Annotated in this window: 55 protein-coding genes, 2 tRNA genes and 5 pseudogenes (2 of these 62 cut by a window edge); 49 read left to right on the top strand and 13 right to left on the bottom strand. The window is 72.2% G+C overall.

Annotation, left to right across the window (positions count from 1 at the left end; genetic code table 11):
- Together H0S67_RS15935 and H0S67_RS15930 are read right to left on the bottom strand one after the other, a co-directional pair.
- A protein-coding gene (locus tag H0S67_RS15935; protein WP_180933835.1) for a M23 family metallopeptidase crosses the window boundary here: on the bottom strand, nt 1-479 show its 5' portion. It extends 73 nt beyond the left edge of the window; only the first 479 of its 552 coding nucleotides appear in the window; the start codon lies at nt 477-479; the stop codon falls past the left edge of the window.
- 10 nt (nt 480-489) lie between these two features.
- The gene (locus H0S67_RS15930) at nt 490-1,377 is read right to left on the bottom strand and encodes a 3-methyladenine DNA glycosylase (protein ID WP_180933834.1); all 888 of its coding nucleotides are present in this window, start codon (nt 1,375-1,377) and stop codon (nt 490-492) included.
- 32 nt (nt 1,378-1,409) lie between these two features.
- Between H0S67_RS15930 and H0S67_RS15925 the strand changes: the two genes are divergently transcribed.
- The 6 genes from H0S67_RS15925 to H0S67_RS15905 all read left to right on the top strand — a co-directional run bounded on the left by H0S67_RS15925 (nt 1,410) and on the right by H0S67_RS15905 (nt 4,924).
- On the top strand, nt 1,410-2,219 hold the full coding sequence (locus H0S67_RS15925; protein ID WP_180933833.1) for a fumarylacetoacetate hydrolase family protein: 810 nt from the start codon (nt 1,410-1,412) through the stop codon (nt 2,217-2,219).
- Nucleotides 2,216-3,682, top strand: coding sequence for a glutamate--tRNA ligase (gltX, locus tag H0S67_RS15920; protein WP_180933832.1), 1,467 nt, complete (start codon nt 2,216-2,218; stop codon nt 3,680-3,682). Before H0S67_RS15925 ends, gltX begins: the two co-directional genes overlap by 4 nt.
- Before the next feature lies 1 nt (nt 3,683).
- The gene (locus tag H0S67_RS25565) at nt 3,684-4,133 is read left to right on the top strand and encodes a hypothetical protein (protein WP_246354795.1); all 450 of its coding nucleotides are present in this window, start codon (nt 3,684-3,686) and stop codon (nt 4,131-4,133) included.
- Nucleotides 4,130-4,639: a CPBP family intramembrane glutamic endopeptidase gene (locus H0S67_RS25560; protein WP_246354794.1), complete on the top strand. Its 510-nt coding sequence runs from the start codon at nt 4,130-4,132 to the stop codon at nt 4,637-4,639. Before H0S67_RS25565 ends, H0S67_RS25560 begins: the two co-directional genes overlap by 4 nt.
- Nucleotides 4,640-4,685: 46 nt before the next feature.
- Nucleotides 4,686-4,757, top strand: a tRNA-Gln gene (locus H0S67_RS15910).
- A 91-nt stretch (nt 4,758-4,848) separates the two neighbouring features.
- Nucleotides 4,849-4,924 (top strand) — tRNA-Glu (locus H0S67_RS15905).
- A gap of 91 nt (nt 4,925-5,015) precedes the next feature.
- Here H0S67_RS15905 and H0S67_RS15900 read toward each other — a convergent pair.
- Entirely contained in the window at nt 5,016-6,092 is a 1,077-nt protein-coding gene (locus H0S67_RS15900) for an LCP family protein (RefSeq protein WP_180933831.1), read from the bottom strand.
- 154 nt (nt 6,093-6,246) lie between these two features.
- Between H0S67_RS15900 and H0S67_RS15895 the strand changes: the two genes are divergently transcribed.
- Together H0S67_RS15895 and H0S67_RS15890 are read left to right on the top strand one after the other, a co-directional pair.
- Complete coding sequence (locus H0S67_RS15895; RefSeq protein WP_246354793.1) at nt 6,247-7,683, top strand: AlkA N-terminal domain-containing protein; 1,437 nt, start codon at nt 6,247-6,249, stop codon at nt 7,681-7,683.
- A gap of 78 nt (nt 7,684-7,761) precedes the next feature.
- On the top strand, nt 7,762-8,241 hold the full coding sequence (locus H0S67_RS15890; RefSeq protein WP_180933830.1) for a methylated-DNA--[protein]-cysteine S-methyltransferase: 480 nt from the start codon (nt 7,762-7,764) through the stop codon (nt 8,239-8,241).
- 80 nt (nt 8,242-8,321) lie between these two features.
- Here the strand turns inward: H0S67_RS15890 and H0S67_RS15885 are convergent, their stop codons facing one another.
- On the bottom strand, nt 8,322-9,044 hold the full coding sequence (locus tag H0S67_RS15885; RefSeq protein ID WP_180933829.1) for an IclR family transcriptional regulator: 723 nt from the start codon (nt 9,042-9,044) through the stop codon (nt 8,322-8,324).
- 86 nt (nt 9,045-9,130) lie between these two features.
- Between H0S67_RS15885 and leuC the strand changes: the two genes are divergently transcribed.
- The 3 genes from leuC to H0S67_RS15870 all read left to right on the top strand — a co-directional run bounded on the left by leuC (nt 9,131) and on the right by H0S67_RS15870 (nt 12,189).
- Nucleotides 9,131-10,531 (top strand): 3-isopropylmalate dehydratase large subunit, encoded by a 1,401-nt coding sequence (gene leuC / locus H0S67_RS15880; protein ID WP_180933828.1) that lies wholly within the window; start codon nt 9,131-9,133, stop codon nt 10,529-10,531.
- Between the two features lie 11 nt (nt 10,532-10,542).
- Complete coding sequence (gene leuD / locus H0S67_RS15875) at nt 10,543-11,142, top strand: 3-isopropylmalate dehydratase small subunit (RefSeq protein ID WP_180933827.1); 600 nt, start codon at nt 10,543-10,545, stop codon at nt 11,140-11,142.
- A 327-nt stretch (nt 11,143-11,469) separates the two neighbouring features.
- Nucleotides 11,470-12,189 (top strand): HU family DNA-binding protein, encoded by a 720-nt coding sequence (locus H0S67_RS15870; RefSeq protein WP_180933826.1) that lies wholly within the window; start codon nt 11,470-11,472, stop codon nt 12,187-12,189.
- A 45-nt stretch (nt 12,190-12,234) separates the two neighbouring features.
- Here the strand turns inward: H0S67_RS15870 and cofC are convergent, their stop codons facing one another.
- Nucleotides 12,235-12,867 carry a 2-phospho-L-lactate guanylyltransferase gene (gene cofC / locus H0S67_RS15865; RefSeq protein ID WP_180933825.1) on the bottom strand — a complete coding sequence of 211 codons (633 nt, stop codon included), beginning with the start codon at nt 12,865-12,867 and terminating at the stop codon, nt 12,235-12,237.
- Between the two features lie 140 nt (nt 12,868-13,007).
- On the opposite strand from cofC, the gene H0S67_RS27490 reads away from it, so the two are divergent.
- Nucleotides 13,008-14,816, top strand: a complete 1,809-nt coding sequence (locus H0S67_RS27490; RefSeq protein ID WP_343050135.1) for an NAD(P)H-dependent glycerol-3-phosphate dehydrogenase — start codon at nt 13,008-13,010, stop codon at nt 14,814-14,816.
- Between the two features lie 69 nt (nt 14,817-14,885).
- Here H0S67_RS27490 and H0S67_RS15850 read toward each other — a convergent pair whose 3' ends face one another.
- Nucleotides 14,886-15,983 carry a trans-sulfuration enzyme family protein gene (locus tag H0S67_RS15850; RefSeq protein WP_246354792.1) on the bottom strand — a complete coding sequence of 366 codons (1,098 nt, stop codon included), beginning with the start codon at nt 15,981-15,983 and terminating at the stop codon, nt 14,886-14,888.
- Nucleotides 15,984-16,048: 65 nt separating this feature from the next.
- Between H0S67_RS15850 and H0S67_RS15845 the strand changes: the two genes are divergently transcribed.
- Complete coding sequence (locus H0S67_RS15845; RefSeq protein WP_180933823.1) at nt 16,049-17,176, top strand: D-alanine--D-alanine ligase family protein; 1,128 nt, start codon at nt 16,049-16,051, stop codon at nt 17,174-17,176.
- A 4-nt stretch (nt 17,177-17,180) separates the two neighbouring features.
- On the opposite strand, the gene H0S67_RS15840 is transcribed toward H0S67_RS15845, so the two are convergent.
- The gene (locus H0S67_RS15840) at nt 17,181-17,666 is read right to left on the bottom strand and encodes a DUF3515 domain-containing protein (RefSeq protein WP_180933822.1); all 486 of its coding nucleotides are present in this window, start codon (nt 17,664-17,666) and stop codon (nt 17,181-17,183) included.
- Nucleotides 17,667-17,699: 33 nt separating this feature from the next.
- Nucleotides 17,700-17,936: an Lrp/AsnC family transcriptional regulator gene (locus tag H0S67_RS15835; RefSeq protein WP_056149245.1), complete on the bottom strand. Its 237-nt coding sequence runs from the start codon at nt 17,934-17,936 to the stop codon at nt 17,700-17,702.
- A gap of 117 nt (nt 17,937-18,053) precedes the next feature.
- On the opposite strand from H0S67_RS15835, the gene H0S67_RS15830 reads away from it, so the two are divergent.
- Nucleotides 18,054-19,013 carry a thiamine-phosphate kinase gene (locus H0S67_RS15830; RefSeq protein WP_180933821.1) on the top strand — a complete coding sequence of 320 codons (960 nt, stop codon included), beginning with the start codon at nt 18,054-18,056 and terminating at the stop codon, nt 19,011-19,013.
- A gap of 144 nt (nt 19,014-19,157) precedes the next feature.
- Here the strand turns inward: H0S67_RS15830 and rpmB are convergent, their stop codons facing one another.
- Nucleotides 19,158-19,343, bottom strand: coding sequence for a 50S ribosomal protein L28 (rpmB, locus tag H0S67_RS15825; RefSeq protein ID WP_180933820.1), 186 nt, complete (start codon nt 19,341-19,343; stop codon nt 19,158-19,160).
- Nucleotides 19,344-19,606: 263 nt separating this feature from the next.
- Here rpmB and H0S67_RS15820 point away from each other — a divergent pair, with 263 nt between their 5' ends.
- The 10 genes and pseudogenes from H0S67_RS15820 (at nt 19,607) to H0S67_RS15775 (ending at nt 29,044) form a co-directional block, all read left to right on the top strand.
- Nucleotides 19,607-21,310: a DAK2 domain-containing protein gene (locus H0S67_RS15820; RefSeq protein WP_180933819.1), complete on the top strand. Its 1,704-nt coding sequence runs from the start codon at nt 19,607-19,609 to the stop codon at nt 21,308-21,310.
- Nucleotides 21,311-21,323: 13 nt separating this feature from the next.
- The gene (locus tag H0S67_RS15815; RefSeq protein WP_180933818.1) at nt 21,324-23,564 is read left to right on the top strand and encodes an ATP-dependent DNA helicase RecG; all 2,241 of its coding nucleotides are present in this window, start codon (nt 21,324-21,326) and stop codon (nt 23,562-23,564) included.
- A gap of 22 nt (nt 23,565-23,586) precedes the next feature.
- Nucleotides 23,587-24,168, top strand: coding sequence for a 16S rRNA (guanine(966)-N(2))-methyltransferase RsmD (rsmD, locus tag H0S67_RS15810; RefSeq protein WP_180933817.1), 582 nt, complete (start codon nt 23,587-23,589; stop codon nt 24,166-24,168).
- A gap of 2 nt (nt 24,169-24,170) precedes the next feature.
- On the top strand, nt 24,171-24,668 hold the full coding sequence (gene coaD, locus H0S67_RS15805) for a pantetheine-phosphate adenylyltransferase (RefSeq protein WP_180933816.1): 498 nt from the start codon (nt 24,171-24,173) through the stop codon (nt 24,666-24,668).
- Nucleotides 24,669-24,753: 85 nt separating this feature from the next.
- Nucleotides 24,754-25,304, top strand: a pseudogene (locus H0S67_RS15800) (YceD family protein).
- A 43-nt stretch (nt 25,305-25,347) separates the two neighbouring features.
- A complete protein-coding gene (gene rpmF / locus H0S67_RS15795) occupies nt 25,348-25,533 on the top strand; it encodes a 50S ribosomal protein L32 (RefSeq protein WP_135080093.1) in 186 nt (61 codons plus the stop codon).
- Nucleotides 25,488-26,285, top strand: a complete 798-nt coding sequence (gene rnc / locus H0S67_RS15790) for a ribonuclease III (protein WP_246354791.1) — start codon at nt 25,488-25,490, stop codon at nt 26,283-26,285. The genes rpmF and rnc overlap by 46 nt, the downstream gene beginning before the upstream one ends.
- Before the next feature lie 13 nt (nt 26,286-26,298).
- Complete coding sequence (gene mutM, locus H0S67_RS15785) at nt 26,299-27,198, top strand: bifunctional DNA-formamidopyrimidine glycosylase/DNA-(apurinic or apyrimidinic site) lyase (protein ID WP_180933815.1); 900 nt, start codon at nt 26,299-26,301, stop codon at nt 27,196-27,198.
- A 75-nt stretch (nt 27,199-27,273) separates the two neighbouring features.
- Nucleotides 27,274-27,480 (top strand): MreC domain-containing protein, encoded by a 207-nt coding sequence (locus H0S67_RS15780; RefSeq protein WP_180933814.1) that lies wholly within the window; start codon nt 27,274-27,276, stop codon nt 27,478-27,480.
- Between the two features lie 55 nt (nt 27,481-27,535).
- Complete coding sequence (locus H0S67_RS15775; protein ID WP_180933813.1) at nt 27,536-29,044, top strand: LVIVD repeat-containing protein; 1,509 nt, start codon at nt 27,536-27,538, stop codon at nt 29,042-29,044.
- 79 nt (nt 29,045-29,123) lie between these two features.
- On the opposite strand, the gene H0S67_RS15770 is transcribed toward H0S67_RS15775, so the two are convergent.
- On the bottom strand, nt 29,124-29,405 hold the full coding sequence (locus tag H0S67_RS15770) for a hypothetical protein (RefSeq protein ID WP_180933812.1): 282 nt from the start codon (nt 29,403-29,405) through the stop codon (nt 29,124-29,126).
- 192 nt (nt 29,406-29,597) lie between these two features.
- Here H0S67_RS15770 and H0S67_RS15765 point away from each other — a divergent pair, with 192 nt between their 5' ends.
- Together H0S67_RS15765 and H0S67_RS15760 are read left to right on the top strand one after the other, a co-directional pair.
- The gene (locus tag H0S67_RS15765) at nt 29,598-30,434 is read left to right on the top strand and encodes a helix-turn-helix transcriptional regulator (RefSeq protein WP_180933811.1); all 837 of its coding nucleotides are present in this window, start codon (nt 29,598-29,600) and stop codon (nt 30,432-30,434) included.
- Nucleotides 30,435-30,526: 92 nt separating this feature from the next.
- Nucleotides 30,527-31,774 carry an MFS transporter gene (locus H0S67_RS15760; protein WP_180933810.1) on the top strand — a complete coding sequence of 416 codons (1,248 nt, stop codon included), beginning with the start codon at nt 30,527-30,529 and terminating at the stop codon, nt 31,772-31,774.
- Between the two features lie 28 nt (nt 31,775-31,802).
- Here the strand turns inward: H0S67_RS15760 and H0S67_RS15755 are convergent, their stop codons facing one another.
- Nucleotides 31,803-32,474, bottom strand: a complete 672-nt coding sequence (locus H0S67_RS15755) for a phosphotransferase (protein ID WP_180933809.1) — start codon at nt 32,472-32,474, stop codon at nt 31,803-31,805.
- 171 nt (nt 32,475-32,645) lie between these two features.
- Here H0S67_RS15755 and smc point away from each other — a divergent pair.
- From smc to H0S67_RS15690, 14 genes and pseudogenes are all read left to right on the top strand, one after another.
- Nucleotides 32,646-36,241, top strand: a pseudogene (smc, locus tag H0S67_RS15750) (chromosome segregation protein SMC).
- A complete protein-coding gene (locus H0S67_RS15745) occupies nt 36,241-36,678 on the top strand; it encodes an acyl-CoA thioesterase (RefSeq protein ID WP_180933808.1) in 438 nt (145 codons plus the stop codon). Before smc ends, H0S67_RS15745 begins: the two are co-directional and overlap by 1 nt.
- A gap of 108 nt (nt 36,679-36,786) precedes the next feature.
- Nucleotides 36,787-37,062 (top strand): hypothetical protein, encoded by a 276-nt coding sequence (locus H0S67_RS15740; RefSeq protein ID WP_180933807.1) that lies wholly within the window; start codon nt 36,787-36,789, stop codon nt 37,060-37,062.
- Between the two features lie 58 nt (nt 37,063-37,120).
- A complete protein-coding gene (gene ftsY, locus H0S67_RS15735) occupies nt 37,121-38,269 on the top strand; it encodes a signal recognition particle-docking protein FtsY (RefSeq protein WP_180933806.1) in 1,149 nt (382 codons plus the stop codon).
- A 263-nt stretch (nt 38,270-38,532) separates the two neighbouring features.
- A pseudogene (locus H0S67_RS15730) lies at nt 38,533-39,836 on the top strand (ammonium transporter).
- Complete coding sequence (locus H0S67_RS15725) at nt 39,833-40,171, top strand: P-II family nitrogen regulator (RefSeq protein WP_180933805.1); 339 nt, start codon at nt 39,833-39,835, stop codon at nt 40,169-40,171. The pseudogene H0S67_RS15730 and the gene H0S67_RS15725 overlap by 4 nt, the downstream one beginning before the upstream one ends.
- Nucleotides 40,172-40,254: 83 nt before the next feature.
- Nucleotides 40,255-40,956: pseudogene (locus tag H0S67_RS27485) on the top strand (ammonium transporter); the annotation flags it as partial.
- Nucleotides 40,842-41,690, top strand: a complete 849-nt coding sequence (locus H0S67_RS27480) for an ammonium transporter (protein WP_343050129.1) — start codon at nt 40,842-40,844, stop codon at nt 41,688-41,690. The pseudogene H0S67_RS27485 and the gene H0S67_RS27480, both read left to right, overlap by 115 nt.
- Nucleotides 41,687-42,025 (top strand): P-II family nitrogen regulator, encoded by a 339-nt coding sequence (locus H0S67_RS15715; protein WP_180933804.1) that lies wholly within the window; start codon nt 41,687-41,689, stop codon nt 42,023-42,025. Before H0S67_RS27480 ends, H0S67_RS15715 begins: the two co-directional genes overlap by 4 nt.
- Before the next feature lie 168 nt (nt 42,026-42,193).
- The gene (locus H0S67_RS15710) at nt 42,194-43,258 is read left to right on the top strand and encodes a [protein-PII] uridylyltransferase family protein (RefSeq protein ID WP_180933803.1); all 1,065 of its coding nucleotides are present in this window, start codon (nt 42,194-42,196) and stop codon (nt 43,256-43,258) included.
- A complete protein-coding gene (locus H0S67_RS15705; RefSeq protein ID WP_180933802.1) occupies nt 43,213-44,253 on the top strand; it encodes an HD domain-containing protein in 1,041 nt (346 codons plus the stop codon). The genes H0S67_RS15710 and H0S67_RS15705 overlap by 46 nt, the downstream gene beginning before the upstream one ends.
- Nucleotides 44,254-44,401: 148 nt before the next feature.
- Nucleotides 44,402-45,970: a signal recognition particle protein gene (ffh, locus tag H0S67_RS15700; protein ID WP_180933801.1), complete on the top strand. Its 1,569-nt coding sequence runs from the start codon at nt 44,402-44,404 to the stop codon at nt 45,968-45,970.
- A 268-nt stretch (nt 45,971-46,238) separates the two neighbouring features.
- Nucleotides 46,239-46,535 (top strand): hypothetical protein, encoded by a 297-nt coding sequence (locus tag H0S67_RS15695; protein WP_246354790.1) that lies wholly within the window; start codon nt 46,239-46,241, stop codon nt 46,533-46,535.
- A gap of 43 nt (nt 46,536-46,578) precedes the next feature.
- Nucleotides 46,579-47,662 (top strand): annotated as a pseudogene (locus tag H0S67_RS15690) (amidohydrolase family protein).
- Between the two features lie 13 nt (nt 47,663-47,675).
- On the opposite strand, the gene H0S67_RS15685 reads toward H0S67_RS15690, so the two are convergent.
- On the bottom strand, nt 47,676-48,404 hold the full coding sequence (locus H0S67_RS15685; protein ID WP_180933800.1) for a hypothetical protein: 729 nt from the start codon (nt 48,402-48,404) through the stop codon (nt 47,676-47,678).
- Nucleotides 48,405-48,913: 509 nt separating this feature from the next.
- On the opposite strand from H0S67_RS15685, the gene H0S67_RS15680 reads away from it, so the two are divergent.
- A complete protein-coding gene (locus H0S67_RS15680) occupies nt 48,914-49,705 on the top strand; it encodes a sensor histidine kinase (protein ID WP_180933799.1) in 792 nt (263 codons plus the stop codon).
- Nucleotides 49,702-50,358 (top strand): response regulator transcription factor, encoded by a 657-nt coding sequence (locus tag H0S67_RS15675; RefSeq protein ID WP_180933798.1) that lies wholly within the window; start codon nt 49,702-49,704, stop codon nt 50,356-50,358. Before H0S67_RS15680 ends, H0S67_RS15675 begins: the two co-directional genes overlap by 4 nt.
- Nucleotides 50,359-50,364: 6 nt before the next feature.
- Here the strand turns inward: H0S67_RS15675 and H0S67_RS15670 are convergent, their stop codons facing one another.
- Nucleotides 50,365-51,012 (bottom strand): hypothetical protein, encoded by a 648-nt coding sequence (locus tag H0S67_RS15670; RefSeq protein WP_180933797.1) that lies wholly within the window; start codon nt 51,010-51,012, stop codon nt 50,365-50,367.
- Between the two features lie 181 nt (nt 51,013-51,193).
- Here H0S67_RS15670 and rpsP point away from each other — a divergent pair, with 181 nt between their 5' ends.
- From rpsP to H0S67_RS15635, 7 genes are all read left to right on the top strand, one after another.
- Complete coding sequence (rpsP, locus tag H0S67_RS15665; protein ID WP_180933796.1) at nt 51,194-51,706, top strand: 30S ribosomal protein S16; 513 nt, start codon at nt 51,194-51,196, stop codon at nt 51,704-51,706.
- A gap of 5 nt (nt 51,707-51,711) precedes the next feature.
- Nucleotides 51,712-51,954: an RNA-binding protein gene (locus H0S67_RS15660; RefSeq protein WP_180936964.1), complete on the top strand. Its 243-nt coding sequence runs from the start codon at nt 51,712-51,714 to the stop codon at nt 51,952-51,954.
- 97 nt (nt 51,955-52,051) lie between these two features.
- A complete protein-coding gene (gene rimM, locus H0S67_RS15655; RefSeq protein ID WP_246354789.1) occupies nt 52,052-52,600 on the top strand; it encodes a ribosome maturation factor RimM in 549 nt (182 codons plus the stop codon).
- Between the two features lie 7 nt (nt 52,601-52,607).
- Nucleotides 52,608-53,765 (top strand): tRNA (guanosine(37)-N1)-methyltransferase TrmD, encoded by a 1,158-nt coding sequence (gene trmD, locus H0S67_RS15650; RefSeq protein ID WP_180933794.1) that lies wholly within the window; start codon nt 52,608-52,610, stop codon nt 53,763-53,765.
- Between the two features lie 276 nt (nt 53,766-54,041).
- Nucleotides 54,042-54,392 (top strand): 50S ribosomal protein L19, encoded by a 351-nt coding sequence (rplS, locus tag H0S67_RS15645; RefSeq protein ID WP_180933793.1) that lies wholly within the window; start codon nt 54,042-54,044, stop codon nt 54,390-54,392.
- Nucleotides 54,393-54,427: 35 nt separating this feature from the next.
- Nucleotides 54,428-55,219 (top strand): signal peptidase I, encoded by a 792-nt coding sequence (gene lepB / locus H0S67_RS15640; RefSeq protein ID WP_180933792.1) that lies wholly within the window; start codon nt 54,428-54,430, stop codon nt 55,217-55,219.
- Between the two features lie 15 nt (nt 55,220-55,234).
- Nucleotides 55,235-55,687 carry the 5' portion of a ribonuclease HII gene (locus H0S67_RS15635; RefSeq protein WP_180933791.1) on the top strand. 240 nt of this gene lie beyond the right edge of the window, so 453 of the gene's 693 nt are visible here — the first part of the coding sequence; it begins with the start codon at nt 55,235-55,237; its stop codon lies beyond the right edge, outside the window.

Genomic DNA, 55,687 nt, shown 5'->3' with positions numbered 1-55,687 from the left:
TTCTCGAAGTGGAGGTGGCAGCCGTCGGGCGCGCCGTTGTCGGAGGCGAGCGCGATCTTCTCGCCGCGGTGGATCCGGTCGCCGGGGTGGGCGAACACCCGACGGGTGTGGCCGATCAACAGGTCGTAGCCGCGGTGCCGGTTGCGGATCAGCATCGGGTTGTCGCCGTACGCCGGCCCCAGGGATGCGTGCGAGACGACCACGCCGCCGAAGCGTGCGTAGAGCTTCGTCCCACACTTCATCGCCACGTCGATGCCGTGGTGGTAGCCGTGGTCGTCGGAGCAGCGCGGGTCGGGGTCGTAGTACGGCGCGCTCGTGCAGCCGTAGGGGACCATGATCCGGTGGTTGCCGGAGAACCACGGCGAGGTGTAGCGGGTCTTGTCGCTGGTGTAGAAGTGCCACCGTGGGTCGGCCTCGGCCGCGTTGGGCAGGAGCCCGACGAGCAGCAGGGCCAGGACGAGGACGGCGGCTCGCAACATGTGGGCCACGTTAGGCGGGCCGGGCCGCCGACGACGCTGCCGACACGTCGAGCAGGCGGCCGCACTCGGCGAGGAGCCGAGCTCGCAGCGGGGCCCCGCGCTCGGCGAATCCGCGCTGCGCCGCGGCGTACTCCTGCTTGCCCTCGGCGGTCTCGACGCGGATGGGTTCGAAGCCGAGGTCGGCGAGGTCGTACGGCGCGGCGCGCATGTCGAGCTCGCGGATGTCCCGGGCCAGCTCGAAGCAGTCGGCGACCAGGTCCGAGCTGATCATCGGGCTGAGCCGGAAGGCGTGCTTGTAGAGGTCCATCCCGGCGTGCAGGCAGGCCGGCTGCTCGAAGGCGGGACGGTCCGCCGAGGTGGGGGAGAGCGTGTTGAGCGGCCGCGCGGGTCCGGTGAAGAAGCGGTAGGCGTCGAAGTGGGAGCAGGCGATCCGGTGGGACTCGACCACCGCGTCGGTCCCCTCCGGGCCCAGCCGCAGCGGCCAGTCGGCGTGGCGCGTCTCGTCCTCGGCGAGGCGGTAGACCATCGCCCACTCGTGCATGCCGAAGCAGCCGAAGTTGGGCGTGCGGCCGGCCGTCGCCGAGAGCAGCGTGCGCAGGGACTCCAGAAGGGGACGCTGCGAGGCGACGTGCTCCTCGGAGACCGTGACCACGTCGCCGTCGGCGTACCCCTTCAGGCCCGCGTACGCCGAGGCGTCGCCGCCCAGCGCCACGCCGTACCCCGGGTGCCAGCGACGCAGCTGCGCCGGGCGCTGGGAGTAGTAGGTGAACAGGAAGTCGTGGACCGGGTGCTTGACCCGCGATTCCCGACGGGCCAGGTGCGGCCGCACGAACGCGTCCACGCGCTCCGCGTGTGCGGCAGCGCACGCGCGCCACTCGACCTCGTCCAGCACCTCCACGAGCACAAACCCTAGGTCGATAGGCTCGGCGGGTGCGCATCGCGAGATTCACCACCGGAGAAGACCCGCTCTACGGCGTCGTGACGGGCGAGGTCGACGAGCTCGGCCAGCCCGCCCAGGACAGCGTGATCGTCGCGCTCGCCGGCGACCCGCTCTACGTGGGGGTGAAGCTGCTCGACCAGGAGCACCGCCTCGAGGACGTGCGGCTGCTCGCGCCGGTGCTGCCGCGCAGCAAGGTGGTGGGCATCGGCCGCAACTACGCCGCGCACGCCGCCGAGATGGGCAACGACCTGCCGACCGAGCCCTTGATGTTCCTCAAGCCCAACACCAGCGTGGTCGGTCCCGGCGACCCGATCTTCTACCCGCCGCAGACGCAGAACCTCCACTACGAGGGCGAGCTCGCCGTCGTGATCGGGCGGATCTGCCGCGACGTCCCGCCGGAGAAGGCGACCGACGTCATCCACGGCTACACGATCGCCAACGACGTGACCGCGCGGGACCTGCAGAAGTCCGACGTGCAGTTCACCCGCGCCAAGGGCTTCGACTCCTTCTGCCCGCTGGGCCCGTGGATCGAGACCGACCTCGACCCGCAGGCCTTCGCCGACGGCGTGAAGATCCAGACCTTCCTCAACGGCGACGTGGTCCAGGACGGCAGCACCAGCGACCTGATCTTCGACATCCCGACGCTCGTGGCCCATGTCTCGAGCGTGATGACGCTGCTCCCGGGCGACGTCATCCTCACCGGCACCCCCGAGGGTGTCGGACCCATGAACGTCGGCGACGAGATCGAGATCTCGATCGCCGGACTCGGCACTCTCACGAACAAGGTGGCCTTGCGTTGAGCAACAACGTCCGCGTCCGTTTCTGCCCCTCGCCGACCGGGTCGCCGCACGTCGGCCTGGTCCGCACGGCACTCTTCAACTGGGCGTTCGCGCGCCACCACGAGGGCACCATCGTCTTCCGGATGGAGGACACCGACAGGGAGCGCAGCACCCAGGAGTCGTACGACGCGATCCTCGACCTGTGGCGCTGGCTCGGCCTGACGTGGGACGAGGGCATCGAGGTCGGCGGCCCCCACGGGCCCTACCGGCAGAGCGAGCGCGGTGACATCTACCGCGACGTGCTCGCCAGGCTGTCGGCGTCGAAGTTCACCTACGACTGCTTCTGCACCACCGAGGAGGTCGACGCGCGCCGCAAGGCCTCCGGCTCGAAGGTGCAGGGGTACGACGGCTTCTGCCGCGACCTGTCCGCCGAGCAGCGGGCGGCGTTCGAGGCGGAGGGGCGTCGGCCGATCGTGCGCTTCCGGATGCCCGACGGCTCGATCACCTGGACCGACCTGGTCCGCGGCGACATCACGTTCGAGACCGAGCACGTCCCGGACTTCGCCCTCTCGCGCGCGAACGGCGACCCGCTCTACACGCTGGTCAACCCCGTCGACGACGCGCTGATGGGGATCACCCACGTGCTGCGCGGCGAGGACCTCCTCTCCAGCACCCCCCGCCAGCTCGCGCTGTTCGACGCGCTCGTCGAGCTCGAGATCGCCACGGCCGTGCCGGAGTACGGTCACCTGCCCTACGTCATGGGCCAGGGCAACAAGAAGCTCTCGAAGCGCGACCCGGAGGCGCACGCCCTGGCCTACCGCGACCAGGGCTTCCTGCCCGAGGGCCTGCTGAACTACCTCGCCCTGCTCGGCTGGGCGATCGCCGCCGACCGCGACGTCTTCTCCCTCGAGGAGATGGTGGAGAAGTTCGACATCAAGGACGTCAACCCCAACCCCGCGCGCTTCGACCTCAAGAAGGCCGACGCCATCAACGCAGCGCACATGCGGCTGCTCTCGACCCACGAGATCACGCGCCGCTCGCTGTCGTTCCTCAAGCGAGCGGGTGTGGTCTCCGACCCGGTGACCGACTCCGACGCCCAGCTGCTGGAGCTCGCCATGCCGCTGGTGGCAGAGCGGATCAACAAGCTCACCGAGACGGTCGACATGCTCGGCTTCCTCTTCGTCGACGAGGACTCGTTCACCCGCGACGAGGCGGACGTGGCGAAGCTGCTCGACGAGACCGGTCGCCAGGTCGTGCAGGCGTCGTACGACGCGCTCGTCGGCCTGAAGGAGTGGTCGACCGCGGCCATCCAGGACGCCCTGCAGGCCAGGCTCGTCGAGGAGATGGGCCTCAAGCCCCGCCACGCCTTCGGTCCCGTGCGCGTGGCCGTCACCGGACGTCGCGTCTCGCCGCCGCTGTTCGAGTCGCTGGAGCTGCTCGGCCGCGAGCGTGGCCTCGGGCGCCTGCGCAGCGCGCTGGACTGACGTGAGCGATCCGTCGGTCCCCCGGGAGGGGCTGCCCTACCACCTCGTCCAGCGCGCCGGCGCGCCCGGCTGGTGGCGGCCGGTCGTGGGGACGATCGGGCTGGTCGTGATCATGCTGGGCCTGGTGCCGCTCCTGGTCCAGATCCCGTTCGCGGTCGGGTACGCCGCCGCCGGGCGCTCGGTGAGCGCGAGCATGCAACGGCTGGTCGACCTCGAGAACCCGACGCCGCTGGGGCTGGCCTACCTCAACCTGGTGCTGGCGGCGGCGATCCCGGTCACGTGGCTGCTGATGCGGCTCGTGCACGGGCTGCGGCCGCGGTGGCTCGCGTCGGTGTTCCCCGGATCCGGTGGGGGTGGTTCGCCACCTGCCTGGGTCTCGCCGTCGTCTCGCTGTTCGCCACCCTCGTGGTCTCGGCGGCCCTCCCGTCCTCGGCGAGCGACCCCCAGGTGAGCAGCACCGTCAACGACTTCACCAGCACGACCCGTGACTTCCTGCTGGTCGTGGTGCTGCTCACGCCGCTCCAGGCGGCGGGGGAGGAGTACGCCTTCCGCGGCTACCTCACCCAGGCCTTCGGCGGCCTGTTCCGCAGCCGGTGGGCGGCGGTGCTGGGGCCGGCGGTGCTGTTCGCGCTGGCGCACGGGGCGCAGAGCGCGCCCGTCTTCTTCGACCGCTTCGCGTTCGGCATCGTCGCGGGCGTCCTGGTGGTGGTCACCGGGGGGCTCGAGGCCGGCATCGCCATGCACGTGCTGAACAACTGGCTCGCCTTCGGGCTGGCCCTGGCGTTCGGCGACATGGGCTCGACCCTCAACCCCACGGGCGGCAGCTGGTGGAGCCTCCCGACCACGCTCACGCAGTCGCTCGTCTACCTCGGTCTGGCGCTGCTCGTGGCCCGCCGGCGAGGCCTGCAGACCACCTCGAACCCAGCCGTTTTGGTGGCTCCGAGAGGTCTTGTGTAAGGTCTCTTCTCGGCTCAGCACCGGTCTTCCGGAGGGGCCAGACCATTGGGATATGGTGTAATTGGCAGCACGACTGGTTCTGGTCCAGTTAGTCTAGGTTCGAGTCCTAGTATCCCAGCGAAGTCCCGGTCAGCAGGCCGGGATTTGGTGTGAAACAGGCGGTTTCGCTAAGGTTTCACCCGCTGCTCCAAGCAGCAGATGCAAGGCAAGCCCCCGTTGTGTAGCGGCCTAGCACGCCGCCCTCTCAAGGCGGTAGCGCCGGTTCGAATCCGGTCGGGGGTACCAACCCAGAAGGGCCCGATCCGCGAGGATCGGGCCCTTCTGCGTCGGCATCCCCCATCCGCATGCCAGCGCCGACTCGGCGGACGCCGACCCCTCAGCTGCAGAGGCCGTTCGACGCGGCGTCCGCCTTCGAGCCCTTCGGGTTCTTCGCGCTGATCGCGCTCCGGCCGAGCTCGCCCAGCGGCGCGTCGTGGATGACCCGCTGCCACAGCTGAGGCGCCTCGGCCGTGAACTTCAACCGCCCCCAGTTGGGGTCGCCGACCGGGAAGTCCACCGTCGGCGCGGTGACGAACTTGATGTGCTGCAGGTCGGCATGCCGCAGCGAGGATGCCAGCCGCACGAGCGGGCCTGCTCCCGCCAGGTCCGGGCTGGTCTGGATCGAGCCGGCGAGGGCACTGGCGAAACGGAAGAGGCGGTCGGGGCGGGTGAGCGTCCCGGCGGACTTCACCTTGCCGATCATCGAGGCGATGAACGCCTGCTGCCGCTTCATCCGTCCGAGGTCGGAGTTCGCCGTGGAGTGCCGTTCCCGCACGTACTGCAGCGCCTGGTCCGGGTCGAGCGTCTGGACGCCGGCGTCGAAGTGGATGTGCGCGATCGGGTCGTCGACGGGCTCGGGGATGCAGACCTCCACGCCGTGGATGGCGTCGACCATCCCCTTGAACCCGCCGAAGTCGACGGTGAGATAGCTGTCGACGTAGATGCCGGTCACTGCCTCCACCTGCTCGACAGTGCACTCTGGCCCGCCGACGGCGTACGCCACGTTCCAAACGGCGTCGTGGTCGCCCGGGACCGTCTTGCCGTTGACGGTGCAGTCGGGGCGGTCGACGAGCGTGTCGCGCGGGATCGAGATGCCGTACGCCGAGCGCCTGCCGTCCGCGATGTGCAGCAGGATCGTGGTGTCCGAGCCGCCCTCGCCGGTCTCGTGGTCGATGCCGCAGCCCGCGCAGTCGCGGCTGTCGGTGCCCATCAGCAGGATGTTGAGCGACGACGTGGGGAGTGACGGGGCGGCCCGGTGGACGCGGTGGTGGATCGGCTCGCCCGCCTCGATCCTCCCGTCGATGTGCCGGAAGGCGAGGACCACGCCCCCGGCGGTCACGAGCGCGACGACCAGCTCGGCGATGACGATGACGATCAGCACGGAGGACCGGCCTCGACGCGAGGGGTTGGGCATGGCGTCCTTCCGGTCAGGCTGCGACGCAGCGTCACGGAGACTATGACCTCCGGCGAGCCTCTCCGGTTGCCGCGCCGTCCGTGCGCCCGGCTACGCTGGCGGCGATGTCCGATTCCCGCCAGACCGACGGTTCGGGCTGGGTGAGGATGGGCGCATGACCAGCACCGAGCGACTCGACGACGAGGCCTGCTACCGCGCGGTGAAGTCCCGCGACCGGCGCTTCGACGGCGTCTTCTACACGGCCGTGCGCACCACCGGGATCTACTGCCGGCCGTCCTGCCCGGCGCGCACCCCGGCCTCGGCCAACGTCACCTTCTACCCGAGCGCGGCCGCAGCACAGGCCGCCGGCTACCGGGCCTGCAAGCGCTGCCTGCCGGACGCGACCCCGGGCAGTCCCGACTGGGACGTCGCGGCCACGGCCGCGGGCCGGGCGATGCGCCTGATCGCTGACGGTGTCGTCGACCGTGAGGGGGTCGACGGCTTGGCGCGTCGCGTCGGCTACACCTCGCGGCACCTCAGCCGCATCCTCGTCGGCGAGCTCGGCGCCGGCCCGCTGGCGCTCGCGCGCGCCCGGCGTGCCCAGACCGCCCGGGTGCTGATCGAGACGACCGCCCTGACGTACGCCGACATCGCCTTCGCCGCGGGCTTCTCCAGCGTGCGGCAGTTCAACGAGACCGTGCGCGAGGTGTACGCCGCGTCGCCGAGCGAGCTGCGCGGTCGCCGGGGCGGCCGTCCCGCCACCGGGACGGTCACCATGCGGCTCGCGGTCCGCACCCCGTTCGCCGGCCGCGCCCTGCTCGACTTCCTCGCCTACCACCTGGTGCCGGGCGTGGAGGTCGCCGGCGACGGCTGGTACGCCCGGACCCTGGACCTCCCGCACGGGCCCGGCACCGTCCGGCTGGAGGTCGACGACGCCCCTGCGTCGGGGCAGACGGCGTTCGTCACCGCCGACTTCGAGCTGCAGGACCTGCGCGACACCGCTGCGGCGGTCGAGCGGACGCGCCGGCTCGTCGACGCCGACTGCGACCCGCTGGCCGTCGCCGACCACTTCGCCGGCGACCGGGTGATCGGGCCGCTGGCCCGGCGCTACCCTGGGCTGCGGGTCCCCGGCCAGGTCGACGGGGACGAGGTCGCGATCCGGACGGTGATCGGCCAGCAGGTGAGCGTGGTCGGCGCCTGCACGGTGACCGGTCGCCTGGTCGCCGAGCACGGTCGGCCGGTCCGGAGCGCCGTCCCGGGTCTGACCCACCTCTTTCCCGATGCGGCGACGCTCGCCGGGCTGGACCCGGCTGCGCTGCCGATGCCGCGGGCGCGAGGCCGGGCGCTCGTCGGGCTCGCCGCCGCCCTCGCCTCGGGGAGCGTGGCGCTCGACCGTGGGCCTGACCGGGACGACGTACGTCGGGCCCTGCTGGAGCTGCCCGGCATCGGGCCGTGGACGGCCGACTACGTGGCATGCGGGCCCTGGCCCACCCCGACGTCTTCCTGCCCACCGACGTGGGCGTCCGCAACGCGCTCACACGCCTTGGGCACGACCCGGCGGCCGCCGTCGCCGGCCAGGCCGCCTGGCGCCCGTGGCGCTCCTACGCGCTGATGCACCTCTGGAACACCCTGATGCCACCCGTGCCGACCGTCTCCACGGTCGCCGGGGCCGAGACCGAGGAGAACTGACATGTGGACCCTGATGGACAGCCCGGTGGGCGAGCTGCGGATCATCGAGCAGGGCGGCGCGATCACCTCGATCGAGTTCCAGCCGTTCGGCGACGTCGACGGGCGGCCGCGCGTGGAGCGCGACGACGACTGCCCGGTGCTGGTCGAGGCCGTGCGCCAGCTGCGTGCCTACTTCGCGCGGGACCTCAAGGAGTTCGACCTGCCGCTGGCTCCTGCCGGGACGGCCTTCCAGGAGCGGGTGTGGGAGCAGCTGCGCGGCATCGGCTACGGCGAGACCTCGTCGTACGGCCAGATCGCCGGGCGGCTCGGACTGACCGGCCACGGGGCCCGGGCCGTGGGCCTGGCCAACGGCCGCAACCCGATCCCGATCGTGATCCCGTGCCACCGTGTCGTCGGCGCCAACGGCAGCCTCACCGGCTACGCCGGCGGCCTCGAGCGCAAGCAGACCCTCCTCGAGCTCGAGCAGGATGCCTTGTTCTGACTGGACCGCGAAGCCGTCGAGCTCAACGCAACGTCATGCGAATCGATGCCCAGGACCCACGATTCGCATGACGTCCCACCTCACTCAGCGGCGGCCCGGCGCAACGACTCCGAGAGCCGCTCGGCGGCGGCGAGGACGGCGGGGGCGTGCATCCGGCCCGGCTGGCGGGAGAGCCGCTCGAGAGGTCCGGAGACCGAGACTGCGGCGATGATCTTGCCGCTGGGGGAGCGGACCGGGGCGGAGACCGAGGCCACGCCCTGCTCGCGCTCGCCGACCGACTGGGCCCAGCCGCGGCGGCGGATGCCGGAGAGTGCGGCCGCGGAGAAGGCGGCGTTCTGCAGGCCCCGGTGCATCCGCTCGGGGTCCTCCCATGCCAGCAGCACCTGGGCCGCGGACCCGGCGCGCATGGTGAGCTGGGAGCCGACCGGGATCGTGTCGCGCAGGCCGCTGGGGCGCTCGGCGGCGGCCACGCAGACGCGGTGCTCGCCCTGACGGCGCCAGAGCTGGGCGGACTCACCGGTGATGTCGCGCAGTCGGGCCAGGACCGGCCCCGCCGTGGCGAGCAGGCGGTCCTCGCCGGCGGCGGCGGAGAGCTCGGCCAGCCGGGGCCCGAGGACGAAGCGCCCCTGCATGTCGCGGGCGACGAGGCGGTGGTGCTCGAGGGCCACCGCGAGCCGGTGCGCCGTGGGCCGGGCCAGCCCGGTGCCGGCGACGAGACCGGCGAGGGTCGCCGGCCCGGACTCGAGGGCGGTCAGGACGAGGGCGGCCTTGTCGAGGACGCCGACTCCACTGGTGTTGTCCATATGGCAATACTGCCGTCTCAGATCATGGGATGCAAGGCGTAGTGTGTGTGACGTCGTCAGAGAGCCAGAACGTGAGGGAGACAGTCATGGGCAAGACCCTGGCCGAGAAGGTCTGGGACGAGCACGTCGTCCGGGCGCGCGAGGGAGAGCCGGACCTGCTCTACATCGACCTGCACCTCCTCCACGAGGTCACGTCGCCGCAGGCGTTCGACGGACTCCGCCTCGCCGGGCGCACCGTCCGCCGTCCGGACCTGACGCTGGCCACGGAGGACCACAACGTCCCGACGGTGGACTGGGACAAGCCGATCGCCGACCCGGTCTCCCGCACCCAGGTCGAGACGCTGCGGCGCAACGCCGCGGAGTTCGGCGTCCGGCTGCACCCGCTCGGTGACATCGAGCAGGGGATCGTGCACGTCGTCGGCCCACAGCTCGGCCTGACCCAGCCCGGCATGACCATCGTGTGCGGCGACAGCCACACCAGCACGCACGGCGCCTTCGGGGCGATCGCCTTCGGCATCGGCACCTCCGAGGTCGAGCACGTGCTGGCCACCCAGACGCTGCCGCAGGCGAAGCCGAAGACCATGGCCGTCACGGTCAACGGGAGCCTGCCCGCCGGCGTCACGGCCAAGGACCTGGTGCTGACCCTGATCGCCCACACCGGCACCGGCGGTGGCCAGGGCTACATCGTGGAGTACCGCGGCCCGGCCATCGAGGAGCTCTCGATGGAGGGCCGGATGACGGTCTGCAACATGAGCATCGAGTGGGGCGCCAAGGCCGGGCTCATCGCCCCCGACCAGACGACGTTCGACTACATCGAGGGTCGCCCCGAGGCGCCGAAGGGTGAGGACTGGACCGCGGCGGTCGAGCACTGGAAGACCCTCGTCACCGACGACGACGCCGAGTTCGACGAGGAGATCGTGCTCGACGCCTCGACGATGACGCCGTTCGTCACCTGGGGCACCAACCCCGGCCAGGGCGTCCCGCTGGGCGCCGCGGTCCCCGACCCCGCCGGCTTCGAGGACGGCGGCGACCGGGTCGCCGCCGAGAAGGCCCTGCAGTACATGGGTCTCGAGGCCGGCACCCCCATGCGCGAGGTGAAGGTCGACACCGTCTTCGTCGGCTCGTGCACCAACGGCCGCATCGAGGACCTGCGTACCGCCGCCGCGATCATCAAGGGCCGCCACGTCGACAAGGACACCCGCCTGCTGGTCGTGCCCGGCTCGGTGCGGGTCCGGCTCCAGGCCGAGGAGGAGGGCCTCGACGTCGTCTTCAAGGAGGCGGGTGCCGAGTGGCGTGGCGCCGGCTGCTCCATGTGTCTGGGCATGAACCCCGACCAGCTCGCCCCGGGCGAGCGGAGCGCGTCCACGTCGAACCGCAACTTCGAGGGCCGGCAGGGCAAGGGCGGGCGCACGCACCTGGTGTCCGTGCCCGTCGCCGCCGCCACCGCCATCCGCGGCACGCTGTCGTCGCCGGCCGACCTGGACTGAGGGAGAGCGTCATGGAGAAGTTCACCACCCACACCGGCGTCGGCGTCCCGCTGCGTCGCAGCAACGTCGACACCGACCAGATCATCCCCGCGGTCTACCTCAAGCGGGTCACCCGCACCGGCTTCGAGGACGGGCTGTTCGCGGCCTGGCGCAACGACCCGACGTTCGTGCTGAACGACGAGGCGTACGCCGCCGGCTCGGTGCTGGTCGCCGGCCCTGACTTCGGCACGGGCTCCTCGCGCGAGCACGCGGTCTGGGCGTTGCAGAACTACGGCTTCAAGGCCGTGATCTCACCACGCTTCGCCGACATCTTCCGCGGCAACGCCGGCAAGTCCGGCCTGCTCGCGGCACAGGTCGACGAGAAGGTCGTCCAGCGCCTCTGGGACCACCTCGAGGAGCATCCCGGGGCGACCGTCACCCTCGACCTGGAGGCGCGCACGGTTCGTGCCGGTGACGGTCCGGACGCGATCGAGGACTCCTTCGACATCGACGACTACACCCGCTGGCGGTTGCTGGAGGGCCTCGACGACATCGGCATCACGCTCGGCCACGAGGACGCGATCGAGAGCTACGAGGCGGCCCGACCGAGCTGGAAGCCGGCCACCCTCTGAGGCTTTCTGCCTGCGTGTGCGCGGAATCCGCCGATTTCTCCGGTTCCGCCGATTGTGCCCATGAGGTGGACGCACTCGACATCTTGTGACTCGGTCGAAGTGCCCGAATCCCCAAGCAGGACTGGGGATTCGGGCACTTCGCATTTCCCGGCACCGTCGCTTTCGAGCTCTTTCCCCTGATTCCAAGGGGGATTTGCGGCTGTCGTGCCCGAAAAAAGGTGAGCAAATAGTCGGCGTGGTGATTGTGACGAGGGCCACGGAAACCTAGCGTGCGTTGAAGAAAGTCGAGCATGGGCTCGGCCGCACAGTTCATTGGAAGGGAAGCTAGTGAACAAAACTCAGCTCATCGACGCGCTGGCACAGCGTTACGAGGGGAACCGTAAGGCTGCCGCGCACGCGCTCGAGTCCGTCCTGGACACGATCACCCGCGAGGTCGCCAAGGGGGAGAAGGTGGCCATCACCGGCTTCGGCTCCTTCGAGAAGCGCGTGCGTGAGGCGCGCTGGGTCCGCAACCCGCAGACGGGTCAGCGGATCAAGGCGAAGAAGACCGCGGTGCCGAAGTTCAGCCCCGGGGCGGACCTGAAGAACGTCGTCTCCGGCGCCAAGAAGCTGCCCAAGCTCACGCTGGCTGCCTCGGGCACGGCCGCCAAGAAGGCGGCGGCGTCGGGCGCCGCTGCTGCCACGGCCGCCAAGAAGACGGCCACCAAGACCACGGCGGCCGCCAAGAAGTCGGCGCCCGCGAAGAAGACGGCCACCAAGACCACGGCGGCCACGAAGTCCACGGCCGCCAAGAAGTCGGCGCCCGCCAAGAAGACGGCCACCAAGACCACGGCGGCCGCCAAGAAGTCAGCGCCCGCGAAGAAGACGGCCACCAAGACCACGACGGCCGCCAAGAAGTCAGCGCCCGCCAAGAAGACCACCGCCGCCACGAAGTCGACGGCCAAGAAGACCACGACCGCCACGAAGACGGCGGCCAAGAAGGCGCCGGCGAAGAAGGCACCCGCCAAGAAGGCCCCGGCGAAGAAGGTCGCGGCCAAGAAGTCCTGACCGACGCCAGAGCGTGATGGCGGGCCTCCTGCGGGAGGCCCGCCATCACCGCATTTCGGAGCCGGCGACGGCCTCGCGGGTGTGCGGTCCGACTCCCAGCTCCATGGCTTCGCGGAGATCCTCGAGGTCGTCGACGTCACGACGCAGCGAGGCGAGCGGACCTTCGATGGCGACCGCTCCGGTCCCGAGGTGGGCCAGGCAGGACCCGAGCCCGAACCGCGGGTCGAACCGGTCGTGGGTCGCGGCGTACAGGGTGGTGCCGAGCCCTGAGGCGTCGGCGACGAACGAGGCCTGGTGCGTGGACGCCTGCGTGAGCGCGGCGTCGAGGTCAGCGGCGCGGAGGGCCGGCAGGTCCGCACACACGGCCACCGGCGCCAGCTCCGGCCATCTCCGGCGGACCTCGGCCGCGGCCTGGCGCAGGGTGGCGTTCAGGTCACCCGTGACGCCGTCGGGGATGGAGGCGCAGCCCAGGGCGGCGAGGTGGCGCGAGAAGTGCGCGTCGTCGGTCACGGCGAGGACGGCCCCCACCTGCGCCGCGGACAGGCAGGCCGCGACGGTGTCGAGGGCGAACGCCGCAGCGAGGTCGCGGCGCAGGTCGGCGGGCGGCCCGACGAGGCGGGACTTGCCGCGGGCCGGCGGCTTGACCGGGACCATCACGGCGTACTGCGGAGACGTCATCGGAGTCGATCCTCGCAGGGCCGGGTGACGCACGTTCTCCCGGTGTGTCCGACACCGGCCCACGACCCTACGACCGAGTAGCCTGCACCTCGACGCAGACAACGCCACGGCCTGGTGCCGGAGGAACGACAGGGACGCACGTGAAGGTTCGCAAGCTGCAGCAGCGGCGTGGATGGGCGTACGGCATCGCCGTCGCCATCGTCAAGCCGGCGCTGCTCGCGACGACCAGGCACGAGTGGACCGGTGGCGAGAAGATCCCCGAGCACGGCGGCTTCATCCTCGTCCTCAACCACGTCTCCCACGTCGACCCGCTCACCGCCGCGCACATCGTCTACGACCACGGCCGGCTCCCGCGCTACCTCGCGAAGTCGGGACTCTTCAGGAACAGGGCACTCGGCTACTTCCTCACCGCTGCGGGCCAGATCCCGGTGGAGCGGCTGAGCCGCAACGCCATCGGTGCGTACGACGCGGCGGTCGCGGCGGTGCGCAACGGGGAATGTGTCGTGGTCTACCCCGAGGGCACCATCACCCGCGACCCTGGTCAGTGGCCGATGACCGGGAAGTCGGGGGCCGCGCGGATCGCCCTCGCCACCGGTTGTCCCGTGATCCCGGTGGGGCAGTGGGGAGCCCAGCAGCTGCTCGCGCCCTACGCGAAGAAGCCCGACCTGTTCCCGCGCAAGCTGGTCAGGATGAAGGTCGGTGATCCCGTCGACCTCGCCGACCTGCTGGCGCTGCCGCCCTCCCCAGAGGTGACGCAGCAGGCCACCGACCGGATCATGGCCGCGATCACCGCGCTCGTGGAGGACATCCGCGGTGAGCAGGCGCCGACCGAGCGCTTCGACATGCGCAAGGCCGGAGTCCGGGAGACCGGCAACCCCTACAAGGACCCCGACAAGACCCGACACAAGCACCACGAAGGAGCATCCATGAGCCACGAACCGACGAAGCACGGCAAGGTCGCCGTGTTCACCGCCGGGTCGTGGGGGACGGCCTTCTCGATCGTGCTGGCCGACGCCGGCAACGAGGTGGTGCTCTGGGCGCGGCGCGAGGAGCTCGCGCGCGAGATCAACGAGCACCACGAGAACCCGGACTACCAGCCCGGGATCGAGCTGCCGCCGGCCGTCTCCGCGACCCACGACGTCGAGAAGGCGCTCCACGGCGCCGACATGGTGGTGCTGGCCACGCCGTCGCAGTCGCTGCGCGCGGGCCTCACCGAGTGGGCGCCGTACATCGAGCCGGACGCGGTGATCGTCTCGCTGATGAAGGGGGTCGAGCTCGGCACCCTGGAGCGGATGAGCGAGGTCATCGCCCAGGTGACCGGTGCAGGCCCGGAGCGGATCGCCGTGGTCAGCGGGCCCAACCTGTCCCCGGAGATCGCCCGGCGGGAGCCCGCGGCGTCGGTGGTCGCGTGCGCCGACGAGGCGGTCGCGAAGATGATCCAGGACCGCATCCACTCGCCGGCGTTCCGCCCCTACACCAGCACCGACGTGCTGGGCTGCGAGCTCGGCGGCGCCTACAAGAACGTCGTAGGCCTGGCGGTCGGCATGGCCGTCGGCCTCGGCTTCGGCGACAACACCACGGCCTCGGTGATCACCCGCGGGCTGGCCGAGACCGCCCGCCTCGCCACCGCACTCGGCGCGAACCCGCTCACCCTGATGGGCCTGGCCGGGCTGGGCGACCTGGTGGCGACCTGCTCCTCGCCGCTCTCGCGCAACCGGACGTTCGGTGAGAAGCTCGGCCGGGGCATGACGACGGAGGAGATCTACGCGACGACCCGGCAGGTCGCCGAGGGCGCCAAGTCGTGCTCGTCGCTGCTGGCGCTGGCGCGGCAGACGGGCGTCGACGCCCCGATCGCCGAGCACGTGGACGCCGTGGTCGCGGGCCGGATGACCGCCCAGGAGATGATGGACGCCTTCATCGCCCGCGACACCAAGGCCGAGACTGACTAGCGCCCGCAACGTCATGCGGATCGTGGCCCCAGGGCCACGATCCGCATGACGTTAGGGGCATCGACGGCCTCAGGTGAGATCGTCGAGCGCGGTCCGCAGGTCGTCCCACAGGTCGTCGACGTCCTCGATGCCCACCGAGAGCCGCACCAGCCCGTCGGGGATCGTCGCGGGCTCGGACTTCCAGCGCCGCCGGCGCTCGAAGGTCGACTCGACCCCACCGAGCGAGGTGGCGTGGACCCACAGCTTGGTCTTGTGGGTCAGCAGGTCAGCGGCCAGGGCGCCCTGGGCCAGCACGACGGACACGATGCCCCCGAAGCCTGGGTAGCGGACCTCGCCCACGGCCGGGTGCTCGGAGAGCCGGCGCACCAGCTCCTGCGCGTTGGCCTGGGCGCGCTCGACGCGCAGGTGCAGGGTGCGCAGCCCGCGCAGCGCCAGCCACGCCTCGAGCGTGCCGGGGACCGCGCCGAGCAGGTCGTCGCGCCGGCCCTTGAGCACGGCGTACAGGTCCTCGTCGCGGGTGACGACGGCGCCCATGAGGACGTCGCTGTGACCGGCGAGGTACTTCGTCGCCGAGTGGACGACCATGTCGACGTCGAGGTCGAGCGGCGTCTGCAGCAGGGGAGTGGCGAAGGTGTTGTCGACGACGACGTACGCGCCGGCCTCGTGCGCGGCCTTGCGGATGGTCTCGATGTCGGCGATCTCCAGCGCCGGGTTGGTGGGGGACTCCAGCCAGACCAGGGCGGCGTCCTCGCAGGCGGCCACGACCGCGGCGGTGTCGGTGACGTCGACCAGCTCGGTCTGCAGGCGCCCCCGCGCCTCCAGGTCACCCAGCTGGAGCACGGTGCCGTTGTAGGCGTGCCGGGGGGCCACCACCTTGGCGTCGCGGCCGACCAGGTCGAGGACCGTCGCGACGGCGGCCAGGCCCGAGGCGAAGCTCAGGCAGCGGCCACCCTCGAGAGCGCCCAGCGCCTCCTCGAACGCCGTCCACGTGGGGTTGCCGTAGCGGCCGTACTCGAGGTCCCCGCCGGCGACGTACGTCGAGGCCATCACGATCGGTTCGTTGAGCGGCTGGTCGGGGCGGTGCTCGGGGCGACCGGCCTTCACAGCGACCGTCGACGGCTTCCACTTCGGCGTGCTGCCGACCGGCTCGGATGTGGGGGCGGACACGGGCGGGGGGCTGGCGGGCGAGTCCTCGGACATGGACCCGAGCCTAGGTGGATATGGTCGAGCCGATGAACGAGCCCACCCCGAACCGCAAGCCCCGCGTCGCCGTCGTGTTCGGTGGACGCTCCAGCGAGCACGGCATCTCGTGCGTCACGGCCGGCAGCGTGCTGCAGGCGATCGACCGCGACGCCTACGACGTCGTCCCCGTCGGCATCGCGACCGACGGCCGCTGGGTGCTGGAGTCCGGCGACCCCGAGCGGCTGCGCATCGAGTCCGCCGACAAGCTGCCGACGGTCGACTCCGCGGGCGCGTCGGTCGCGCTCTCCCAGCACGTGGGCTCCACCGACCTCGTCGTCACCGAGCCCGCCCAGCCGCCGCGCACCCTGGGCGAGGTCGACGTCGTCTTCCCGCTGCTGCACGGACCGTGGGGCGAGGACGGCACGATCCAGGGGATGTTCGAGATGGCCGGGGTCCGCTACGTCGGCGCCGGGGTCCTCGCCTCGGCGGTGAGCATGGACAAGGCCTACATGAAGATCGTCCTGCAGGCCGCCGGGCTGCCGGTGATGCCCTCGGTGACGGTCACCGCCCGGGAGTGGGCGAACGACGCCGTCGGCTGCCGCGAGCGCGCGGCCACGGTGGGGTACCCGCTGTTCGTCAAGCCGGCCCGGGGCGGCTCCAGCTTCGGGATCTCCAAGGTCCACGACCCCTCCGAGCTCGACGACGCCGTCGCGGAGGCCCTGCGCCACGACCCGAAGGTGCTCGTCGAGGTCTCGGCCGAAGGAGCGCGCGAGGTCGAGTGCGGCGTGCTCCAGGCGCTCGACGGCACTCCCGAGACGAGCGTCCCGGCCGAGCTGCGCGTGGGAGGCGACCACGAGTTCTACGACTTCGAGGCGAAGTACCTCCCCGGTGAGCAGACCGAGGTGGACATCCCGGCGAACATCCCCGACGACGTGACCGCGCAGCTGCGCGGGCTGGCCGCCCGGGCGTTCGAGGCCGTCGGCTGCGAGGGACTGGCGCGCGTCGACTTCTTCGTCTTCCCCGACGGCTCGCTGGTCGTCAACGAGATCAACACGATGCCCGGCTTCACCCCGACGTCGATGTATCCGCAGATGTGGGCCGCGGGCGGGCTCGACTACCCGGCGCTCGTCGACCGGCTGATCCGCCTCGCCCTGCAGCGCGACACCGGCCTGCGCTGACCTCCTACTTGCAGGGCTTGACCAGCTTCAGGTCGCGGTCGACGACCGCACCGATGGCGGCTGCGGTGTTCGGGAACCCGTCCGGGCGGTACTCCCCGGGCAGGAACACGCGCACCCGCGGCCGGTAGCCCACCGCCGTCATCGTGACGTCCCGCGACTGGTCGTTGGACAGCAGCACGTCGTCGGGCACGTACCAGCCCACGCCGGCGGTCTGGATGCACGTCGAGGTGTCGGAGAAGCTCGACGGCTGGGGCACGCCACAGGTCAGGACGATCGCGGGATCGCCCCAGGCGGCGCCCAGGCCGGTGTCCCCGGAGACCTCCCGCACGGGCTGGCCGGCCATGGTCCTGGGGAGGTCGGCGACGAGCTTGCGGCAGGCAGCCTGGTCGGCGGCCGACATCGGGGATGCGTCGATCTCGACCGCACCCGAGCCGCAGGAGGTGAGCAGCAGGCATGCCGACGCGACGACGCCCCGTGTCCACCGGGACACGGGGCGTCGTCGACGGTCAGACGTGCCGGCCACTCAGATGTGCACGACCGGGCAGGTCAGGGTGCGCGTGATCCCGTCGAGGTTCTGCACCTTCGAGACCACCAGCTTGCCGAGCTCGTCGACGTTGCGGGCCTCGGCGCGCACGATCACGTCGTACGGCCCGGTGACGTCCTCGGCGAGGGTGACGCCCTTGACCTGGGCAATGGCGGAGGCAACCTCGGCAGCCTTGCCGACATCGGTCTGGATCAAGATGTACGCCTGGACGACCATCGTGCGCTCCTCGTTTGTCTCGGTGCTCGTGTGACGGTCAACCTACCGTGCCGGCCACACGTGCCGATAGGTGCGCCCATGTCCGGGATCCCGGGCCCGATCTGGTGGGATGGGCGCATGGCTTTTCCCCCCGACGCCACGCTCGCCGACGCCGGCGAGTTCGGCCTCATCAGCGCCCTCACCGCCGTCTTCGAACAGGGTGAGCAGGTGCTGATCGGCCCCGGGGACGACGCGGCGGTGCTGCGCGTGAAGACCGGCCACGTCGTCGTCTCGACGGACCTGATGGTCGAGGGCCGGCACTTCCGGCGCGAGTGGGCCTCGGCGGAGGACGTCGGTCACCGGGCCGCCGCCCAGAACCTCTCCGACGTCAACGCGATGGGTGGCCGGGCGACGTCCCTGACGATCGGGCTGGCGGCCCCCGCCGACCTGCCGGTCCAGTGGGCGCTCGACTTCGCCCGCGGGTTCGCCGAGGAGTGCGCCCTGGTGGGCGCCAGCGTCGTCGGGGGAGACGTCACACGGTCCGACCAGCTCATGATCGCCGTGACGGTGCTGGGTGCCTGCACCCACGCTCCGGTCGTCCGCTCCGGTGCCGAGCCGGGCGACGTCGTCGCGATCTGCGGTCGCCAGGGCTGGGCCGCCGGCGGCCTCGCCGTCCTCGGGCGCGGCTTCCGGTCGCCTCGGGTGCTCGTCGAGGCCTACCGCCGTCCCGAGCCGCCGTACGACGCCGGCCGGATCGCCGCCGAGGCGGGCGCCACCGCGATGATCGACATCTCCGACGGGCTGCTCGCCGACGCGGGACATGTCGCCACGGGGTCCGGGGTCACGATCGACGTTCACCGCTCCGCCTTCGAGGTGCCCGACCCGCTCCAGGCCGTGGGCGCGGCGCTGGGTGCCGACCCGCTGCAGTTCATCCTGAGCGGCGGTGACGACCACGCCCTGCTCGCCACCTTCCCGGAGGGCGCCGTCCCCGAGGGGTGGTCGGTCATCGGCTCGGTCTCCGCGGCCGGGCCCGACGGACCCGGCGTCACCGTCGACGGCGCGGCCTACGAGGGCCCGACGGGCTGGGTGCACTTCTAGCCGGGGACAGGCACGCCGAGTCGGCGTTGCTTGACCCCGCCCGCTTCGCTCCTCCGGTCAAGCAACGCCGACTCGGCGCCTGCTGACGCACGCAGAAGGCCCCCGAAAGCTGCAGCGCAGTTTTCGGGGGCCTTCGTGCTTACGTCAGCGAGTGACCTTGCCGGCCTTGAGGCAGCCGGTGCACACGTTGAGGCGCTTGGGGGTGCCGTTGACGGTCGCCCGCACGCGCTGGATGTTGGGGTTGAAGCGACGCTTCGTAATCTTGCGCGACCACGGCCGGTTGTGACCGAAGCCCGGCTTCTTGGCGCAGATGTCACAGACGGCAGCCACCGTGAACTCCTGAAGATCGAGGTTGCAGAACTAAGAGCCCGACCGAGCGGGCAACCGCATCAGAGTATCCGATGCCCCCGCCCGGGTGCGAATCGTGGCAAGCGCGGTGCGAACACCACGTCGCGACGGGGTCCGGCCCGAGAGCGGCACGGGGGTGGCACCGCGGGCGGTCTGGGTCGCACCATGCTCGCACGCCCTATCCTGTGGCTTTCACCCGGCGTGCACGAGACGCGCCGACGGGAGACGGGACACGAGGCACGGCGATGGAAGTTCCACACCGGGGCACGATCGAGCTCGCCGTGGTGCTGCGCTTCGTCGACATCGCCACCGAGTCGCTGGCCGGGGCGCGCGAGGAGATCGACGCCCTCAACGTCTACCCGGTCCCCGACGGCGACACGGGCACCAACATGTTCCTGACCGTCTCGGCGGCCCGGGACGCGCTGCGCGAGGCAACCGGGGGAGACCCCGACGCCGACCGGGGTACGGCGCTGGCCGCCTGCAGCCGCGGCGCGCTGCTCGGAGCCCGCGGCAACTCGGGGGTGATCCTGAGCGAGATGCTCGGCGCCATCTGCCACCGGATCGCGGCCTCCGGGCCCGGCGACCGGAACGCCGTGGTCATGGCCGAGGCCCTGCGCCAGGCCGCCGACGCCAGCTATGCGGCGGTCGGCACCCCGGTCGAGGGCACCATGCTGACCGTCGCGCGGGCCGCGGCCGTCGCCGCCGAGGAACGAGCCACCGATATCTCGGCCCGGGCCCGCGACGTCTTCACCGCCGCCGCCGCGGCGGCTCGCGAGGCTCTCGCCCACACGCCCGAGCAGCTGCCCGCCCTGCGCGACGCCGGTGTCGTCGACGCCGGCGGTCGCGGGGTGAGCGTCATCCTCGACGCGGCGGAGACGGTGCTGACCGGACGGCGACCCACGCCGGTGACGGCGCCGTTCGGCGCACACGCGATCCCGGTCCCGCATGCCGTGCAGGCGCGGGAGGGCGACCTCACCGCGGACGGCCCCGCCTACGAGGTGATGTACCTCCTCGACGCCGACGACGACCACATCCCGGGCCTGAAGAAGTCGCTGGGCGGCCTCGGCGACTCCCTGGTCGTCGTGGGCGGCGAGGGCCTGTGGAACGTCCACGTGCACGTCGACGACGTCGGCGCGGCCATCGAGGCCGGCATCGACGCGGGTCGCCCGCACCGGGTCCGGGTCACCCACTTCGCCGAGCAGGTGGACCGGGCCCGCGAGAAGGCCCGGCAGCGCGAGGGCGAGCGGGCGGGTCGCCGGATCGTCACCGTGGCCGCCGGCCCCGGCCTCGCACGGCTCTTCGCCGAGGCCGGTGCCGTCGTGGTCGAGGGCGGTCCGGGCCGGCGGCCCTCCACCGGTCAGCTGCTGGAGGCCATCACCGCCTGCGGCGCCGTCGAGGTGGTCGTGCTGCCGAACGACCCCGACTCGGTCCGCGTCGCGGAGATCGCGGCGCGCACCGCCGAGGGCGACCACGGCCTCCGCGTGGCCGTGATCCCCACCCAGGCCCAGGTCCAGGGGCTCGCCGCGCTGGCCGTCCACGAGCCCGGCCGCACCTTCGACCAGGACGTCCTCGAGATGACCGCCACCGCCCGCCACGCCCGCCACGGCGCGGTCACGGTCGCGGCCCGCCAGGCGATCACGATGGCCGGCCCCTGCGAGCCGGGCGACGTCCTCGGCGTGGTCGCCGGCGACTTCGCCCTCGTCGGGGAGGACCTGTACGCCGTCGCGACCGGCGTGCTGGACCGCCTGCTCGGTGGCGGCGGCGAGCTCGTCACGATCGTCGCCGGGTCGGTGGACCACGGCCCCCACGCCGCGGCGTACGCCGGGGCCGACCCCGCCGAGCTGGCCGCGCGCAGCGCCGCCTGGGTGGAGGAGCGCCACCCCGCTGTCGATGTCGTCGTGTACGACGGGGGCCAGGAGCGCTACCAGCTCCTGATGTCGGTCGAGTGACCCGGAGCCGCGCATGATCACCCTCGAGTCGCCCATCGAGTCCGTCCTGGGCGCCAGCACCAAGGGGAAGAAGGCCAAGCGGATCGTCGAGGGGCTCGGCCTGCGCACCGTCGGCGACCTGCTGCACCACTTCCCGCGCCGCTACCTCAAGACCGGCGAGCTGACCCGGGTCGAGGAGCTGGAGGAGGGCCAGCTGCTCACGCTGGTCGGTGAGGTCGTGGGGAGCAGGACCCACACCTACAAGGACCGGCGCACCGGCAAGCCGGCGTACCGCCTCGACGTGACGCTGCGCACCGACGGCCCGTCACTGCGGATGTCGTTCTTCGCCAAGTCCAAGCACATCAGCGAGTGGCAGGCCGACCGCCTGCGCGTGGGGCGCCGCGGGATCTTCCTCGGCAAGGCCGGCACCTTCCGCAGCGAGTGGCAGCTCACCAACCCGCAGATGGTGCTCTTCGGGTCCGGCGACGAGGACGCCGCCCAGATGTCCCTCGACGCGATGGGTGACTACTACCCGATCTACCCGTTGACCCATGGTGTGGACTCCTGGGACCTGCAGCGCGCCGTGACCTTCGCTCTCACCGTTCTCGACGACGTGCCCGAGCTGCTGCCCGACGAGGTCCGCGCCGAGCACAAGGTCCTCGACATCCGCACGGCCTACGACTGGATCCACGCCCCCGCGGACCAGGGCGAGGTCGCCCGAGCTCGGCGCCGGTTCCGCTTCGAGGAGGCGCTGGTCACCCAGCTGGTGCTCGGCCGTCGCCGCCGCGAGCTGATGGCGCTGGGTGCGCAGGCGCGGACCGGGGACCAGGGCCGGCTGCTGGAGCGGTTCGACGAGCGGCTGCCCTTCGAGCTCACCGAGGGCCAGCGCTCCGTCGGGGCCGAGCTCGAGCACGAGCTCGCCCAGCCGCACCCCATGCACCGGCTGCTGCAGGGTGAGGTCGGCTCCGGCAAGACCCTCGTCGCCCTGCGGGCGATGCTGCGCACGGTCGACTCCGGCGGCCAGGCCGCCCTGCTCGCCCCCACGGAGGTGCTGGCCCAGCAGCACCACCGCTCGATCACGGCGATGCTGGGAGACCTGGCGGCAGGCGGCATGCTCGGCGGCGATCCCGACGCCACCACGGTCGAGCTGCTGACCGGCTCGATGACCAAGGCTCAGCGCACCGCCCCGCTCTCCCGGATCGCCAGTGGCGAGGCCGGCATCGTGGTCGGCACCCACGCCCTTCTCGAGGAGACGGTGATGTTCGCCGACCTCGGGCTCGTGGTCGTCGACGAGCAGCACCGCTTCGGCGTCGAGCAGCGGGCCGCGCTCACCGACAAGGCCGGCACCCCGCCCCACGTGCTGGTGATGACCGCGACGCCGATCCCGCGCACCGTGGCGATGACGGTCTTCGGCGACCTCGAGACCTCGACGCTGACCGAGCTGCCGGCCGGGCGGGCGCCCATCCAGACCAACCTGGTGCCGCTCGCCGAGCACCCGCAGTGGATCGGCCGGGTCTGGGAGCGGGTGCGCGAGGAGGTCGAGAAGGGTCACCAGGCGTACGTTGTGTGCCCACGCATCGTGCGCGACGAGATGGAGCAGGGCGAGCACGACCAGCTCGACCTCGACGAGGACGGCAACCTGGTCGTGGACCGCACCGGCACCGGCCTGAGCGCCGTGGTCGACGTCGCCGCCGACCTCTCCGAGGGCCCGCTGGCGGGCCTGCGCGTGGCCTGCCTGCACGGCAGGATGCCCCCCGACGAGAAGGACCGCACCATGCGGGCCTTCGCGGCCGGCGACATCGACGTGCTCGTCGCCACCACGGTCATCGAGGTGGGTGTCGACGTCGCCAACGCGACGGCGATGGTCCTGCTCGACGCCGAGCGGTTCGGGGTCTCCCAGCTCCACCAGCTGCGCGGCCGGGTGGGCCGCGGCGGGCATCCCGGCCTGTGCCTGCTGGTGTCCCGGTGCGATGCCGACACCCCCGCCCGGGCCCGGCTGGAGGCGGTCGCCGCCACGACCGACGGGTTCGAGCTGAGCCGGGTCGACCTCGAGCAGCGCCGCGAGGGCGACGTGCTCGGCAAGTCCCAGTCCGGCTTCCGGTCCAGCCTGCAGAACCTCCGGGTGCTGCGCGACGAGGCCACGATCCTCGACGCGCGGGCCGCCGCCAAGGAGCTCCTCGACGCCGACTTCGAGCTGCGTCAGGTGCCCGGCCTCGCCGCTGCGGTGGAGCAGCTCGAGCGGTCGGTCCAGTCCGAGTTCATGGACAAGTCATGAGCGCCCCTGTCCGGGATCTCCCATGACGCGCATCATCGGGGGAGCGGCGGGGGGCCGACGCATCGCGACCCCCCGGGGAGCGAGCACGCGTCCGACCAGCGACCGGGTCCGCGAGGCGCTCTTCTCGGCGGTCGAGTCGTGGTGCGGGTCGTTGCGCGGGCTGCGCTTCCTGGACCTGTACGCCGGGTCGGGCGCGGTCGGGCTGGAGGCCTGGTCCCGCGGTGCCGGGGTGGTGACCCTGGTGGAGCAGGACCGTCGCACCGCCGCCCTGATCTCGGCCAACGCCCGCGCCCTCGGGTTCGCCCGGGCCAACGTCTTGGCCGCCTCAGTGGCCGGCACCCTGCGCCGGTCGCCGGCCGCGCCGTACGACGTGGTGTTCCTCGACCCGCCCTACCCGTTGGCGGACTCCGCCGTGGCCGACGACCTGGCCGCGCTGGCCCGCCAGGCCTGGCTGGTGCCGGGGGCGCTGGTCGTGGTGGAGCGGTCGACGCGCAGCCCTGAGCCGGTGTGGCCCGACGGCTTCTCCGCGACCCGGGAGAAGCGCTACGGCGAGACGGTGCTTTGGTACGGTCACGCCGCGTCCACGCCAGCCCCCGAGGAGTAACCGTGCGCCGAGCAGTCTGCCCCGGATCCTTCGACCCGATCACCAACGGGCACCTCGACATCATCTCGCGGGCCTCGAAGCTCTTCGACGAGGTCGTCGTCGCCGTCGGGGTCAACAAGTCCAAGAACCGCCTGTTCAGCGCGGAGGAGCGCATGCAGATGCTCCGCGACGTCTGCGACGGCTACGGCAACGTGCAGGTCGACGGCTTCGACGGCCTGCTGACCAGCTTCTGCGCCGAGCGGGGCATCCACGCCATCGTCAAGGGCCTGCGCGCGGTCAGCGACTTCGACTATGAGCTCCAGATGGCGCAGATGAACGCGTCGCTCGCCGACGTGGAGACGGTGTTCGTGCCCACCAGCCCCGAGTACTCCTTCCTCGCTTCAAGCCTGGTCAAGGAGGTCGCGACGTTCGGGGGAGACGTGTCCGGGCTGGTGCCGCCGCTGGTCCACGAGCTCCTGGTGGAGCGGCTCGCCGCCAACGCCGAGGCCGAGGGCCGCTAGGCCCCGGGCGCAGTTTTGCCGTCCCGAGCCCCTGACGGTTAACATTCTTGGCGATCTGTCCTGTCCGGACCCGAAAGTGAATCCCCTGAGCAATTTGGACCCGAGAGCGCCGCTCGTGCTCGACACACGCGAGCTCGGCCGCCGCCCGGGGTCCCAGCGCGAGGTTTCACGAACGGTTCCGGCACCGGCAGATCTGGGCATCGAAGTTCTCCGTGTCCCCGAAGGCTCGCCGGTCGATCTCGACCTGCGGATCGAGGCGGTCATGGAGGGGTGCTGGTCACGGGCATGGCGCGAGCCGGGCTCGAGGGCGAGTGCGTACGGTGCCTGGAACCGATCTCCGACGAGCTCGAGGGGAAGTTCCAGGAGCTGTTCGTGTACGCCGACCACGCCATCTCCGAGGAGGACGACGAGGTCAGCACGCTCGAGAACGACCTGGTCGATCTCGAGCCCCTGCTGCGGGACGCGGTGGTGCTCGCACTACCGTTCCAGCCGTTGTGCCAGGACGACTGTCCCGGACTGTGCCCCGAGTGCGGGGCTCGTCTGGCAGACGACCCGGACCACGGGCACGAGGCTGCGATCGACCCGCGTTGGGCGAAGCTGACCGCGCTCGAGAACCACCCCGAACAACCCGAGTAACACGTCCGGCCGGACGTCCCGGTCCTGGTATGAGGAGAGAACAGTGGCTGTCCCGAAGCGGAAGATGTCGCGCAGCAACACGCGTCACCGTCGCTCGCAGTGGAAGGCCGTCGCGCCGTCCCTGGTGACCTGCGCGAACCCCGCCTGCGGTGCCAAGCACCTCCCGCACCGTGCGTGCGGCGAGTGTGGCCAGTACGGCGCCCGGGCCGACCGTCGTCAGGTCCTCTGAGTCGACCCGGTCCACTGACCAACTACGGCGAGCTGCGAGCAGCGCTCGGGAACCCTGAGCTGGATCCCGAGCTGCTCGAGCGAGCCCTCACCCACCGGTCGTTCGCCTACGAGAACGGCGGCCTGCCGACCAACGAGCGCCTGGAGTTCCTGGGCGACTCGGTGCTCGGCGTCGTCGTCACCGAGACGCTCTACCGGACCCATCCGGACCTCTCCGAGGGCCGGCTGGCCAAGCTGCGTGCCGCGGTCGTCAACGCCCGCGCGCTGGCGGAGGTCGGTCGCAGCATCGGCGTCGGCGAGCACGTCAAGCTCGGCCGCGGCGAGGAGTCGACCGGGGGTCGCAACAAGGCCTCGATCCTCTCCGACACCGTCGAGGCCGTCCTCGGTGCGGTCCACCTCAGTGGCGGGTTCACCGTCTCCGCGGACGTCGTGCACCGGCTCTTCGACCCGCTGATCGTCGCCGCGTCGGCGATGGGGGCAGGGCTGGACTGGAAGACCTCGCTGCAGGAGCTGTCGGCCGAGCACGGCCTCGGCGTCCCCGAGTACGTCATCGAGGACGACGGCCCCGACCACATGAAGACCTTCACCGCCCAGGTCCGGGTCGGCGAGTCCCTCTACGGCAACGGCGTGGGCCGGTCGAAGAAGGAGGCCGAGCAGGCCGCCGCCGAGACGGCGTACAGCGAGATCGCCGCCGACCTCGGCATCGAGGACCCCGCCGCGAGCGCCGCACGCGGCGCCGTCGTCCCCGACTGACCCCGCCGACACCGTGCCTGAGCTGCCCGAGGTCGAGGTCGTGCGCGCGGGACTCGAGCGCCACGTCCTCGGTGCCACGATCACCCGGGTCGACGTGCTCCACCCCCGTCCCGTACGCCGGGACCTGCGCGGCCCCGCGGGCTTCGCGGCGGCGCTGGAGGGTCGTCGGATCGAGGCCGCCCGCCGGCGCGGCAAGTACCTCTGGCTGCCGCTCGACAACGGGGACGCGCTGCTCGGCCACCTCGGCATGAGCGGGCAGATCCTGGTGCAGCTGCCCGGGGCCCCCGACGAGCGCCACCTCCGGGTGCGCCTGGCGCTGGAGGGGAGCGACGAGGGGCGTGAGCTGCGGTTCGTCGACCAGCGCATGTTCGGCGGCCTGTCGGTCTCGGCCGGCGGCGCCGAGCTGCCCTCCGAGATCGCCCACATCGCCCGCGACCCCCTCGACCCGGAGTTCGACGACGACGAGTTCGTGCGCCGTGTGCGCCGGCGTACGTCCGGGATCAAGCGGCAGCTGCTCGACCAGGGCCTGGTGTCGGGCGTCGGCAACATCTACGCCGACGAGGCCCTGTGGCGCTCGCGGCTGCACGGCGAGCGACCGGGGGAGCGGCTCACCGCCCGGCAGGTCCGCGAGCTGCTCGGCCACGCCCGCGAGGTCATGTCCGACGCACTGGGGCAGGGCGGAACCTCCTTCGACGCCCTCTACGTCAACGTCAACGGCGAGTCCGGGTACTTCGACCGGTCGCTGCACGCCTACGGGCGTGAGGGGGAGCCCTGCGAGCGCTGCGGGACGCCGATCCGACGCGTCGCGTTCATGAACCGGTCGTCGTACTTCTGTCCCCGGTGCCAGCCCGCTCCGCGGGCGTCGGCCCAGCGTCGCCGGACGCTGCCCCAGCCTTTGCCCGCGGTCGATTGACCCGACGCCCCGCGGGTGAGACTCTTGAAGACGGTCCGCCACCGCGGACTACCCTCCCACCCGGAAGGCTCTTCCATGGCCAAGGCGCTGATCGGCTACATGAACAGCGACCTGCGGACCCCTGCACGACTCGTGGCCGAGAACGACCGGCTGCGCACCCGTGTGGGTGAGCTCGAGACTCTGGTCCGCCGACTCTCCGAGGAGAACGACCGGCTGACGGCCACCCAAGCCGCGCTGCTCGACCTCGACTCCGCCGCGATGCAGGAGATGCAGCCCGCCTGAGCCGGGCTCCATCGACGGGCGCGTGACCGCGGGCCCGTCGGTTCGTTGACCCGCCATGCGTCCCGTCGTCGCGCTCGCGTCCCTGGCACTCACCCTCGGTGCCGCCCTCGGCACGGCCGGTCCGGCCGCCGCCCACGGGGACCACAGCGGTCCGCACCGCGCCCAGTCTGCGCTGGCCGGCGAGTCGGGCAGCGCCCTGCTCTCCAGTCCCAACGTCCGCCACGTGACGGCTGACCCGGGACAGGTCGGCATCTCCGGGTGCTTCATGAGATCCGCCCCGATCTTCGTCACCAGCGGCGCCGACTCGGTCCGGGTCTGGGACGTCTCCGACGCCGCGCACCCCACCGTCGTGGGCGAGCTGCCGAACGTCCTGTTCGAGAACGAGGCGATGAACTGCGGCGAGCGCCGGACCGCCCACGGCATCCGCCGCTTCGCCCTGATCGGCGTCGACTCGGTCCAGGCGTCGCCCGGCGACGTCCAGCACACCAACGTCGGTGGCGGCGAGCTGATCGTCGTCGACGTCACCGACCCTGAGCGGCCACGGATCCTGTCGCGTGCTCCGGGTACGACGAGCACCCACACGGTCGCGTGCGTGACGTCGGCGAACTGCACGTACGCCTACTCCGCGGGGGAGGGCAACCACTTCTCGATCTTCGACCTGCGAAATCTCCGCAGGCCCCACGAGGTGGACGCGAAGCCCGGCACGGACGGCATTCAGCCGTTCTGGTCGCCCACCGCCGGGCACAAGTGGAACTTCGACGCCGCCGGCATCGGCACCCACACGGGGTGGAACGGCGCGTCGATGTGGCGCACCACCGACCCGGCTCACCCGAGGCTGATCACCACGACCGGCCGGGCGGGCCGTGGCACCGACCCGGCTCACCCGGGGTGGAACGACTTCATCGAGCACAACTCCTTCCGACCCAACGCCCGGGCCTTCGAGCCGGACAGCGCCCCGTCCTTCGCCCACGGCAACGTCCTGCTCACCACCGAGGAGGACTACGAGCAGACCGACTGCACCAAGGCCGGCTCGTTCCAGACCTGGTGGGTCAAGCGGCTGGACGGCACGAAGTCCGCCATCGTGCCGCTGGACAAGGTCGAGCTCTCCGACCTCGGCACCTTCCCGCTGTCCCGGGGCGCGTTCTGCTCCGCCCACTGGTTCGACTTCCGGCCCGGCGGGATCGTCGCCGCCGGCTTCTACGGTGGAGGAACCCAGCTCATCGACGTCCGCGATCCCCGGCACCTGAAGTCCTTCGGCTACGCCGTGTGGGGGGCCTCGGAGGTGTGGGACAGCATGTGGGTCCCGGTCTACGACCGGAGCGGCCACCAGACCGGCGCGAAGAGCAACGTCGTCTACTCCATCGACCTGGTCCGTGGCCTCGACGTGTACGCCGTCGACGTTCCCGGAGACGGGGTCGCCGCCGTGCCGTCGCCGAGGTCGGTGCCGGACAGCACGGTCGCCGACCGCGCCCGAGAGGGTGTGGTGCCCATGGGTCTCGTGGGGGGCTCGATGGCGCTGTCGTTCGCCGTACGCCGCCGTCGGCGCTCGGCCAGGGTCTCCTGATCCACGGGGCGGGACGAGGGGCCGTCAGTGCGGGCGCACACCCCGTGCGGTGCGCCCGCACCGACCCCGAGTCCCTCCCTCAACGGAGCTGGCCCAGCTCCAGCGCGTGATCGATGGCGTACTGCGCGGCCTGGGTGTGGCGCAGCTCGACGACCGCGCCGATGTCGAACTGTGCACCGGTGACCTGGCTGATGCCGCTGGCGTCGAGACCGGCCGTCCGGGCCGGCGCCTGGGCCAGGTGGTCCGTGCCGAGGTGGCTCGCGTCGGCGGCGGCCGACACTGTCATGGAACCCGCCAGCGCGAGGGACGCGGCGACGGCGAAGAAGGAAGCGGTGAGGCGGAGGGTGCGGCTGTTGCTCATGGGGGGCTCCTCTCGTGCAGCACGCTCTCCCGAGCTCCACCACCGGCTTACCGCCCAGCGCCCCGATGCCTCTACGCGCTGCCGGCATCTGGCACGAACTACCCACCCGACCGCGATGACCCGCATGGGCGATGCGGCCGGGAAGGGATTTCCCTAGCGTGAGCAGTGGGGAACGTTCGACTGGGAGCCAGCATGGGACGTGCCGACGGAAGAGTGGGGGTCTGGCTCGACCTGGTGGACGACCTGCTCACTCGCCCGACCAGCACCTTCCCGCGGCAGCTCCTGTCCGCCCAGCTGCACGAGACGTTCCAGTGCCAGGTGTCCTGGAACTGGCTGGACGGCCCCGGCAGGTCCGGCTTCGTCTGCCACGTTCCGATGCCGGGCTGGCCGCCTCCCGAGGTCCAGCAGGCCATGGTCGACTCCATCGACGAGCACCCCCTGATCCGTTGGCTCGCGGCGACGGGGGACACGTCGGCCATGACGATCGGTCGGGTCCCACGGGCACTGGTCACGGCGAAGGGGTACGCCGCGGTGCGCGACTACCTCGCGCCGGTGGGCATGGATCAGCAGCTCGCGATGGCGTACCGGTTCGGCGCCCACCACCGGGCGTTCGTCATGGCGCGCGGAGACGAGGACTTCTCCAACGAGGACCTCTGCGTCGCGCGGCAGGTCCAGCCCCTGCTCCGGCTGCTCGACCGGCACTTCCGCACCGTGAGACGGAACGCGCGGACCGGTGGTCAGGCCTGCGACCTGACCGGGCGGGAGCTCGCCGTCCTGCACCTGCTGGCCGACGGGTGCACCGCGTCCGTGATCGGCTCCAGGCTCGTCATCTCGCCGCGGACCGTGCACCGCCATCTCCACGGGATCTACCGCAAGCTCGGCGCAGCCGATCGCGTGCGTGCCGTCCTGGTCGCGCAGGAAGCAGGACTGCTGGCCGACAGGTCCGAGCACCCCTGCGGGCGTCGCTTCGAGCCCGACCTGACCGGGCTCTCCGGGATCTTCGGGGCGGGCGAGATCCCGGAGATCTGAGCTCACGCTGACGGAGACGACCCGCGCCGCGACATCCGGCCGGAGACAATCCCGGTGACGGGGAGCGCGACGACGGCTAGCGTTGCCTGCTTGTGAGCCGGATCGTCGACACCATCGCTCCGCCGCGTCTCGGGGCCGGCTTCCGCTGGCTCCTCGCGTCGTCGTGGGTCTCCAACCTGGGCGACGGGATCGCGCTCGCGGCAGGCCCGTTGCTGGTGGCCTCCCAGACCCACGACGCGTTCCTGGTAGCGCTCGCCGCGCTGCTGCAGTGGCTGCCGCCGCTCGTCTTCGGCCTGTACGCCGGGGCCCTCTCCGACCGGCTCGATCGCCGGCTGATCGTCGTCACCGTCGACCTGCTCCGGGCAGCGGTGCTGGTGCTGCTCTCCCTGGCCGTCGTGACCGGGACCATCTCGATCGCCGCCGTGCTCGTGGCGATGTTCCTCCTCGGCACGGCTGAGGTGTTCGCCGACAACACGACGAGCACTCTGCTGCCGATGCTCGTCCACCGCGACGACCTCGCGGTGGGCAACTCGCGTCTCCAGACGGGGTTCATCACCGTCAACCAGCTCGCGGGACCGCCGATCGGCGCCGCCCTCTTCGCCACGGCGATGGCACTGCCGTTCATCACGCAGGCGGTGTTGGTCGCGCTCGGGGCGCTGCTCGTCTCGCGCATCGTGCTGCCCGCCCACGGCCGCGCGGCCAGGAGCGAGAGCCACGTCCGCCAGGACATCGCCGAGGGCTTCCGCTGGGTGCGGCACCACGCGGCGGTCCGCACGCTGGTGCTGACCATCTTCGTCTTCAACATCACGTTCGGCGCGGCCTGGTCGGTGCTGGTGCTCTACGCCACCCGGCACCTGGGCATGGGGGCGATCGGCTTCGGGCTGCTCACCACGATCTCCGCGGTCGGCGGCCTGCTCGGCACCCTCTCCTACGGCTGGATCACCCGGCGGCTGAGCCTCGGCGACATCATGCGGATCGGACTGGTGATCGAGACCTTCACCCACCTGGCCCTCGCCCTGGCCACCCGGCCGTGGGTGGCGATGGTGATCTTCTTCGTCTTCGGGGCGCACGCCTTCATCTGGGGGACGACCTCGATCACCGTGCGCCAGCGGGCGGTGCCGTCCGAGCTCCAGGGCCGGGTCGGCGGCGTCAACCTCGTGGGCGTGTACGGCGGCCTCGTGATCGGGTCCGGGATCGGTGGCGTCCTCGCGCAGCACTGGGGAGTCACGGCGCCGTTCTGGTTCGCCTTCGCGGGGTCCGCGCTGTTCGTGGTGCTGATCTGGGGCCAGCTGTCCCACATCGCTCACGCCGACGAGGAGTCGCTCGCCGGCACGGCCTGAGCAGGTCCGACCGGGGAGCCCGCCCGGCTCAGGCCGGCGCCGCTGCCAGCGCCACGGCCGCAGGGAGACCGGCCAGCTCCTGCGCCGACTGGTAGGGGTCGAGTCGACGCAGCGCCTCCGCGGCGGCCAGGTGCTCGGCGTACGGCGTGGACACGGCGTTGGCGAAGGCGGCCAGGAGCTCACCCACGACGGCGCGTACCAGCTCCTCGAGGTCGGGGTCGTCCGGGAGCATCCCGGGCGTGACGGCGACCTGGGCGACGATCAGGGCGGTCAGCGCGACGTCCAGCCCGGCCGGGCCGGGGCGGGCGTTGGACCAGTCGATCACCACCGGCCCCTCCGCGGCCACGATGACGTTCAGCGGGTGCAGGTCCAGGTGCAGGAGCGATTCTCCCTGCCCGGCGGCCGGCCAGGGGAGCGCGTGCAGGTCGTCGTGGAGCCGCGCCAGCATGCCTCCGGCCTCGACGACCGTCAGGTCGCCCGCCTGCATCGCGTCGGCGAGGGTCGGCCCCTCGACCCGCTCCATCACGATGTCCGGGCCGGACCCGCCGTGGACGATGGGCACGGGGTAGCCCAGCCGACCCACGGCGAGGATCGTCGCGGCCTCCTGCTCGGCCGAGCGTCCGTCGCGGTAGCGACGGAGCACCAGCCCGTCGGAGTGCTCGAAGACGTCGGAGTCGCGTCCTGAGGCGATCAGCTTCATGCGCCCCGACCCTAGGGGCGGTCGCGCCTGCCACGGACCGGGGGCGGCGCCGGGTAGGGTGTGGGCGCTGACCTTCCCCACGGCGTGCTGCGACGATGCAGCCTGACGTTCAGTGTCCCGTGACGGGCCGACGGATCCTCCGTCGGGTCGAGGATGGTGAGGAGCCACACGTTGTACCTGAAGAGCCTGACCCTGAAGGGGTTCAAGTCCTTCGCCTCCTCGACCACCCTGCAGCTGAGCTCGAGCCCGGCATCACGTGCATCGTGGGACCCAACGGCTCCGGCAAGTCCAACGTCGTCGACGCGCTGGCCTGGGTGATGGGGGAGCAGGGCGCCAAGTCGCTGCGCGGCGGCAAGATGGAGGACGTCATCTTCGCCGGCACCTCCGGGCGCCCGCCGCTGGGCCGCGCCGAGGTGCTGCTCACCATCGACAACTCCGACGGTGCGCTGCCGATCGAGTACGCCGAGGTCACGATCAGCCGCACCATGTTCCGCAGCGGTGGGTCCGAGTACGCGATCAACGGCAGCTCCTGCCGCCTCCTCGACGTCCAGGAGCTCCTCTCCGACTCCGGCATCGGCCGCGAGATGCACGTGATCGTCGGCCAGGGCCAGCTCGACACGATCCTGCACGCGACCCCCGAGGACCGGCGCGGGTTCATCGAGGAGGCCGCGGGCGTCCTCAAGCACCGCAAGCGCAAGGAGAAGGCGCTCCGCAAGCTCGACTCCACCGAGGGCAACCTGACCAGGCTGGCCGACCTGCTCAGCGAGATCCGCCGCCAGCTCAAGCCGCTCGGCCGCCAGGCCGAGGTGGCCCGCAGGGCGGCCGCGGTCCAGGCCGACGTCCGCGACGCCCGGGCCCGCCTGATGGCCGACGACCTGGTCACCGCCCGGACCGCCCTGGAGCAGGAGCTCGCCGACGAGTCGGTGCTGCTCGAGCGCCGCGAGCAGGTCGAGGCCGCGATCGCCTCCGCGCGCGAGCACGAGGCCGCCCTCGAGGCCGCGCTGCGCGAGGACCTACCCGCGCTCTCGGCCGCGCAGGAGACGTGGTTCTCGCTGTCAGGGCTGCGTGAGCGGCTCCGCGGCACCCAGTCCCTGGCCGCGGAGCGGGTGCGCAACGCGGCCGGCACCGCGGACGTCGACGAGACGCGGTCGGGCCGCGACCCCGAGCAGATGGAGGCCGAGGCCGAGCGGGTGCGCGAGCAGGAGCAGCGCATCGCCGCCGAGGTCGACGGCCACCGCACCGCGCTCGAGGAGGCGGTCTCGGCGCGCAAGGCCGCCGAGGACGCCGCCGCCGAGGAGGAGCGCCGCGTGGCCGGCCTCCAGCGGGCCGCCGCCGACCGCCGCGAGGGCCTCGCCCGGCTGCACGGCCAGGTCAACGCGCTGAAGTCGCGGGCCGCCGCGGCCGACGACGAGATCGGGCGGCTGACCCTCGCCCACGAGGAGGCCCTGGCCCGGGCCGACCGGGCCCAGCGCGACTTCACGGCGCTGGAGACCCGGGTCGCCGGCCTCGACGCCGGCGAGGAGGGCCTCGACGCCGAGCACGAGGCGGCCACCGCGCTGCTCGACGACATCGAGGAGCGGCTAGCCAAGACCCGCGACGAGGCCCAGCAGGCCGACCGGGCCCGGACCGGGCTGCTGGCCCGCAAGGACGCCCTCGAGATGGGCCTCAACCGCAAGGACGGCGCGGGCGCCCTGCTCGCCGCGTCCGACGAGGTCTCCGGGCTGCTGGGCTCGGTGGCGGCGCTGCTGTCGGTGCGGTCTGGCTACGAGGCCGCCGTGGCGGGCGCCCTGGGCTCCGCCGCCGACGCGGTCGCCTTCGCCGACGCCGACGCCGCCGTACGCGCCATCGGCCTGCTCAAGGACGACGACCTGGGCCGCGCCGGGATGCTGCTGGGCAGTGAGCCCGGGGGCGACGACCGTGCATGGCCCGCCCTGCCCGGCCACGCGGCGTACGCCGTGGACGTCGTGGAGTGCCCCGACGCGCTGCGTCCCGGGCTGGCGCGGCTGCTGTTCAAGGTGGCGGTCGTGGACGACCTCCCGGCCGCCCGGCGCCTGGTCGCCGACCTCCCCGACGTCACCGCGGTCACCCGGGAGGGTGACCTGCTGGGCGCCCACTTCGCGTCCGGCGGATCCTCGAGCCAGCCGAGCCTGATCGAGGTCCAGGCGGCCCTCGACGAGGCCGTGGAGCAGCTCGCCGAGGCGGTCGCCGCCGGCGAGCGGCTGGGCTTCGACATGTCGCGCCTCGAGGCCGAGCGGCTCGAGGCGCAGAAGCGCGCCGACGTGGCCCTCGCAAAGCTGCACGAGTCCGACGCCACGCTGGCCGCGGTCGCTGAGGAGCTGGGCCAGTACGGCTCCCAGGCCCGCGCCGCGCGGGGCGAGGCGGAGCGGCTGACCCAGGCCATCGAGAAGGCCCGCACGGCCCGCGAGCAGGACCTCGCCGGCCTGGCCGACCTCGAGGCCCGCTTGGCCCGGGCCGAGGACGCGCCCGAGGAGGAGCCGGACACCTCCGTCCGGGAGCGCCTGGTGGAGGACGCCCGTGGCGCCCGCCAGGGCGAGATGGACGCCCGGCTCGCGCTGCGCACGTCCGAGGAGCGCGCCCGCGCGCTGCACGGCCGGGCCGACTCGATGCTGCGCGCAGCCCGTGCGGAGCGCGAGGCCCGGGCCCGGGCCGCGGAGCGTCGCGAGCGGCTGCTCCGCGAGGGGCGGGCCGCCGAGGCCGTCGGCGCCGCCGTGGCCTTCGTGCTGGGCCGCCTGGAGGTGTCGGTGCACCGCGCCGCCGAGGCCCGCGCGGCCGTGGAGCAGGCTCGCCAGGGTCGGGAGCAGGAGCTGCTGACGGTGCGCGCCAGCCTGCGGGACCTGGGCCGCGAGCACGACGAGCTGGTCAACTCCGTGCACCGCGATGAGATGGCCCGCACCCAGCAGCGGATGCGGATCGAGCAGCTCGAGGAGCGCGCCCTGGAGGAGCTCGGCCTGGACCCCGACGGGCTGGTCGCCGACTACGGGCCGCACCAGCCGATCCCCGTCCAGCAGGAGGCCCCGGCCGGCGGCGACTCGGACGAGGACGTCACGGAGGGCGCGGACGCCCCGCCCGAGACGGTGCCGTTCGTGCGCGAGGAGCAGCAGAAGCGGCTGCGGGCGGCCGAGCGGGCGCTGTCGATGCTCGGCAAGGTCAACCCCCTCGCGCTGGAGGAGTTCTCCGCGATGGAGGAGCGGCACAAGTTCCTCACCGAGCAGCTCGAGGACCTGAAGAAGACCCGCAAGGACCTGCTCGACATCGTCAAGGAGGTCGACAGCCGCGTCGAACAGGTCTTCACCGAGGCCTACGCCGACGTCGAGCGCGCCTTCGACTCGACGTTCTCGCGGCTCTTCCCGGGTGGCGAGGGACGGCTCGTGCTGACCAACCCCGGCGACATGCTGACCACCGGTGTGGAGGTCGAGGCCCGGCCGCCCGGCAAGAAGGTCAAGCGGCTCTCGCTCCTCTCCGGTGGCGAGCGTTCCCTGGTCGCGGTGGCCTTCCTGGTCGCGCTCTTCAAGGCCCGGCCCTCGCCGTTCTACATCCTCGACGAGGTCGAGGCCGCGCTCGACGACACCAACCTCGGCCGGCTGCTGGAGATCTACGAGGAGCTCCGCGAGAACTCCCAGCTCCTGGTGATCACCCACCAGAAGCGGACGATGGAGGTCGGTGACGCCCTGTACGGCGTGACGATGCGCGGCGACGGCGTCTCCGCCGTCATCAGCCAGCGGCTCCGTGAGGCGGAGCCCGCGTAGTGGCCTCCAGACCGACCCGCGCCGACTACGTCCGGTGGGAGCGCGTCACCACGCGCTGGGCCGACATCGACGTCTACGGGCACATGAACAACGCCCGCTACTTCGAGCTCATCGACACCGTGGTCAACAACCACCTCGCCGAGGGCACGGGCGTCGACATCCGTGACCTGCCCGCCATCGGGGTCGTGGCCGAGGTCTCCTGCCGCTACTTCGCGGAGGTGGGCTACCCCGCGCCGGTGGACCTGGGGATCGTGGTCGACAAGGTCGGCACGTCCAGCGTCGTCTACCGGGTCGGGCTCTTCCAGGGCGACGCCGACGAGGCCGCCGCCGAGGGCCGGTTCGTCCACGTCTACGTCGACAACACCGACCCGGCCCGCCCGGTCACCCCGATGCCCGACGAGGTCCGCGCGGCCGTCGAGCCCCTGCTGCGCGGCTGATCCGCGGGCCGCGCGGCCGGTGCGGTGACCAACACCACCGGACCGGGCTGCCCGGGCCGGGGCGGCGGACGTGGGGTCCTGCGGGTGTGCGACGGTGGATATTCGGGTATGCCCTACCCGACCGCCTTCCGGGAGGACCCGTTCATGCTCGTGATCACCCTCGTGATGCTCCCCATCGTCGTGCTCGCCGTGCTGGTGGTGACCTTCGTGGCGTTCCCGCACCGGGGCGAAGCAGTGCCGAAGGCACCCTGGCTGGGCGAGGCGATGGGCAACCTCGCCGACGTGCTCCCGACCCTCGACAACACCGAGGAGGAGGCCGGTGCGCCGGCCGCGGGCCACGGTCGCCCGCCCGCAGCGCGCCAGGGCTCCGGCCTGCTGCCCTGAGCCCCTGCCGCGCAGCCTGAGCGCTCGCAGGACCGAGCGCCTCTGGTTGGATTGAGCCATGACCCTCCTCGCCCTGATCGTGCTCATCGCCGTCCTCGCGGTCGTCCTCGTCGGCCTGGGCGTCGGGCTGCTCGTCGGCAGCCGTCGCCGGCAGCGCGTCGAGCCCCCGCGGGGTGGCACCGACGTCATCGCGCCGCCGCCGAGCGAGGTGGAGGTCGAGGAGCCCGCGGAGGCGCCGCCGGCGGTGGTCGAGACCCCCGTCGCCGAGGCGCCGGTCCTCGAGAAGCCGGAGGGCACCGCCTCCCGCCTGGTGCGGTTGCGTCAGCGGCTCGCCGGCTCGCAGAGCGGTCTGGGTCGGGGCCTGCTGGCCCTGCTCTCGCGTGACCGGCTCGACGAGGACACCTGGGAGTCCATCGAGGACACCCTGCTCACCGCCGACGTCGGCGTAGCACCCACCCAGGAGCTGGTCGAGAAGCTGCGCACCCGGATGCGGGTCGACGGCGGCCAGGGAGTCGACGTCCGCGCCGTGCTCCGCGAGGAGCTGCTCGCCCTCGTCGACCCCGACATGGACCGGCGGCTGCAGGTCAGCGGCGCCGAGGGCCAGCCCGGCGTCGTGCTCGTCGTGGGCGTCAACGGCGCCGGCAAGACCACGTCGGTGGGCAAGATCGCGCGCATCCTGGTCGCCGAGGACCGCAGCGTCGTGCTGGGCGCGGCCGACACCTTCCGTGCGGCCGCGGTCGAGCAGCTGGCCACCTGGGGCGAGCGGGTCGGCGTCGACGTGGTCCGCGGCCCGGAGGGCACCGACCCGGCGAGCGTGGCCTTCGAGGCGGTCAAGGAGGGCCTCGACACGGGGGCCGACACCGTCATCGTCGACACCGCCGGGCGCCTGCAGAACAAGGCCGGTCTGATGGACGAGCTGGGCAAGGTCAAGCGGGTCATCGAGAAGCAGGCCCCCGTGACCGAGGTGCTACTGGTGCTCGACGCCACCACCGGCCAGAACGGCATGATCCAGGCCCGCGTCTTCAGCGAGGTCGTGGACGTGACCGGCATCGTGCTCACCAAGCTCGACGGGTCCGCGAAGGGCGGCATCGTCGTCGCGGTGCAGCGCGAGCTGGGGGTGCCGGTCAAGCTCGTCGGGCTCGGTGAGGGCGCCGACGACCTGGCGCCCTTCGACGCCGGCGCGTTCGTCGACGCGCTGCTGGGCTGAGCCACACGACAGCACGTCCCGCGCGGGGCGGCGTACCCACCCGCCGGTGGGCCACGCCGCCCCGCGCTGCTGTTCACACGGAAGTAACAAACCGGGGGAACTCGTTGCCTGACCGCAACACACGGGCACGAGCGGTGAAATCTCGTCCCGCGAAGGTTGCGGCCAAGTGGGATGCGAACCTCGACAGACAGCGCGGTCGGCAGGGGGATCCGTCCTGAAACCTGGCAACTCCTGGAGGTTCTGTGGACGGCTATTACGCCTTCATGCTGGTGGCGACGGCCCTCGTCCTGATGATGACCGTGCCGGCGCTGGCGCTCTTCTACGGCGGTATGACCCGCTCCAAGTCGGTCCTGAACATGATGATGATGTCGTACGTCGCGTTCGCCGTGGCAGCGATCGTCTTCGTGCTGTGGGGCTGGTCCGAGGGCTGGGGCGGCGACGGTGTCGGCAACAGCAACGGCAAGCTGATCGCCGACCCGTTCACCATGTTCGGGCTCGACGGGGTCAGCTGGGGCAGCTACGTGGGGGTCCTGTTCCAGCTCACGTTCGCCGCCATCACGGTGGCGCTGATCAGCGGCGCGATCGCTGATCGCGTCAAGCTCTCGTCGTGGATCGTGTTCGTCCCGATCTGGCTCACGCTCTGCTACTTCCCGGTCGCGCACAACGTGTGGGGTGGCGGCTGGCTCTCCAGCCACTGGGTCGCGCAGGACTACGCCGGCGGCACGGTGGTGCACATCAACGCCGGTATCGCCGGTGGTGTGCTGGCGCTGATCATCGGCCGGCGGCTCGGCTTCGCCAAGGAGCCGATGCGGCCGCACAACCTGACGCTCACCATGATCGGCGCCGTCTGCTGTGGTTCGGCTGGTACGGCTTCAACGTCGGCTCGATCGTCTTCGTCGCCGGTGACGGCGCCGAGAAGGACACCGCTCAGTTCATGACGGAGACGGGCGTGACCTTCATGAACACGACCATCGCGACCTGCACCGCGATGCTCGCGTGGCTGCTGATGGAGCGGATCCTGCACGGCAAGGCGACCTCGCTGGGCGCCGCGTCGGGCATCGTCGCCGGCCTCGTCGCGATCACGCCGTCGTGTGGTGCGGTCAGCCTCGTCGGCGCGATCGTGATCGGCGCCGTCGCCGGCGCTGCCTGCGCCGCGGCCGTCGGCCTCAAGTTCCGCTTCGGGCTGGACGACTCGCTCGACGTGGTCGGCGTCCACCTCGTGGGCGGCCTGGTCGGCACCCTGCTCATCGGGTTCCTGTCGACCGCGTCGGCACCCGGCGGCATCAACGGCCTCTTCTACGGCGGCGGCTTCACCTCGCTGGGCCACCAGACCATCGCCGCGCTCTTCACGATCGTGTGGACCGGTGTGCTGACCACGGTCATCGCCCTGCTGATCAAGGTCACGATCGGGTGGCGAGTCACCGAGGAGGCCGAGGTCGAGGGCATCGACTCCGACCAGCACGGCGAGTCGGCGTACGACCTGCACGGTGGCCTGAGCGGCGGCAGCAGCAGCTCGCCCACCTCCGTCCTGGCCAAGAGCACCGTCACCGAAGGGGTGAACGCATGAAGCTCGTGACCGCGGTCATCAAGCCGCACAAGTGGGAGGACGTCCGCGAGGCCCTCGAGACCTTCGGGGTGACGGGGATGACCGTCTCCGAGGTCAGCGGCTACGGCCGCCAGAAGGGCCACACCGAGGTCTACCGCGGCGCGGAGTACGACATCGCGCTGGTCCCGAAGATCCGCATCGAGATCGTCGTGGACGACGGTGACGCGGAGGACGTCGTCGGCATCGTCGTCAAGACCGCCCAGACGGGCCGGATCGGCGACGGCAAGGTGTGGGTCAGCCCCATCGAGACCGTGGTCCGGGTGCGTACGGGCGACCGCGACGAAGCGGCCATCTGAGCGAAGCCGTCACATGTAACGCGGTGTCCACGTCACTCCCGCGGTGCCGCAGCACCGCACCGGAGCCGTGGACACCGCGTTACATGCAAGGACGCGCGCTCGTTAACGCGCTGGTAACAATTGTGGCGGGTGCCCGTAACAGCGGCTCGGGAAGGTGGGCGCCCATGACCGCTCTCACCGCCGCCGCTCCCGCAGCCCTCGACACCGGTGACACGGCGTGGTTGCTGGCGGCCTCGGCGCTGGTGCTGCTGATGGCGCCGGGCCTCGCGCTCTTCTACGGCGGCATGGTCCGCTCCAAGAGCGTGCTCAACATGATGATGATGACCTTCGGGTCGCTGGCGGTCATCACGCTCCTGTGGGTCCTGGTGGGCTACTCGCTGGCGTTCGGCGACGACGTCGGGGCCGGCCTGCTCGGCAGCCCCACCCAGTACGCCGGCCTCGGTCAGCTGATGTCGTCGGACAGCAACGGCGGCTCCACCGTCCCGCTGATCCTCTTCGCCGCCTTTCAGGGACTCTTCTGCGTGATCACCGGCGCCCTGGTCTCGGGCGCCATCGCCGACCGCGCCCGCTTCGGCGCCTGGCTGGTGTTCGTCTCGGTGTGGACCCTGCTCGTCTACGCCCCGGTGGCGCACTGGGTCTTCGACCGCTCCGCGGACGGCCACACCGGCGGGTGGCTGCTCAACCGGGTCGGCCTGGTCGACTTCGCGGGCGGCACCGCGGTCGAGATCTGCTCGGGCGCCTCCGCGCTCGCCCTCGCGCTGGTCCTGGGCCACCGGGTCGGCTTCGGCAAGGACCCGATGCGGCCGCACAACCTGACCCTCGTGATGCTCGGGGCCGGGCTGCTGGGTTCGGCTGGTTCGGCTTCAACGCCGGCTCCGCGCTCGGCGCCGACCAGGCGGCGGCGGTCGTCTTCACCACGACCCTGGTCGCCGGCGCCGCCGGGACGCTCGGCTGGCTGGTCGTCGAGCGGCTGCGCGACGGGCACGCCACGTCCCTGGGTGCGGCGTCCGGCATGGTCGCCGGGCTGGTCGCGATCACCCCGTCCTGCGGCTCGCTCTCGCCGCTCGGCGCGATGGTGATGGGTGCGGTCGCGGGCGCGGTGTGCGCCGGGGCCGTGGGCCTGAAGTACCGCTTCGGGTACGACGACTCCCTCGACGTCGTCGGCGTCCACCTGGTCGGCGGGCTCGTCGGCACCTTCGGCATCGGCATCCTCGCCACGGCCGCCGCCCCCACCGGCGTCGACGGCCTGCTGTACGGCGGCGGGGTCGACCAGCTGGGCCGCCAGGTGCTGGGCGGCGGGGTCGTGCTGGTCTACGCCTTCGTCGTCTCGGGCATGATCGGCGTCGTCGTGGACAGGCTCATGGGCTTCCGCATCGACGAGGAGCACGAGGTGAGCGGCATCGACCTCGTGGTGCACGCCGAGACCGCCTACGACCTGCACGCCACCGCCGGCGCCCGTTCGGCGGGTCACGGGATCCTGGGTGCCATCACCCAGCAGCGAGAGGAACCACGTCCATGAAGCTGGTCACCGCCGTCATCAAGCCGCACAAGTGGGAGGACACCCGGGCCGCGCTCGAGACCGTCGGGGTCACCGGGATGACGGTGAGCGAGGTCAGCGGCTACGGCCGGCAGAAGGGCCACACCGAGGTCTACCGCGGCGCGGAGTACGACATCGCCCTGGTGCCCAAGATCCGGGTGGAGATCGTGGTCAACGACGAGGACGCCGACGCCGTGGTGAACGCCGTGGTGGCCAGCGCCGCGACCGGCCGGATCGGCGACGGCAAGGTCTGGGTCGTGCCCGTCGAGTCGGTGGTTCGGGTCCGCACCGGCGACCTCGACGACGCCGCGATCTGACCCTGCCGGACCGTCGATGACCGCCACCGAGAGGGCCGAGCGCGCGGCCGCCGCGGACGCCCTGTGCGCCGGGGCGTACGAGCAGTGCCAGGGCCCGGACACGGGCGTCGCGCTCGTGGCGGTCGGTGGCTACGGCGCGCCGAGCTGGCGCCGTACTCCGACCTCGACGTGGTGCTCGTCTCCGACGAGGGCGTCGATCCCGGGCAGCTGGCCGGGCAGGTGTGGTACCCGCTGTGGGACTCGGGCAGCAAGATCGACCACTCCGTGCGCACCTTCCCCGAGATGGCGGCCGCGGCCGGCGGCGACCTGCGGGTCGCCCTCGGGCTCCTCGACCTGCGCCACCTGGCGGGCGACCCCAACCTCACCCTGAGGCTGCGGACCACGATGCTGGCCCAGTGGCGGCGGCAGGCGCGCGACCAGCTCCCGGCGCTGCGTGAGCTGGTCCGCTCGCGCCATGAGCTGGTGGGGGAGCTGGCCCACCTGTCGGTGCCGGACCTCAAGGAGGCCGAGGGCGGGCTGCGGGACGCCACCGTGCTCAAGGCCCTGGTGGCCACCTGGCTGGTCGACGTGCCGCACGCCGACCTCGAGCGGACCCGCAGGTCGCTGCTCGACGTCCGCGACGTGGTGCAGGAGCTGGCCGGGCGGGGCGCCGACCGGGTCGCTCCCGAGATGTGGCCCGACATCGCCGCCGGCCTCGACCTGCCCGATGCCCGGGCCGCGCAGCGACACGTGCGCGAGCTCGGCCGCCGCATCACCCACCTGTCGCGGCTCACCTGGCGCCGGGTGGACGGCGTGCTCGCGCGGCCGGCGACCGTGCAGGGCGCCCGGCGGCCGTCCCTGAGCCCGCTCGCCGCTGGCGTCGCGCTGTCGTCGGGGGAGGTGGTGCTCGACAAGCGGGCGCGACCCGCCGAGGACCCGGTGCTGCTGCTGCGCGCCTGCGCCGCCGCCGCCGAGCACGACGCGCTGCTCGCGCCGCCGACCGCCGCCCGCCTGGTGCGCGAGTCGCCCGCGCTGCCGGACCCCTGGCCCACCGAGGCCCGCCAGCTCCTGGTCCGCCTGCTCGCCTCCGGCCGCGGGCTGCTCCCGGTGTGGGGACCCTGGAGGAGACCGGCGCGCTGGCGCGGATCCTGCCGGAGTGGGACCGGATCCGCCTGCTGCCGCACGCCTCGTCGATCCACCGGTTCACCGTGGACCGGCACGTGGTCGAGACCTGCATCGAGGCCTCGGCGCTGATCCGCAGCGTGGCGCGGCCCGACGTGCTGATGGTCGCGGCCCTCCTGCACGACATCGGCAAGGGCAGCCTGACCGAGCACAGCGTCGCCGGCGAGCCGCTGGCGCGGGCGATCGCTGCCCGGATGGGCTTCGACGCCGACGCCGTCGACCTGGTCGGGACGCTCGTACGCCGCCACCTGCTGCTGGCCGAGACGGCCACCACCCGCGACCCCGACGACCCGGCCACGGTCGAGCTGGTGACCTCGGCGATCGGGAGCCCCGAGGCGCTCAGCCTCCTCACCGCGCTCACCGAGGCCGACGCCAGGGCCACCTCCGCGAAGGCGTGGACCCGGTGGCGCGCCGGGCTCGTGCTCGACCTGGCCCGCCGGGCCGCCGCCGCGCTCGACGCCGGCCGGACACCCGCCCGCGTGGTCACCGACGACGTCACGGTCCCGCCCGAGGCGCGGGCCGGTGGGCTCGCGGTCGCCGTCGAGGCGGCGCCCGACGGCTCCCGGGTCACGCTCGTCGCGCCCGACCGGGTCGGCCTGCTCGCCGACGAGGCCGCCGTCTTCGCGCTGCAGCGGTACCGGTGCGGGCCGCCCGCGCGTGGGCGCAGGAGCACTACGGCGTCTCCGTGTGGGAGGTCGCCGGGGAGGACCTCGAGGCGGCCGTGCTCCGGCAGCGGTACGACGCGGTGGTCGACGGCCGGATCGACCCCGCCGGACGGCTGCGGCCCCCGGACGCCGACACACTGGAGCCGACGGTCGCCGTACGCCCCGAGGCCTCGGCGCACGCGACCGTGCTGGAGGTCCGGGCCGCCGACCGCCCCGGGGTCGTCTACCTCGTCTGCGCCGCGCTCGCGGGGCTCGGGATCGCGGTGCGCTCGGCCCACGTCGACACGCTCGGGCCGCAGGCGGTCGACGTGTTCTACCTGCAGGAGGACTCGGCGGGGGTGCTCGGGGACGACCGCGCCGCGAGGCCGCCCACGCCGTCCGCGCCGCCCTCTCGGGCTCTAGGCAAACCCGTCGGCGGCTGCGTCGCGGCCCCGTCACGGCCCGGTCACGGCCCGGTCGCGGCCGAGGATCGAGCGCGGCGGGCTGCGCCGGTTAGGCTTGACCCTCGACTGGCCGCACCCAGGCCGACGTACGACTGACGAGGACCGACTTGTTCGCCACACTCTCCGACCGGCTCGCCGACACCTTCAAGAACCTCCGCGGCAAGGGCCGCCTCTCCGAGGCCGACATCGACGCGACCGCCCGGGAGATCCGGATCGCGCTGCTCGAGGCCGACGTGGCGCTGCCCGTGGTCAAGGAGTTCGTGGGCGCGGTCAAGGAGCGGGCCCGCGGCGAGGAGGTCAGCGGGGCCCTCAACCCGGCCCAGCAGATCGTCAAGATCGTCAACGAGGAGCTCGTCACCATCCTCGGCGGCGAGACCCGCCGCCTGCGCTACGCCAAGACCGGGCCGACCGTCATCATGCTGGCCGGCCTCCAGGGTGCCGGCAAGACCACGCTCGCGGCCAAGCTCGCGCACTGGCTCAAGGAGCAGGGCAAGACCCCGATGCTCGTCGCCTGCGACCTGCAGCGCCCCAACGCGGTCAAGCAGCTCCAGGTCAACGGTGAGCGGGTCGGTGTCCCCGTCTTCGCGCCCGAGCCCGGGAACGGCGTCGGCGACCCGGTCGGTGTCGCCCGCGCCTCGATCGACGAGGCCAAGCGCAAGCTCCACGACGTCGTCATCGTCGACACCGCGGGACGCCTCGGCATCGACGCGGAGATGATGCAGCAGGCGGCGGACATCCGCGACGCCGTGCAGCCCGACGAGGTCCTCTTCGTCGTCGACGCGATGATCGGCCAGGACGCCGTGGTGACGGCGCAGGCGTTCCTCGAGGGCGTCGGGTACGACGGCGTGGTCCTCACCAAGCTCGACGGTGACGCCCGTGGTGGTGCCGCGCTCTCCATCGCCTCGATCACCGGCAAGCCGGTCATGTTCGCCTCCGCCGGCGAGAAGATGACCGACTTCGACCTCTTCCACCCCGACCGCATGGCCTCGCGCATCCTCGACATGGGCGACGTCATGACCCTGATCGAGCAGGCCGAGAAGGCCTTCGACCAGGAGCAGGCAGCCAAGGCCGCCGCCAAGCTGAGCGGCCAGGGCGGCGAGTTCACCCTCGACGACTTCCTCGAGCAGATGCAGCAGGTCCGCAAGCTCGGCTCGATGTCGAAGATCATGGGGATGCTGCCCGGGATGGGGCAGTTCCGCGAGCAGCTCGAGAACTTCGACGAGCGCGAGATCGACCGGATCCAGGCGATCATCCAGTCGATGACCCCGGCCGAGCGGGCCAACCCCAAGATGATCGACGGCTCCCGCCGGGCCCGGATCGCCAGGGGCTCGGGCCGCCAGGTCTCCGACGTCAACAGCCTCGTGGACCGGTTCTTCGAGGCCCGCAAGATGATGCTGTCGATGGCGCGCGGCGGCGGCATGCCGGGGATGCCGGGCATGCCCGGGATGCCGGGCATGGGCGGCAAGCGCGGGAAGACCAAGGCGCAGCCCAAGAAGGGCAAGGGGGCCAAGCGGTCCGGCAACCCGGCGAAGGCCGCCCAGCAGGCCGCGGCCGAGAAGGAGAAGGCCGCGTCCGGCGGCAACCCCTTCGGCACGCCTGCCGGCGAGGATGTCGACTACGAGAAGGCCGCCGCGGCCCTCGACCTGCCCAAGGACTTCTCCAAGTTCCTGAAGTGAGGCGCCCAGCCGTACGCGAGCTTGCGAGCGGGCGGCGTCGGGCGACCAGGTCGAGCAAGCCCCGCGTCGGTGAGCTTGCGAGCCGGCGCGGCGGGCGCGTCGAGACCCGGTGAGACGAAGGGCGGCGGTGGGGGAGTGCCCAGCGCCACACGCGGGAGCGCGTCGAACCCCTGCGAGACGAAAGGCAACCCGATGGCCACTGTCCTCGTCGTCGACGCCGCCAACGTCGTGGGCAGCCGCCCCGACGGCTGGTGGAAGGACCGCGCCGGTGCCGCGCGCCCGGCTGCACGAGAGCCTGGTCGTGGCGGACGTGCCGCACGACGTGGTGGTCCTGGTCCTCGAGGGTGCCGCCAAGGGCGGGGTGCGACCGGGCCGCGACGGCCACCTGCGCACCGTGCACGCACCCGGGAGTGGGGACGACACCATCGTCGCCGAGGCCCGCGCCGCGGTGGAGCGGGGCGACCGGGTCACCGTGGTGATCGCCGACCGGATGCTCCAGGCCCGGGTCCAGGCCCTCGGGGCGATGGCGCTGAGTCCCTCCTGGCTGCTCGACCAGCTGCCCTGAGCAGGACTGCGGCGACCATCCCGGGCCCGGTAGCGTCCGGGGCATGACTGCTTCCCAGACCGCGCTGCGGTTCAGTGGACCGGTGCTGCCCGACGGAGAGCCGCGCGACCTCTACGTCGTCGACGGGCACGTCACCTACGAGCCCGTCGCGTCGGCCCAGGACGCCGGTCGCGGCTGGATCGTGCCCGGCCTGGTCGACGCCCACTGCCACGTGGGCCTCGACAACCACGGCGCGGTGGACGAGGCGACCACCGAGCAGCAGGCGATCACCGACCGCGACGCCGGGGCGCTGCTGCTGCGCGACTGCGGATCGGCCGCCGACACGGCGTGGGTGCACGACCGCGAGGACCTGCCCCGGCTGATCCGTGCCGGACGGCACATCGCGCGGACCAAGCGCTACATCCGCAACTACGCCCACGAGGTCGAGCCGGCCGAGCTCGCGTCGTACGTCGCCCGCGAGGCGCAACGTGGCGACGGCTGGGTGAAGCTGGTCGGCGACTGGATCTCCCGCGACGAGGGCGACCTCGCCCCGTCGTTCCCGGCGGAGGCGTTCGCCGAGGCCATCGCGACCGCCCACGAGCACGGCGCCCGCGTCACCGCGCACTGCTTCGGCACCACGGTCCTGCCCGAGCTCATCGAGGCGGGCATCGACTGCATCGAGCACGGCACCGGCCTGACCACCGACCTCATCGACACCATGGTCGAGCGGGGGACCGCGCTGGTGCCGACGGTGGTGCAGCTCAACAACTTCCCCGCGTACGCCGCGCCGGCGAGGCGAGGTTCCCGCGTACGCCGCCACGATGCGCGACCTGCACGCCCACCGGCGCGAGACAATCATGTCGGCCTACGAGGCCGGGGTCCCGATCTATGCCGGCACCGACGCCGGGGGAGTGCTGCCGCACGGCGGGATCGCCGGCGAGGTGCTGGAGCTGGCGGCCTACGGGTTCGCCCCCGAGGACGCCCTCGGGGCCGCCTCGTGGCGGGCCCGGGAGTGGCTCGGCTGGAACGCCACCCTCGCGGAGGGCGCACCGGCCGACTTCGTCGTCCTGGACCGCAACCCGCTCGAGGACCTGAGCGTCCTCAGGACCCCGGCGCGGGTCGTGCTGCGCGGCCGCGTGGTCGCCTAGCTGCGCCCGGACGTCATACGGTCCGGCTGCTCCGGCGACCGCGACGCATGACGTCCCGCGTGACGTCATCCGGTACGGTCGTCCCCGCGACCTGCTCGTACGACGTCGTCCGCGCCAGCCGCCGCCCGGCGATGCCGAAGGCGAACGCGACCGGGAGCACGATGCTGCCCAGCGACGTGAACTGCACGATGCCGATCGCCAGCGGGAAGGCCAGCGCGAGCAGCCATCCGGTGGCCCGCGGTCGGAAGCCGCGGCGCAGCAGGGCGATCCCGACCATCGTCGACCCGACCATCAGGATCGGGATCCCCGGCAGGCCGATCACGAACGCCGGCTCGAAGAACGCGTTGTAGTCGGCCAGCTGGGTCCAGTAGTCCAGCGCCACCGACAGGCACGCGTAGACGTACCCGACGAGCGCGATCCGCCAGGCCCACCTCTCGAAGCCGTGCGGCCGTCGGTTCCGGCACACGACGAAGGCGGCGAGGGTGAACCCGAGGAACACCGGCAGCCAGAGCTTGCCGTAGGTCAGGTAGACGGTGTCCGGGTCCGCCCAGTCCAGCAGCGGGGCAAGGGCCTTGCGGCCCGGGTCGGACCAGACCCGGGTCGTCCACACCTGCAGGTCCTCCTTCCCGTCGACCGTGTTGTGGCGCGACATGGCGTGCAACGGGCTGAGCACCAGCCCGGCCCAGGCCATCGCCCAGGCGAAGCGGCCGATCCTGCGTTGCGTCTCCGGTGACTCCAGCATGGGCTTCCTCCCCGTCCGTGGCAGCCCCGACGGCCACCTGCCCCCGACGCTAGGAAGTCCCGGCCCCGGCGTCGTCAGTCCCGGGGTCGGACCACGTCAACCCGTGGTTTGACGTCCAGCGACGCGCGACCGCCGTACTCTCCCTGCATGGGTACGGCGCTCGCCGACCGCCTGCGCGGGGGCTCTGAGCGGCTGCGGGACAGCCGGGTCGTCGACGTGGGCGTGCCCGTCCTGCTCGCCGTCGTGGGTGTGGCCGAGCTGCTCGCCGTGGACGTCGACGGGACCGCGCTCGCGGCCTCGCTCGAGATCCTGTCCGCGGTGCTGCTCGTGTGGCGACGCCGCTTCCCGCTGGTCGTGCCCCCGCTGGCGATGCTGCCGCTGTGGCTGCTCCCGGTCGCGGGACCGCAGCTCCAGGACGCCTCCGCCCCGATCCTGTTCCTCGCCGTCGCCTGCTACACCCTCGGGCGCTGGGTCGCCGACCTGCGGGGGCTGGCCGGGATCGCGCCGCGATGCTCGCGGTGTTCTGGGTCGTCTACCACTTCGTCGACACCCGCCAGCACAACATCAGCGACGCGGTCTTCATCCTGGCGCTGGTGCTGCCGCCCTACGTCGCGGGCCGGCTGGTGCTGCGCCTCGACGCGGCCCGGATCCTGGCGCTGCGCCACCAGGAGCTGGTGCGCGCGGAGGCCGTGCGGGGGGAGCGGGACCGGATTGCCCGTGAGATGCACGACGTCATCGCCCACTCCATCAGCGCCATGGTCGTGCAGACCGCCGCCGCGCAGGACCTCGTCCGGTCGGATCCCGCCCGTGCGGAGCGGGCGCTGGCGGACGTGGCCGCGACCGGGCGCCAGGCCCTCTCGGAGACCGGCCGGCTGCTCCACCTGATCCGCGACGACGCCGACGAGATGGCGTTTGCCCCGCCCCCGGGACTGGCCCAGGTTCCGGCGCTCGTCGACGAGTTCCGCGACCGGGGCCTGACGGTGGAGCTGCGGCTGCCCGTGCCGCTGCCGGAGCTGCCCGCCGCGGTGGACCTCTCGGCCTACCGGATCGTGCAGGAGGCACTCACCAACGCGCACAAGCACGGAGCCGACCGCACCGCCTGCCTGGTGCTGACCCGGGACAGGCAGGCGCTGCGCATCGACGCCTCCAACCCCGCGGACGGCCGCTGCGGGGACGGCAGCCGGCTCGGGCTGCTGGGGATGCTCGAGCGGGTCTCGCTGGTCGGGGGCACGCTCGACCACGGGGTCGACCCGACAGGCCGGTTCGTGGTCCACGCCTCGCTGCCGTTGGCGCCCGCATGACGACCGTCGTGGTGGCCGACGACCAGGACCTGGTCCGCTCCGGCCTCGAGCTCGTGCTCACCGCCCGCGGGATCGACGTCGTCGGCGAGGCCGCCAACGGGCGCGAGGCCGTGGCGGCGGTGGCGCGGCACCGCCCCGACGTGGTCCTGATGGACATCCGGATGCCGGTCCTCGACGGGATCGCCGCCACCCGGGAGATCGTCGAGGCCGGGCTGCCGACGGCGGTGCTCGTGCTGACGACGTACGACCTCGACGGCTACGTCTACGGCGCACTCGCCGCCGGGGCCGCGGGGTTCGTGCTCAAGGCGACCCCGCCGGACCGTCTGGTGGCCGGTATCGAGACGGTGGCCGCGGGCGAGGCGCTGCTCGCGCCGTCCCTGACCCGACGGCTGATCGAGGAGCACGTCAGCCGGCCCGCGCCGGTCGACGGGGTGCCGCCCGCGCTGGCGGGGCTGACCGACCGCGAGCTGGAGGTCTTCGGCCTGATCGCCCGCGGGCACGACAACGACGCGATCGCGCGGGCGCTGGTCGTCAGCGAGGCGACGGTCAAGACGCACGTGAACCGGATCCTGGCCAAGCTCGGCCGACCGTCGCGGGTGCAGCTGGTGGTGCTCGCCTACGAGACCGGGCTCGTCCGCCCGGGCGCCGGCTGAGCGACCTCAGCGAGGCTGCCGGCCGGTCGGCGGGTACGACGGGGCGGGCTGCGGCTTCCGGGGCCCTCCGGTCGCGAACAGCACCCCGGTCACTATCAGCACGACGAGCCCGATCCCGCCGAGCACCAGCGGGACCAGGACGGTCGCGAGGATGCCGCCCACGAAGGCCGCGAAGTCCGGGGCGGCGCCGATCTGGAACTCCTCGCCCGCGCTCCGGGTGCAGGTGACCTCGAGCCGACCCGAGCCCGCGTCGAAGCGGAGGAGGCCGACCCAGGTGCCCGAGCTGTCGGACCGGCTGAAGCTGCCTCCCACCGGGGAGGGCACGACGTTCCGGCCCGTGGCGCGGTCCCGGACGAGGCAGTCGGCTCGGTTCGGGACCCCGTCGTGGCCCCACAGCATCCGGTCGCCGTCGGTGCCGACGCTCACCGCGTGCGGGCGGCCGTCAGCGGGCACGGTCGCCTCGGTGTCGAGGAACCCTCTCAGCGTCCAGACGAACAGGCCGACGCCGATCGCGAGGCCGGCCAGCACGAGCCCGCCGCCGACCACGAACCACCAACCGCTCGGCCGGCGCCGTCGCGGGGGCTGCGGAGCCAGGGGCGCGGCGTACGGCGGGGGTGGCGGCGCGCCGTACGGTGGCGTCGGGTCCTGGCTCATGGGCGTCACCCTGCCCGATTTCGGCCGGACGTGATCGATCTGGCAGAATCTCCCGCTGAGTCCTGCGCGCCCGGACCCTCTCATCCGGACGCCGCAGTGCCCAGAGGATCCAGACCCGGTGTCCCCACTCAGGAGTCGCGGTCCTCACCACACACAAGACGTCCAAGGAGACACCACCAACGTGTCGGTCAAGATCCGTTTGAAGCGCCTCGGCAAGGTCCGGGTGCCGCAGTACCGCATCGTCGTCGTCGACTCGCGCAAGAAGCGCGACGGTCGCGTCCTCGAGGAGATCGGCAAGTACCACCCCAAGGAGGACCCGTCGTACATCGACGTCACCTCCGACCGGGCGCAGTACTGGCTGGGTGTCGGCGCGCAGCCGACCGAGGCCGTCGAGGCGATCCTCAAGGTCACCGGTGACTGGCAGAAGTTCAAGGGCCTGCCGGGCACCGAGGGCACCCTGAAGACCGCGGAGCCCAAGCGCGACAAGCTCGAGATCTTCAACGAGGCGCTCAAGGAGGCCGCGAGCGAGCCCAAGGGCTCCGCCGTGACCAAGAAGGCCGCCGCCAAGAAGACCGAGAAGGCCGAGGAGGCCCCGGCCGAGGTTCCCGCCTCGGAGACCCCGGAGGGCGCGGCCGCCGAGGCCGAGGCCGCCGAGAAGGTCACCGCCGAGGACGCCGGCAAGAGCGAGGCCTGAGCATGATGCTCGCCGAGGCTCTCGAGCACCTGGTGCGTGGCGTGGTCGAGCACCCGGACGACGTGGTCGTCCAGGACAAGCAGCTGCGTCGCGGGTCGATCCTCGAGGTCCGGGTGCACCCCGAGGACCTCGGCAAGGTCATCGGCCGCGGTGGTCGCACGGCGACCGCCTTCCGCACCGTGATCTCGGCGCTGGCCGGTCGCGGCGGGGCGCGGATCGACTTCGTGGACGTCGACCGGCGCCGCTGAGCCCCATCGGTGGTCGAGCCCGTCGAGACCACCAGAGCCCTGGATGGGGCGTCACCCGCGGGTGACGCCCCATCCGGACATTTACGGAGAGGATCGCGTGGAGACGATCGAGGTCGTGGTCGGTCGCATCGGCAAGCCGCACGGGGTGCGGGGCGAGGTGACCCTCGACGTGCGCACCGACGAGCCGGACCGCCGGTTCGCGCCCGGCGCGGTGCTCCGGGCCGAGGCGCCGCGCGGGTCGGCGTCCTCGCTCACCGCCCTGACCGTCGCGCGCGCCCGCTGGCACCAGACCACGCTGCTGGTGACGTTCGAGGAGCTCGCCGACCGCAACGCGGCCGAGGCGGCCCGCGGGATCCTGCTGCACGCCACGATCCCCGCTGACGAGACGCCCGAGGACCCCGACGAGTTCTACGACCACCAGCTGGTCGGGCTCGCGGCGTACGACGTCGAGGGGGTCTTGCTGGGTGAGGTGTCGGCCCTGGTGCACGGCGGCGCCCAGGACCTGCTGGTCATCCGGACGCCGGAGCGGCGCGAGGCGCTGGTGCCGTTCGTCAAGGCGCTGGTGCCCGAGGTCGACCTCGCGGCCGGCCGGGTGGTCGTCGCCGACCGTCCCGGCCTGGTCACGCCGCTGCCCGAGGACGAGTGAGCGCGACGTGAGGATCGACGTCGTCACGATCTTCCCCGACTACCTCGCACCGCTGGAGCTCTCGCTCGCGGGCAAGGCCCGGGACAAGGGCCTGCTGGACATCCGCGTCCACGACCTGAGGGAGTGGACCCGCGACCGGCACCGCACGGTCGACGACACGCCGTACGGCGGCGGCGCGGGCATGGTGATGAAGCCGGAGCCCTGGGGCGAGGCGCTGGACGAGCTGCTCCCGTCGGACGCGGTCGGCACCACCCTGGTCGTCACGACCCCGTCGGGGCAGCCCTTCACGCAGGCGGTTGCCCGCGAGCTCGCCACCCGGGAGCGGCTGGTCTTCGCGTGCGGCCGCTACGAGGGCATCGACCAGCGGGTGCTCGACGACGCCCGCGACCGCACCGAGGTGCGCGAGATCTCGATCGGCGACTACGTGCTCAACGGGGGAGAGGTGGCCGCGCTGGCGATCACCGAGGCGGTGGTGCGCCTGATCCCGGGGTTCATGGGCAACCCCGAGTCGCTGACCGAGGAGTCCCACGAGGACGGCTTGCTGGAGTACCCCGTCTACACGAAGCCCGCCTCGTGGCGCGGGCGTGACGTCCCCCCGGTCCTGCTGTCGGGCGACCACGCCGCGATCCGGTCGTGGCGGCACGACCAGGCGGTGCGCCGGACCGCCGAGCGCCGTCCCGACCTCGCGCACCCCTCCGTGCTGCTCGACGACGTCGAGGTGCGGCTGGCCGAGCCGGCGGACGCCGGGGAGCTGTTCACCCTGCAGCGGGCCTGCTGGGTGCAGGAGGAGCAGGACAACCCGGGCGTCGAGATCCCAGCGCTGCACGAGACCCTCGACGACCTGCGGGCGTGGCTCGCCCGCGACACGGTGCTCGTGGCCCGGGCCGCCGGACGGCTGGTCGGGGCCGTGCGTGCGCAGCGCAGCGAGGACGTCTGGGGCATCGGCCGGCTGATGGTCGCCCCCGACCTGCAGGGGCGCGGCCTGGGCCGGATGCTCCTCGCGCGGATCGAGGCCGCGGCGCCGACCGGGGTGGCGTCGTACTCGCTGTTCACCGGCGCGGGCAGCCTGCGCAACCAGCGGCTCTACAAGAAGGCGGGTTACCGCCTGCGCGGTGAGGTCGAGCCCGGCGTCGTCCGCCTGACCAAGGCCGTCGGCAAGCGATAGTCCGTGACGTTTCCGTTGTGGAAGACGCGTCCTCCACAACGGTTGCGTCACGGACTACCCACCGAGGTCCGGATTTCCGGCGTACGACGCGCCTGTGGCAGACTTGCCCACCGGCCAGTCGGCCAAACAGGGACCGCCCCGAGGACTCGTCCGCACGGGGGGTCCGCGTCAGTTCCTGCCACAGGGGGGACATGGCGCCGCCGGCCACCATGACAGGCCCACAACAGAACCGTTCCCCGCACCGCGGCTGACCTGTGGCACTCGCGAGGAGAGACCATGAGCAACGTCATCACCGAGCTCGGCAACGCGATCAAGCGCGACGACATCCCGGCCTTCCGCGCCGGTGACACCGTCAAGGTGCACGTCAAGGTCGTCGAGGGCAACCGCTCCCGCGTCCAGATCTTCCAGGGCGTCGTCATCCGCGTCCAGGGCTCCGGCATCGGCCGCAGCTTCACCGTCCGCAAGGTCTCCTTCGGCGTCGGCGTCGAGCGCACCTTCCCGCTGAACTCCCCGATCTTCGAGCAGATCGAGATCGTCACCCGCGGCGACGTGCGCCGCGCGAAGCTCTACTACCTGCGCAACCTGCGCGGCAAGAAGGCCAAGATCAAGGAGCGTCGGGAGGCCTGAGCGAGACTCAGCCAACCGCTCTATACGCTCTGCGCGTGACTTCCGAAGACCGCGACTCCACGTCCGTCGCCGAACCAGACGGGGAGGGGTCGCGGTCTTCGCGTACCCGCACCAAGAAGAAGCACCTGCCGGTCTGGCAGGAGACGATCCTGCTGCTGGGCGTCGCCCTGGTGCTGGCCATCGTCATCAAGGCCCTGTTCGTGCAGGCCTTCTACATTCCCTCGGAGTCCATGGAGCCCGGGCTGGTCAAGAACGACCGGATCCTGGTCCAGAAGGTCTCCTACTGGTTCGGCGGCAGCCCGCAGCGCGGCGACGTGGTGGTCTTCAAGGACCCCGGTGACTGGCTGAGCCCCGAGGAGTCGGCCGGCCCCCAGGGCGGGCTCACCGGCCTGATGGCCAAGATCGGGCTCTACCCCTCCGGTGGGCACCTGGTGAAGCGCGTCATCGGCGTCGCCGGCGACGTCATCAAGTGCTGCGACAAGAAGGGCCGGATCTCGGTCAACGGGCAGCCCCTCAACGAGGACTCCTACGTCAAGGAGAAGGGCATCGACTGCAACGGCCCGATGATCGGCGACTGCTCGTCCGACTCGTGGACCGCAGGTCCGGTGCCCAAGGGCCACATCTTCGTGATGGGCGACAACCGTGGCCACTCGGCCGACTCGACGGTGCACATGTGTACGGCGAGGTCGACCGACTGCGTCCCGGGGGACGAGTACGTCCCCGTGGACCTGGTGGTCGGCAAGGTGTTCGTGCTGCTCTGGCCCAGTGACCACTTCCGCTGGATCCACCGGCCCAGCACCTTCGCGGACGTGCCCAACGCCTCCTGAGGCCCGCTGGTCGTCGTGAGTGCCCTGCCCCGAGGATCCACGGTCCGGCGTGACGCCGGTCTGTACGGCTACGAGCGCGCCCTGCGACGGCACGGGATCGAGCCGATCGCCGGCGTCGACGAGGCCGGCCGCGGTGCCTGCGCCGGCCCGCTGGTGGCCGGCGCGGCGATCCTGCCCGCCGGCAAGGCCGGCATCGTCCCCGGGCTGGCCGACTCCAAGCTGCTGACCGAGAAGGCCCGCGAGCGCTGCTACGAGCAGGTCGTGAAGCGGGCGCTGTCCTGGTCGGTGGTGGTGATCGGCCCGGAGGAGTGCGACCGGCTCGGGATGCACGTCGCCAACGTCGAGGCGCTCCGGCGGGCGGTGGCCCTGCTGGACCTCGCGCCGTCGTACGTCCTGACCGACGGCTTCCCGGTCGACGGGCTTGGGGTGCCCGGCCTGGCCGTGTGGAAGGGGGACCGGGTCGCCGCC

The sequence above is a fragment of the Nocardioides ungokensis genome, from assembly GCF_013466985.1.
GTDB lineage: Bacteria > Actinomycetota > Actinomycetes > Propionibacteriales > Nocardioidaceae > Nocardioides > Nocardioides ungokensis.
The sequence above is the reverse complement of the archived record's forward strand: the minus strand, read 5'-3'. Positions and strand labels throughout refer to the sequence as shown.

Bases quoted from the DNA above. Each gene is read 5' to 3' on its own strand.
- H0S67_RS15675 (WP_180933798.1), top strand. From the start codon at position 49,702: ATGACGACCGTCGTGGTGGCCGACGACCAGGACCTGGTCCGCTCCGGC.
- ftsY (WP_180933806.1), top strand. From the start codon at position 37,121: ATGACCCTCCTCGCCCTGATCGTGCTCATCGCCGTCCTCGCGGTCGTC.
- H0S67_RS15845 (WP_180933823.1), top strand. From the start codon at position 16,049: ATGAACGAGCCCACCCCGAACCGCAAGCCCCGCGTCGCCGTCGTGTTC.
- H0S67_RS15680 (WP_180933799.1), top strand. From the start codon at position 48,914: ATGCTCGCGGTGTTCTGGGTCGTCTACCACTTCGTCGACACCCGCCAG.
- H0S67_RS15820 (WP_180933819.1), top strand. From the start codon at position 19,607: ATGGAAGTTCCACACCGGGGCACGATCGAGCTCGCCGTGGTGCTGCGC.
- H0S67_RS15895 (WP_246354793.1), top strand. From the start codon at position 6,247: ATGACCAGCACCGAGCGACTCGACGACGAGGCCTGCTACCGCGCGGTG.
- leuC (WP_180933828.1), top strand. From the start codon at position 9,131: ATGGGCAAGACCCTGGCCGAGAAGGTCTGGGACGAGCACGTCGTCCGG.
- H0S67_RS15780 (WP_180933814.1), top strand. From the start codon at position 27,274: ATGGCCAAGGCGCTGATCGGCTACATGAACAGCGACCTGCGGACCCCT.
- H0S67_RS15830 (WP_180933821.1), top strand. From the start codon at position 18,054: ATGGCTTTTCCCCCCGACGCCACGCTCGCCGACGCCGGCGAGTTCGGC.
- H0S67_RS15890 (WP_180933830.1), top strand. From the start codon at position 7,762: ATGTGGACCCTGATGGACAGCCCGGTGGGCGAGCTGCGGATCATCGAG.
- H0S67_RS15885 (WP_180933829.1), bottom strand. From the start codon at position 9,044: ATGGACAACACCAGTGGAGTCGGCGTCCTCGACAAGGCCGCCCTCGTC.
- H0S67_RS15685 (WP_180933800.1), bottom strand. From the start codon at position 48,404: ATGCTGGAGTCACCGGAGACGCAACGCAGGATCGGCCGCTTCGCCTGG.
- leuD (WP_180933827.1), top strand. From the start codon at position 10,543: ATGGAGAAGTTCACCACCCACACCGGCGTCGGCGTCCCGCTGCGTCGC.
- cofC (WP_180933825.1), bottom strand. From the start codon at position 12,867: ATGACGTCTCCGCAGTACGCCGTGATGGTCCCGGTCAAGCCGCCGGCC.
- H0S67_RS15835 (WP_056149245.1), bottom strand. From the start codon at position 17,936: ATGGTCGTCCAGGCGTACATCTTGATCCAGACCGATGTCGGCAAGGCT.
- H0S67_RS15770 (WP_180933812.1), bottom strand. From the start codon at position 29,405: ATGAGCAACAGCCGCACCCTCCGCCTCACCGCTTCCTTCTTCGCCGTC.
- H0S67_RS15755 (WP_180933809.1), bottom strand. From the start codon at position 32,474: ATGAAGCTGATCGCCTCAGGACGCGACTCCGACGTCTTCGAGCACTCC.
- H0S67_RS15715 (WP_180933804.1), top strand. From the start codon at position 41,687: ATGAAGCTGGTCACCGCCGTCATCAAGCCGCACAAGTGGGAGGACACC.
- H0S67_RS15815 (WP_180933818.1), top strand. From the start codon at position 21,324: ATGATCACCCTCGAGTCGCCCATCGAGTCCGTCCTGGGCGCCAGCACC.
- H0S67_RS15775 (WP_180933813.1), top strand. From the start codon at position 27,536: ATGCGTCCCGTCGTCGCGCTCGCGTCCCTGGCACTCACCCTCGGTGCC.
- rplS (WP_180933793.1), top strand. From the start codon at position 54,042: ATGAGCAACGTCATCACCGAGCTCGGCAACGCGATCAAGCGCGACGAC.
- H0S67_RS15670 (WP_180933797.1), bottom strand. From the start codon at position 51,012: ATGAGCCAGGACCCGACGCCACCGTACGGCGCGCCGCCACCCCCGCCG.
- H0S67_RS15740 (WP_180933807.1), top strand. From the start codon at position 36,787: ATGCCCTACCCGACCGCCTTCCGGGAGGACCCGTTCATGCTCGTGATC.
- H0S67_RS15900 (WP_180933831.1), bottom strand. From the start codon at position 6,092: ATGCCCAACCCCTCGCGTCGAGGCCGGTCCTCCGTGCTGATCGTCATC.
- rsmD (WP_180933817.1), top strand. From the start codon at position 23,587: ATGACGCGCATCATCGGGGGAGCGGCGGGGGGCCGACGCATCGCGACC.
- H0S67_RS15660 (WP_180936964.1), top strand. From the start codon at position 51,712: ATGCTCGCCGAGGCTCTCGAGCACCTGGTGCGTGGCGTGGTCGAGCAC.
- H0S67_RS15765 (WP_180933811.1), top strand. From the start codon at position 29,598: ATGGGACGTGCCGACGGAAGAGTGGGGGTCTGGCTCGACCTGGTGGAC.
- H0S67_RS15725 (WP_180933805.1), top strand. From the start codon at position 39,833: ATGAAGCTCGTGACCGCGGTCATCAAGCCGCACAAGTGGGAGGACGTC.